General features: G+C 62.6%; 44 protein-coding genes (1 of these 44 running past the window's edge). 26 read left to right on the top strand and 18 right to left on the bottom strand.

Features of this window, described 5'->3' with window-relative positions; all coding sequences use genetic code 11:
• The 4 genes in view from lepB to hisH are tightly spaced (at most 10 nt apart) and all read left to right on the top strand, a layout consistent with a single transcriptional unit that may run on beyond the window.
• A protein-coding gene (gene lepB / locus ACQREB_RS06245) for a signal peptidase I (protein ID WP_427766643.1) crosses the window boundary here: on the top strand, positions 1-778 show its 3' portion. 458 nt of this gene lie to the left of the window's left edge; only the last 778 of its 1,236 coding nucleotides appear in the window; its start codon lies off the left edge, out of view; its stop codon occupies positions 776-778.
• Positions 779-780: 2 nt separating this feature from the next.
• Entirely contained in the window at positions 781-1,305 is a 525-nt protein-coding gene (hpt, locus tag ACQREB_RS06240; protein ID WP_427766640.1) for a hypoxanthine phosphoribosyltransferase, read from the top strand.
• A gap of 10 nt (positions 1,306-1,315) precedes the next feature.
• Positions 1,316-1,915, top strand: a complete 600-nt coding sequence (hisB, locus tag ACQREB_RS06235; RefSeq protein WP_427766638.1) for an imidazoleglycerol-phosphate dehydratase HisB — start codon at positions 1,316-1,318, stop codon at positions 1,913-1,915.
• A 5-nt stretch (positions 1,916-1,920) separates the two neighbouring features.
• Entirely contained in the window at positions 1,921-2,541 is a 621-nt protein-coding gene (gene hisH, locus ACQREB_RS06230) for an imidazole glycerol phosphate synthase subunit HisH (RefSeq protein ID WP_427766635.1), read from the top strand.
• A gap of 114 nt (positions 2,542-2,655) precedes the next feature.
• Here hisH and rfaD read toward each other — a convergent pair whose 3' ends face one another.
• The 5 genes from rfaD to ACQREB_RS06205 form a co-directional block, all read right to left on the bottom strand.
• Positions 2,656-3,651, bottom strand: a complete 996-nt coding sequence (gene rfaD, locus ACQREB_RS06225; RefSeq protein WP_427766633.1) for an ADP-glyceromanno-heptose 6-epimerase — start codon at positions 3,649-3,651, stop codon at positions 2,656-2,658.
• Between the two features lie 107 nt (positions 3,652-3,758).
• Positions 3,759-5,429: an ABC1 kinase family protein gene (locus tag ACQREB_RS06220; protein ID WP_427766631.1), complete on the bottom strand. Its 1,671-nt coding sequence runs from the start codon at positions 5,427-5,429 to the stop codon at positions 3,759-3,761.
• Between the two features lie 41 nt (positions 5,430-5,470).
• Entirely contained in the window at positions 5,471-5,845 is a 375-nt protein-coding gene (locus ACQREB_RS06215) for a phasin family protein (RefSeq protein ID WP_427766628.1), read from the bottom strand.
• A gap of 67 nt (positions 5,846-5,912) precedes the next feature.
• The gene (locus ACQREB_RS06210; protein WP_427766626.1) at positions 5,913-6,707 is read right to left on the bottom strand and encodes a hypothetical protein; all 795 of its coding nucleotides are present in this window, start codon (positions 6,705-6,707) and stop codon (positions 5,913-5,915) included.
• Between the two features lie 64 nt (positions 6,708-6,771).
• Positions 6,772-7,188, bottom strand: a complete 417-nt coding sequence (locus ACQREB_RS06205) for an EamA family transporter (protein ID WP_427766623.1) — start codon at positions 7,186-7,188, stop codon at positions 6,772-6,774.
• 210 nt (positions 7,189-7,398) lie between these two features.
• On the opposite strand from ACQREB_RS06205, the gene ACQREB_RS06200 reads away from it, so the two are divergent.
• Both ACQREB_RS06200 and ACQREB_RS06195 read left to right on the top strand, forming a co-directional pair.
• Positions 7,399-8,007, top strand: a complete 609-nt coding sequence (locus tag ACQREB_RS06200) for a methyltransferase family protein (RefSeq protein WP_427766620.1) — start codon at positions 7,399-7,401, stop codon at positions 8,005-8,007.
• A gap of 103 nt (positions 8,008-8,110) precedes the next feature.
• A complete protein-coding gene (locus ACQREB_RS06195) occupies positions 8,111-10,036 on the top strand; it encodes an LTA synthase family protein (RefSeq protein WP_427766618.1) in 1,926 nt (641 codons plus the stop codon).
• Positions 10,037-10,099: 63 nt separating this feature from the next.
• On the opposite strand, the gene mutS is transcribed toward ACQREB_RS06195, so the two are convergent.
• Positions 10,100-12,709: a DNA mismatch repair protein MutS gene (gene mutS / locus ACQREB_RS06190; protein ID WP_427766615.1), complete on the bottom strand. Its 2,610-nt coding sequence runs from the start codon at positions 12,707-12,709 to the stop codon at positions 10,100-10,102.
• A gap of 117 nt (positions 12,710-12,826) precedes the next feature.
• On the opposite strand from mutS, the gene ACQREB_RS06185 reads away from it, so the two are divergent.
• Positions 12,827-13,270 (top strand): hypothetical protein, encoded by a 444-nt coding sequence (locus ACQREB_RS06185; RefSeq protein ID WP_427766613.1) that lies wholly within the window; start codon positions 12,827-12,829, stop codon positions 13,268-13,270.
• 22 nt (positions 13,271-13,292) lie between these two features.
• Here the strand turns inward: ACQREB_RS06185 and ACQREB_RS06180 are convergent, their stop codons facing one another.
• On the bottom strand, positions 13,293-14,345 hold the full coding sequence (locus ACQREB_RS06180) for a formylglycine-generating enzyme family protein (RefSeq protein ID WP_427766610.1): 1,053 nt from the start codon (positions 14,343-14,345) through the stop codon (positions 13,293-13,295).
• A 103-nt stretch (positions 14,346-14,448) separates the two neighbouring features.
• Here ACQREB_RS06180 and ACQREB_RS06175 point away from each other — a divergent pair, with 103 nt between their 5' ends.
• Both ACQREB_RS06175 and ACQREB_RS06170 read left to right on the top strand, forming a co-directional pair.
• Positions 14,449-16,467 (top strand): glycoside hydrolase family 97 protein, encoded by a 2,019-nt coding sequence (locus tag ACQREB_RS06175; RefSeq protein ID WP_427766608.1) that lies wholly within the window; start codon positions 14,449-14,451, stop codon positions 16,465-16,467.
• 73 nt (positions 16,468-16,540) lie between these two features.
• Complete coding sequence (locus tag ACQREB_RS06170; RefSeq protein WP_427766605.1) at positions 16,541-17,326, top strand: GDSL-type esterase/lipase family protein; 786 nt, start codon at positions 16,541-16,543, stop codon at positions 17,324-17,326.
• A gap of 45 nt (positions 17,327-17,371) precedes the next feature.
• Here the strand turns inward: ACQREB_RS06170 and dapA are convergent, their stop codons facing one another.
• Positions 17,372-18,271, bottom strand: coding sequence for a 4-hydroxy-tetrahydrodipicolinate synthase (dapA, locus tag ACQREB_RS06165; RefSeq protein ID WP_427766603.1), 900 nt, complete (start codon positions 18,269-18,271; stop codon positions 17,372-17,374).
• A 119-nt stretch (positions 18,272-18,390) separates the two neighbouring features.
• On the opposite strand from dapA, the gene ACQREB_RS06160 reads away from it, so the two are divergent.
• Both ACQREB_RS06160 and ACQREB_RS06155 read left to right on the top strand, forming a co-directional pair.
• Positions 18,391-19,011: a hypothetical protein gene (locus tag ACQREB_RS06160; RefSeq protein WP_427766593.1), complete on the top strand. Its 621-nt coding sequence runs from the start codon at positions 18,391-18,393 to the stop codon at positions 19,009-19,011.
• Positions 19,012-19,066: 55 nt separating this feature from the next.
• A complete protein-coding gene (locus ACQREB_RS06155) occupies positions 19,067-20,515 on the top strand; it encodes a flotillin family protein (protein ID WP_427766590.1) in 1,449 nt (482 codons plus the stop codon).
• Positions 20,516-20,677: 162 nt separating this feature from the next.
• On the opposite strand, the gene ACQREB_RS06150 is transcribed toward ACQREB_RS06155, so the two are convergent.
• Together ACQREB_RS06150 and ppdK are read right to left on the bottom strand one after the other, a co-directional pair.
• On the bottom strand, positions 20,678-21,910 hold the full coding sequence (locus ACQREB_RS06150) for an argininosuccinate synthase (RefSeq protein WP_427766587.1): 1,233 nt from the start codon (positions 21,908-21,910) through the stop codon (positions 20,678-20,680).
• Positions 21,911-22,078: 168 nt separating this feature from the next.
• On the bottom strand, positions 22,079-25,186 hold the full coding sequence (ppdK, locus tag ACQREB_RS06145; protein WP_427766585.1) for a pyruvate, phosphate dikinase: 3,108 nt from the start codon (positions 25,184-25,186) through the stop codon (positions 22,079-22,081).
• 383 nt (positions 25,187-25,569) lie between these two features.
• On the opposite strand from ppdK, the gene typA reads away from it, so the two are divergent.
• Positions 25,570-27,387: a translational GTPase TypA gene (typA, locus tag ACQREB_RS06140; RefSeq protein WP_427766582.1), complete on the top strand. Its 1,818-nt coding sequence runs from the start codon at positions 25,570-25,572 to the stop codon at positions 27,385-27,387.
• A 75-nt stretch (positions 27,388-27,462) separates the two neighbouring features.
• The gene (locus tag ACQREB_RS06135; RefSeq protein ID WP_427766580.1) at positions 27,463-28,206 is read left to right on the top strand and encodes a methyltransferase domain-containing protein; all 744 of its coding nucleotides are present in this window, start codon (positions 27,463-27,465) and stop codon (positions 28,204-28,206) included.
• Between the two features lie 19 nt (positions 28,207-28,225).
• Here the strand turns inward: ACQREB_RS06135 and ACQREB_RS06130 are convergent, their stop codons facing one another.
• On the bottom strand, positions 28,226-29,473 hold the full coding sequence (locus ACQREB_RS06130; RefSeq protein ID WP_427766577.1) for an anaerobic sulfatase maturase: 1,248 nt from the start codon (positions 29,471-29,473) through the stop codon (positions 28,226-28,228).
• 241 nt (positions 29,474-29,714) lie between these two features.
• On the opposite strand from ACQREB_RS06130, the gene ACQREB_RS06125 reads away from it, so the two are divergent.
• Both ACQREB_RS06125 and ACQREB_RS06120 read left to right on the top strand, forming a co-directional pair.
• The gene (locus ACQREB_RS06125; protein WP_427766576.1) at positions 29,715-30,557 is read left to right on the top strand and encodes a zinc-dependent peptidase; all 843 of its coding nucleotides are present in this window, start codon (positions 29,715-29,717) and stop codon (positions 30,555-30,557) included.
• Positions 30,558-30,612: 55 nt separating this feature from the next.
• On the top strand, positions 30,613-32,025 hold the full coding sequence (locus ACQREB_RS06120) for an SGNH/GDSL hydrolase family protein (protein ID WP_427766573.1): 1,413 nt from the start codon (positions 30,613-30,615) through the stop codon (positions 32,023-32,025).
• Between the two features lie 218 nt (positions 32,026-32,243).
• Here the strand turns inward: ACQREB_RS06120 and alaS are convergent, their stop codons facing one another.
• On the bottom strand, positions 32,244-35,234 hold the full coding sequence (alaS, locus tag ACQREB_RS06115) for an alanine--tRNA ligase (RefSeq protein WP_427766570.1): 2,991 nt from the start codon (positions 35,232-35,234) through the stop codon (positions 32,244-32,246).
• A 444-nt stretch (positions 35,235-35,678) separates the two neighbouring features.
• Between alaS and ACQREB_RS06110 the strand changes: the two genes are divergently transcribed.
• Both ACQREB_RS06110 and ACQREB_RS06105 read left to right on the top strand, forming a co-directional pair.
• Positions 35,679-36,107, top strand: a complete 429-nt coding sequence (locus ACQREB_RS06110) for a phosphoribosyl-AMP cyclohydrolase (RefSeq protein WP_427766567.1) — start codon at positions 35,679-35,681, stop codon at positions 36,105-36,107.
• A 16-nt stretch (positions 36,108-36,123) separates the two neighbouring features.
• Entirely contained in the window at positions 36,124-37,086 is a 963-nt protein-coding gene (locus ACQREB_RS06105) for a uracil-DNA glycosylase (protein WP_427766565.1), read from the top strand.
• A gap of 104 nt (positions 37,087-37,190) precedes the next feature.
• On the opposite strand, the gene asd is transcribed toward ACQREB_RS06105, so the two are convergent.
• The 4 genes from asd to gatB form a co-directional block, all read right to left on the bottom strand.
• Positions 37,191-38,105, bottom strand: coding sequence for an archaetidylserine decarboxylase (gene asd / locus ACQREB_RS06100; RefSeq protein ID WP_427766562.1), 915 nt, complete (start codon positions 38,103-38,105; stop codon positions 37,191-37,193).
• Positions 38,106-38,273: 168 nt separating this feature from the next.
• Complete coding sequence (locus ACQREB_RS06095; RefSeq protein ID WP_427766559.1) at positions 38,274-39,152, bottom strand: family 16 glycosylhydrolase; 879 nt, start codon at positions 39,150-39,152, stop codon at positions 38,274-38,276.
• 102 nt (positions 39,153-39,254) lie between these two features.
• Entirely contained in the window at positions 39,255-40,025 is a 771-nt protein-coding gene (locus ACQREB_RS06090) for a LamG-like jellyroll fold domain-containing protein (protein ID WP_427766556.1), read from the bottom strand.
• A 393-nt stretch (positions 40,026-40,418) separates the two neighbouring features.
• On the bottom strand, positions 40,419-41,879 hold the full coding sequence (gatB, locus tag ACQREB_RS06085; RefSeq protein WP_427766553.1) for an Asp-tRNA(Asn)/Glu-tRNA(Gln) amidotransferase subunit GatB: 1,461 nt from the start codon (positions 41,877-41,879) through the stop codon (positions 40,419-40,421).
• A 156-nt stretch (positions 41,880-42,035) separates the two neighbouring features.
• Between gatB and ACQREB_RS06080 the strand changes: the two genes are divergently transcribed.
• Both ACQREB_RS06080 and hprK read left to right on the top strand, forming a co-directional pair.
• The gene (locus ACQREB_RS06080; RefSeq protein ID WP_427766551.1) at positions 42,036-43,856 is read left to right on the top strand and encodes a sulfatase family protein; all 1,821 of its coding nucleotides are present in this window, start codon (positions 42,036-42,038) and stop codon (positions 43,854-43,856) included.
• 6 nt (positions 43,857-43,862) lie between these two features.
• Complete coding sequence (gene hprK / locus ACQREB_RS06075; RefSeq protein ID WP_427766549.1) at positions 43,863-44,900, top strand: HPr(Ser) kinase/phosphatase; 1,038 nt, start codon at positions 43,863-43,865, stop codon at positions 44,898-44,900.
• A 57-nt stretch (positions 44,901-44,957) separates the two neighbouring features.
• Here the strand turns inward: hprK and ACQREB_RS06070 are convergent, their stop codons facing one another.
• Both ACQREB_RS06070 and ACQREB_RS06065 read right to left on the bottom strand, forming a co-directional pair.
• Positions 44,958-46,277, bottom strand: a complete 1,320-nt coding sequence (locus ACQREB_RS06070) for a citrate synthase (protein WP_427766546.1) — start codon at positions 46,275-46,277, stop codon at positions 44,958-44,960.
• A 132-nt stretch (positions 46,278-46,409) separates the two neighbouring features.
• Complete coding sequence (locus ACQREB_RS06065; RefSeq protein ID WP_427766543.1) at positions 46,410-49,256, bottom strand: tetratricopeptide repeat protein; 2,847 nt, start codon at positions 49,254-49,256, stop codon at positions 46,410-46,412.
• 103 nt (positions 49,257-49,359) lie between these two features.
• On the opposite strand from ACQREB_RS06065, the gene ACQREB_RS06060 reads away from it, so the two are divergent.
• The 7 genes from ACQREB_RS06060 to ACQREB_RS06030 all read left to right on the top strand — a co-directional run.
• Positions 49,360-50,040 (top strand): MotA/TolQ/ExbB proton channel family protein, encoded by a 681-nt coding sequence (locus ACQREB_RS06060; RefSeq protein ID WP_427766540.1) that lies wholly within the window; start codon positions 49,360-49,362, stop codon positions 50,038-50,040.
• 13 nt (positions 50,041-50,053) lie between these two features.
• Positions 50,054-51,997: an ABC-F family ATP-binding cassette domain-containing protein gene (locus tag ACQREB_RS06055; RefSeq protein ID WP_427766537.1), complete on the top strand. Its 1,944-nt coding sequence runs from the start codon at positions 50,054-50,056 to the stop codon at positions 51,995-51,997.
• A gap of 185 nt (positions 51,998-52,182) precedes the next feature.
• The gene (locus ACQREB_RS06050; protein WP_427766534.1) at positions 52,183-54,498 is read left to right on the top strand and encodes an RHS repeat domain-containing protein; all 2,316 of its coding nucleotides are present in this window, start codon (positions 52,183-52,185) and stop codon (positions 54,496-54,498) included.
• Positions 54,467-55,471: a hypothetical protein gene (locus tag ACQREB_RS06045; RefSeq protein WP_427766532.1), complete on the top strand. Its 1,005-nt coding sequence runs from the start codon at positions 54,467-54,469 to the stop codon at positions 55,469-55,471. The genes ACQREB_RS06050 and ACQREB_RS06045 overlap by 32 nt, the downstream gene beginning before the upstream one ends.
• 12 nt (positions 55,472-55,483) lie before the next feature.
• Complete coding sequence (locus tag ACQREB_RS06040; protein ID WP_427766529.1) at positions 55,484-56,251, top strand: hypothetical protein; 768 nt, start codon at positions 55,484-55,486, stop codon at positions 56,249-56,251.
• A gap of 313 nt (positions 56,252-56,564) precedes the next feature.
• Positions 56,565-57,311 carry a hypothetical protein gene (locus ACQREB_RS06035; RefSeq protein ID WP_427766527.1) on the top strand — a complete coding sequence of 249 codons (747 nt, stop codon included), beginning with the start codon at positions 56,565-56,567 and terminating at the stop codon, positions 57,309-57,311.
• Positions 57,312-57,410: 99 nt separating this feature from the next.
• Positions 57,411-57,671, top strand: a 261-nt coding sequence (locus ACQREB_RS06030) for a hypothetical protein (RefSeq protein WP_427766525.1), incomplete at its 3' end; no start/stop codon positions are given.

The following is a 57,671-nucleotide window of genomic DNA, read 5'->3' as shown; positions in this document are numbered from 1 at the left end:
CGGAGAAATCGTCTTTCGCGTAAACCGCAAGGCGAGGGTCGGTTCCAAGGACGTTTTCGAAGTCTTCGTCGGCGGTGTTCCCGTGGAAATCGAATGTCCGCGCGATTTTTCGATGGATTCCGTCTTTCTCGAAAGATTTTTTCCTAAGTTTTCCAAAATGGAAAATCTTTCTCTGCGGGAACGCTGGGCGGCGGCTCTCGAAAACGCCGGAAAAACGGGAAAAGTTTTCCGCGACGCTTCCGGAGCGACCTTCGTCCGCACGGGAATTTCGGCGGAAAAAGGAGAAAATTTTCTAAGCTTCAAGATTTTCGGCGGCGACATGGTCGTCGTCAACCGATTCGCCTACCACTTCATGAAGCCCGAAGTCGGAGATCCTTTCGTTTTTCGCACGAAGAATATTCCCGGACTCAACAACGCCGACCTTTATTACATCAAACGCCTCGCGGGAACGCCGAGAGACGTGCTTTCCGTTCGGGATAAAAAACTTTACCGAAACGGAAATCTTATTTCCGGAGCCGACGCGTTCGACAAGAACAACGAATTTCGCGTTTCCGAAAAGTATTACGGCTATCTTCCTTCCTGCGGCGGCGCCGGCGTTTACGCGAAGCCGCTGAAAAACGATTTTCACGTTCCCGTGGATTCTTATTACGCGCTCGGAGACAATTCCGGCAACAGCTACGACTCCCGTGGTTGGGGCTGCGTTCCCGCGGAAGACGCCGTCGGCAAAGCCTCCTTCATTATTTATCCTTTTTCCGAACGCTGGGGAATTGCGAAGTAACCATGAAAAAAGAAGTCCGATTATTGATTCCTAAAGAGGAAATTGACAGGAGAATCGAGGAGCTGGGAGCTCAGATTTCCCGCGATTACGCCGGAAAATCCGTCACCGTGCTGATTCTCGCCAACGGCGGCATATTTTTCGGCGTCGATCTGCTGCGCGCGATGAAGGGCATTTCCGTCTTCGTCGAATGCATCCGCGTTTCTTCTTACAAGAACGGAATGTCCTCTTCCGGAAATCCGGAAATTTTCGGAACGCTTTCCGTTGAAAATTTTCAGGACAAGAACATTCTGATCGTGGACGACATCATCGATACGGGAAACACGCTCAACCGAATTCGCGAGCAGATCGAAAATTTCGGAGCGGCTTCGGTGAAAATCTGCACTTTGCTCGACAAGCCTTCCCGACGCGTCGCCGACGTCGTTTCCGATTATTACGGTTTCAGGATCGAAGACAAATTCGTGGTCGGGTATGGACTTGATTATTCGGGAAAGTATCGAGAACTTCCCTTCATAGGTTTTATTGAATAAGGAAAAGACAATGAAAAATTCAGAACGAGTCGCGGAAATCGAACGCAACACTGCGGAAACGCGGATTTCTCTTTCCGTAAAAATTGACGGAAAAGGAAACTCTGAAATCGACACCGGAATTCCTTTCTTCGATCACATGCTGACGCTCTTTTCGCGCCACGGTCTGTTCGATCTCAGACTCAAGGCGCGCGGAGACGTGGACGTCGATTATCACCACACCGTGGAGGACGTCGGCATCGCTCTCGGGAACGCTTTTCGAGACGCGCTCGGCGACAAAAAAGGAATCCGCCGCTACGGGTTCTTCATCTTGCCCATGGACGAATCGCTCGCCCGCGTCGCGCTCGATCTCGGCGGTCGTCCGTATTTCGTTTACGACGTTCCCGCAAAGAATCCGATGATTCGGGATTTCAACATCTGCCTCGTCCGCGAATTTTTCCTCGCGTTCGCGAGCACCGTCGGCGCGAATCTTCACGTTCGCCTTGAATACGGCGAAGAACCGCACCACATCGCCGAGTCGATCTTCAAATGCGCGGCACGGGCGCTGCGCGTCGCGTGCGAAATCGATCCCCGCGCCTCGGAAACGATTCCCAGCACCAAGGGCGTTCTCTGATTGCCATGAAAAAGATCGCTTTAATAGATTACGGAATGGGAAATTTGAGAAGCGTCTTTCGCGCTCTCGAAAAGGCGGGCGCGGAAGTCTCTCTCGTCCGTTCTCCTGAAGAGGCCTCCGACGCTTCGGCGCTCGTCTTTCCGGGGCAGGGCGCGATCGTGGACGCCATGCGCGAACTCAAAAGAAGCGGTTTCGACGACTTCATCAGAAAGTGGATCGCCGACGACAAGCCTTTCATGGGAATTTGCCTCGGTCTCCAGGTTTTGTTCGAACATTCCGAAGAAGGAAATACTGAAGGACTCGGCGTTTTTCGCGGGAACGTCAAAAAATTTCCTGCGGATTCCGGACTTAAGATTCCGCACATGGGTTGGAACACGATTTCCCTGAACGTAAACAATTCGGGAAAGCTCGCCGAAAATCTCAGAGCGGAAGGCGAATCCTTTTATTTCGTGCACAGCTACTACGTGGAAACTCCCGAGACGGAAATCGTCTGGAGCGTTTCGGAATACGGTCTGCGCTTCGTCAGCGGAATCCGTCGCGGGAACGTTTTCGCCGTCCAGTTCCACCCGGAAAAAAGCCAGGAAAAAGGCATCCTCCTCTACCGCAATTTCCTGAATTCTTTCTGATTAAATGAGCGCGTTCCCGCCTTACGGCGGAGACGAAAATCGGGAAGCGAGATAAATTCGCTTCCCGATTTTTTTTCGATTCGCGGGAAAATTTCCGCGGGAACGTTCCCGCGATCACTCGCCGAGGTGCTTGTCGGGAATGAGGTAGTTCTTCACGTAGTCGGTGACGGATTCTTCGAGCGGGACGAAATACTGCGCGCCGCCGAGCCGCGTCAGCTTGTCGATTTTCGCCTGCGTGAAATACTGATACTGCGCGCGGAGCGATTCGGGCATTTCGACGAACTCGATGTTCTCGGGGACGCCCATCGCCGCGAAGATCGGGCGCACGAGCTCGAGCCACGTGCGCGCCTTGCCCGCGCCGACGTTCACGAGCCCCGTCGCCGCCTCGTTCTGCGCGAGGTGCACGGTGATCGCCGCCGCCTCCTTCGCGCCGAGAAAGTCGCGCATCTGGCAGCCGTCGGCGTATTCGGGCTTGTAGCTTTTGAAAAGCTTGACCGAGCCGGTTTCGCGGATCTGGTGAAACGCGCGGAACACCATGCTGACCATGTTCGCCTTGTGGTTTTCGTTCGGGCCGAAGACGTTGAAGTATTTGACACCCGTGATCTTGTCGAGATAGCCGTTGCGCAGCGCGTGCAGGTCGAAGAGGTGCTTCGAGTAGCCGTACATGTTCAGCGGCTTGAGCGGGAGAATGTCCGCCTCGTCGTCCATGCCGTTTTCGCCGTTCCCGTAGGTCGCGGCGGAGGAGGCGTACACGAAGCGCGCGCCGTTCCCGAGCGCGAACGCGGCGAGCTTCTTCGTGTATTCGTAATTGTTGTGAATGAGGTAGGTGCAGTCCTTTTCCGTCGTCGCCGAGCACGCGCCGAGGTGAAACACGGTCTTCACGTCGGCGAAGCGCGCGGGATCGCTTTCGAGCGCGCGGTCGAAATCCTCGTACTCCATGTATTCGGCGAATTTCAGCGGAACGAGATTCTTGAAGCGCAGGTCGGTGCCGAGCTTGTCGGTGACGAGGATGTTCGTGTGACCGAGCGCGTTGAGGCGCGCGATGATGGCGCTGCCGATGAGCCCGGAGCCGCCCGTGACGAGGATTTTGCCTTGCGAGATGTCGTGCATAGTGAGGAAAGTTTAAGGTCGCGTCCGCGCTCTCGGCAATCTGAAAAAAGAAGACGAAAAGTTTCATCGCGCCCGGCGACGCCGAAGCGATTTTCTGACTTTCGTCATCACTTCCTGCGCCAGACGATGATGAAGAAAAGCCACGCCATGAGCATCGCGGCGACGACGAAGCCCGCGACGCCGAGATTCTTCGCGAAGCCGAGACCGTCTCCGGCGCTCGCCGCGCAGACGAGTAGCGAACTCGCCACGAGCAGCGAGGAAATGATCATCGCCAGCGCCGTGCGGTTGGCGGAACGGTCCAGCGTGACGCGCGTTTCGTTCAGCCCTTCGTGATCGACGTTGAGGCGGATTTCGCCGTTCTCGATCTTCCAGAGAATGCGCTGCAGCGCGCTCGGCATTTCGTTGATGCTGGCGAGCTGGCGCTCCGTGTTCCAGAGCAGACCGCGTCCGACGGCGCGCGGGTTCCAACGCTGCGCGTAAAGGTTCTTGAGCGCGCGCGCGGCGAAGGCGGTCAGGTCGAAATCCGGATTCAGCGCGCGGCCGGATTCCTCCATGACGGTGACGGATTTCGCGAGCAGCGCGTAGTCGCGCGGGAGCGGCAGCTTGTGCTGGGCGAAGACGCGCAGCATGTCGAAGATGACGTGGCCGACGGCGCCCGCGTCCTTTTCGAAATTGGCGTGGCGGCGCAGCACGATGGCGATTTCGGTCTCGATCTTCGCCTTGTCCACGCGTTCCCGCGGCGGCGTCGCGCACAGCACGATCTGCAGCACTTTCTCGGCGTTGAGCTCGGCGACGGCGGCGAAGACGTCCGCCAGAAAATAGCGCATCTTGCGCGAGAGCGTTCCCGCGCAGCCCCAGTCGAGAAAGCACAGCCGCCCGTCGCGCGTGATCAGGATGTTGCCCGGATGCGGGTCGGCATGGAAGAAGCCGAAGGAGAAAATCTGCCGGAAGACGGATTCCCCGCCCGCGACGGAAAGCTCGCGCGCGAGCTCCGCGGGAACGGACGGGTCTCCCGGCGGCACGCCTTCGACCCACTCGGAGACGAGAAGGCGCGCCGACGAAAGCGCCGGAAACACGCGCGGCGCGAAGATGCGCGGGTCGTCGTTGATCTTTTCGAAATGCCCGGAATTCTTCGCCTCGAACGTGAAGTCGATTTCGCGCATCACGCCGTCGCGGATCTCCTCCAGGATTCCGGGAAGATCGTACGCGGCGAGCTCGGGAACGTTTTCGGCGGCCTGCGTGATGATCCATTCGAGAATCTCGAAGTCCGCCTTCATCGCCTTGCCCGCGCCCGGCCGGCGCACCTTGACGGCGACGGTCTCGCCGCTCTTCAGCGTCGCTTTGTAAACCTGCCCGATGGAGCCGCACGCGAACGGCGTCTTTTCGAACGACGCGAAGTTCGCTTCGATGCCGCCCTTGAGCTCGCCCGCGACGACGGGCTCGACCGCCTCCCACGGAATCGGCGCGACATGGTCGCGGAGGCGCTTGAATTCCTCCAGCAGCGGCGCGGGCAGAATGTCCTCGCGCGTGCTTACGATCTGCGCGAATTTGACGAAGGTCGGTCCCAGCTCTTCGCAGGTGACGCGGATGCGCTGCCACAGCGAAAGCTTGTCGCGCTTCGGCAGAATTTTGTGAAACGGAAAGCCGTTCGGGCGGATTTTTCCGACGAGCTCCGCGAAGCCGTTGCGCAGCAGGACGACGGCGATCTCCTTCGCGCGCAGGCTGTTGCGCAGAAAGGAAATCGCCCTGAACGGAGCTGAGCCGGCTTGCGGAGCCATGGCGGGATTTCGCGGGAACGTCGCGCGGCGGCGGGAACGCGTTAGGCCTCAGGCGTTTCCGCGCCTTCCGCGGGAACGGCCTTTTCGGCGTCCTTTTCGGAGCAGCATTCGCATTCCGTGGCGATGCCGAGCTTTTCCTCGATCGCCTTCAGCCGACGGTTCACGGCGCAGAGCTGCTCGCGCGTCGCGAACGGCCATTTTTCGCCGAGCGCCTCCGCCTTTTCGGCGAAGTCTCCGCGCGCCTTTTCCCAGTTTTCCTCGCCGACCTTCGTCGCCTTCGCGAAAAATTCCTTCGCGTCGTCCGCGGAGATTTTTCCCTTCGCGACCCAATCGTCGAGCACCTTGCCGATGGCTTCCTTGGAGAGCGCCGCCGCGCCGAGGCCGGCGTAGAGCGTTTTTTTGAACGTTTCGAACATGATGTCTTTCCTTTCTTGTCTGTTTTTTTTCGGGGATGGTTTTCGTGAAATTAAAGCGTCGCGCGCGTCAGTTTCGGTTCACGTCGCGCGTTTCGATTTCGGAGGAGGCGACCGTCGGCTCGCCGAGCGTGAAGCGCAGACCGCTGAGCCCGCTGACGACGATTTTCTCGTCGTCGCGCAGAATGTGCTTTGCCGCATATTCGTCCGCCCAGTCCGCCGCCGGGCAGCCGCCGGACTTCAGCCCGAGAAAGATTTCGTCGTCGCGCGTCGTGGCGTTCGACGAGAGGATGGGGCCGAAGTAGCGCCAATCCTTGCGGTCGCGCCGATAGTAAAGCGTGAAGAGCTTGAACAGCTCCTCGACTTCCGCCGACTCGGCGACGCGGAACTCGATCGTCTTCGCGTGCGTCGTCTGCGGATACGTCTTGACGACGAGATGCTGCGCGACGTCCGTCGCGTTGGATTTCGTGAGCGCGTTGACGGAGCTCCGCGCGCGTTTTTTGGCGTTCCCGTATTGAGCGATTTTTTCCGCGAAGCGCAGCGGGTCGAATTCCTCCATCGCGTAGACGCGGACCTGCCCGGGCATGGATTCGAAGTCGATCGTCATCTCCGTCACGTACTGCGGCGGCGCGTTGAGGCGGGAACCTTCGGCAGGCTGCGCGGAAACGTATTTCTGCAGCGAGACGTGCGTGATCTTGCGCGCGTCGCGGCAGGTGAAGACCTGGCGCGGCTCGGCGACGTCGATCACGAACGCGTTCTGCGGAAGTTTCGCCGTGCGGACGGCGACGGCGTGCGCGGCGGTCGGAAGGAGCGTTCCCGCGACGGCCGCGAGAAACGCGGACAGGGGTAAAAGGCGTCTTCTCATACGCCGCGCATTTTGCTGAAACGTTCCCGCCGGCGCAAACTCCTTTTTCGTTCCCGTGAGGGTATCATTTGACGAGGAGGACGAGCGTTCCCGCGAGGATGAGGCCCGTTCCCGCGAGCGTCTTCAGCGAGAGCGGCTCGCGGAGAAAGACCGCCGCGAGCACGAGCGTGAACACAAGGCTCAGCTTGTCCACGGGAACGACGCGCGAGGCGTCGCCGAGCTGCAGCGCGCGGAAATAAAAGATCCACGAGAGGCCCGTCGCCGCCGCCGAAAGAATCAGAAAAATCCACGTGCCGCGCGAAAGCGAACGGATTTCCGAAAGGTGCCCGCCCGCCGCGGCGATGCCGACGGCGATCAGCAGAATCACGAAGGTGCGGATCGCCGTCGCGAGGTCGGAATCGACGTCGCGGACGCCGAGTTTGGCGAAGATCGCGGTGAGCGCGGCGAAGAACGCGGAAAGCAGCGCGTAGTATTTCCACATGGCGGTGTTCGTTTTCGGGAGTTCGGGAAGGCGTCCGAGAATCCGCTCTTCGGGCGTTCCCGTCAACGCGGAAGCGCGGATTCGCGCGATTTCCTAACACGATCCTAACAAAAGACTAATGATGAACTAATGAAAATTTGAGCAAATCAGAACGCTGTAAATATAAACGCGTAACGATTCAAAAATATGGGCGACGTCAGACACAGGACATTGAACGAACGGCTCCGCACGACGGGCAGCAAAATCATCGGAGGGGCGGCGCTGGCGGCGTTTCTGCTCTTCGGCGAAACGGCGTGGGAGGGCACGTCTCCGATAGTCGAGGAGGCGCTGATGTTCTTCGCGTGCCTGTTCGCGGGCGTCGGCGCGCTCGGGCGCGTGTGGGCGTCGCTCTATCTCGAAGGCAGAAAGAACGGCGAGCTCGTGCGCGAAGGTCCCTATGCGCTCTGCCGCAACCCGCTTTACTTCTTCAGTTTCATCGGCGCGGCGGGAACGTCGCTCGCGACGGAGACGCTCGCCGTTCCCGCGGTCGTGTGCGTGCTTTTCGCGCTGTATTATCCGACGATCGTTCTCGCGGAGCAGCGGCGGCTCGAAGCGATCTTCGGCGAGCCCTACCGCGCCTACAGACGCGACGTTCCCGCGGTGTTCCCGCGCCTTTTCGCGAAGCGCGCGCCGCAGCCGGAACACTACGACGTGAATCCGCGCCGCTTCACGCGCCGCGTGATCGACGCGCTCTGGTTCATCTGGATCATCGGGCTCTTCGAGCTCTTCGCCGGGCTCCACGAAGCCGGCGTGCTCCCGACGCTTTTCAGACTGTATTGATTTTTTGGGGTGGCTGGGAGCTGGAGACCGGGAACTGGTGATTGCCTGCAATGATCCAGCCACCGGTTACGAGTCGCCAACCACCACCGCTTTTCTTCCTGCCATGAAAACTTTCCTTTCCCGCATCTTTTTCTCCTACTACGCGCGCCGCGTCGCGCCGTTCTTCTTCGTGTTCTGCGGAGCGGAGCTCGTCGAAGTGCTCGCGACCTTCGTCTGGGATTTCCCGCAGGTGGACACGTCCGCCGCGCCGCTCGCGCATTCGGCGTTCAGCGTGTGCGTGCAGACGCTGACGGCGTTTCTGTGGGGCATCGTGCCGTTTCTGATCTACCTTTTCGCGCTCCCGCGGCGGCTGCACGGCACGCTCGCCGACCGCGTCGTCTCGGCGCTCATCTTCGCCGTGTTCGCGCTCGTGTGCGTGTTCACGGAAGTCTCCGAGCTGTTTTTCTGGGAAGAATTCCGCTCCCGCTTCAACTTCATCGCGGTGGATTATCTGATCTACACGACGGAGGTCGTCGGGAACATCCGGCAGAGCTACCCGCTCGCGCCGATTCTCGGCGGGGTCGCGCTGATCGCGGCGCTCGCGGTCGCGGCGGCGTGGCGGAGGCTCGTTCCCGCCATTCCCGCGCCGGGCTGGAAGACGCGCGGCGGCGTGCTCGCGGGAACGCTCGCGCTGTGCGCCGCGGCGTTTTTCTGCGTGGACATCTCCCAGGCGGAAGGCAGCGGCAACCGCTACAACGACGAACTCGGCAAAAACGGATTCTACTCGTTCTTCTCCGCGTTTCTGAAAAACGAACTCGACTACGAGGCCTTTTACCCGACGCTCCCCGCCGAGGAGGCGACGCGGAAGATCCGCGCGGAATTCGCGTCCGCGGGAACGCCGTTCGTGAACGCCGACGGCGAGGACATCCGCCGCCGCGTGATCCCGCGCGGCCCCGAGAAGAAGCTCAACGTCATGATCGTCGTCATGGAAAGCATGGGCGCGGAGTTCATGAACGAAAACCGCGCGGACGGCGCCGACCTCACGCCGAACCTGACGCGCCTTTCGCGCGAAGGTCTGTATTTTTCGAACGCATACGCCACGGGAACGCGTTCCGTGCGCGGGCTCGAAGCGCTCAGCGCCGCCGTGCCGCCGCTTCCGGGCATGTCCGTCGTGCGCCGCGACGGGAACGAAGGCATCGAGACCGCGGGAAAAATCTTCGCGGACAAGGGCTACAAGACGCGCTGGATCTACGGCGGGCACGGCGTCTTCGACAACATGAACCACTATTTCGGAAGCAACGGATTCGAGGTCTGCGACCGCGCTTCGATGCGCGACGACGAAGTCACGTTCGCGACGATCTGGGGCGTCTGCGACGAAGACCTCTACCGCCGCGCCGTGCGCGAGGCGGACGCGTCGTTCGCGCGCGGCGAGCCCTTCTTCAATTTCGTGTTCACGACGTCGAATCACCGCCCGTTCGCCTATCCCGACGGCAAGATCGACATTCCTTCGAAGAGCGGCCGCGCGGGCGCCGTGAAGTACGCGGACTTCGCCGTCGGCGAGCTGCTGCGCCTCGCGCGGGAACGCCCGTGGTTCGACGACACGATCTTCGTCTTCGTCGCCGACCATTGTTCGAGCTGCGCGGGCCGTCGCGAACTCAACCCCGAAAAGCACCGCATTCCGCTCGTCTTCTACGCGCCGAAGCACGTCGCTCCGCGCCGAGTCGATTTCCTCGTCAGCCAGATCGACGCGCTGCCGACGCTGCTCGGCCTGCTGAACTTCGACTACGAATGCTCGTTCTACGGCAAGGACGCGCTCGCGCCGGACTACCGTTCCCGCGCGTTCATCAGCAACTATCAGCACCTCGGTTTCCTCGACGGCGCGGGAACGCTCGTCGTGATGAAGCCCGTGCGGCAGATTCTGATCTACCGCGGCGATTCGGACGTTCCCGAGCGCTACGAGAACTCCGCTCCCGCGCCGACCGACCTCGCGATCGCCTACTGGCTCCACGCCGAAAACTGGCGCGCCTTCCTCCGCCCGGAAAAGAAGTGACGAAAAAAGCGTTCCCGCGGAATTTTTGCGGGAACGCCTTTTCTCTTGAGAATCGCGGACGCTTCAAAAGAGCGTGAGCTGGGGGTCGTCTTCCGGCGGCGGCGGGAGCGGGCGCGTTCCCGCGGCGGCGTCGCGGAGCTTCCCGCCCCGAGGCTTCGCGGCGCGCGCCTTCGCTGGCGTTCCCGCGGGATCTTCCGCGACGGCGTCGGGCGTTTCCGCTTTCGGCGGGTGCGGATTTTCGAAGGAGACGGCGGAGCCTTCGAGGTCGGAAAGAATCTCGTTCGCGCGCGCGACGACGCTTTCGGGCAGCCCCGCGAGCCGCGCGACGTGAATCCCGTAGGAGCGGTCCGCCGCGCCGGGAACGACCTGGCGCACGAAGATGATTTCGTCGTTCCACTCCTTCACGGCGACGCAGAAATTCTTGAGCCGCGGGAGCGTGTCGGCGATGCGCGTCAGCTCGTGGTAGTGCGTGGCGAAGAGCGTGCGCGGTCCCGCGGGACCGTTCCCGTGCAGGTACTCGGCGACGGCCCACGCGATGGAGAGCCCGTCGTAGGTCGAAGTGCCGCGACCGATTTCGTCGAGCACGACGAGGCTCTTCGGCGTGGCGTTGTTGAGGATGTTGGCGGTCTCGTTCATCTCGACCATGAAGGTCGAGTTCCCGCGCGCGAGTTCGTCGGAGGCGCCGACGCGGCAGAAGATGCGGTCCGCGACGCCGACGCGCGCGGCCTTCGCCGGCACCCAGCAGCCGATCTGCGCGAGCAGGGCGATCAGCGCGACCTGGCGGATGTAGGTCGATTTGCCCGCCATGTTCGGTCCCGTGATTAGGTTGATCTGCGTTCCCGAAGCCTGCAGCGACGTGTCGTTGGGCACGAAGTGCTGGGAGACGCCGGGGCGGTGCAGCATCTGCTCGACGACGGGATGGCGCCCGAGCGAAATCTCCAGCGCGTCGGACTCGTCCACGACCGGTCGGCAGTAATCCCAGGTCTGCGCGAGCTGCGCCCAGCCCGCGAGCACGTCGAGCCGCGAGAGCGCCGCCGCCGTTTCCGAAAGCGAATCCGTGCGCGCGACGACCGCGGCGACGAGCTCCGCGTAGAGATCCGTCTCCTGCGCCGAGACGAGCTCGTCGGCGTGGAGGATTTCGCCTTCTTTCCGGCGCAGTTCCGCGGTCGTGTAGCGTTCGGCGTTGACGAGCGTCTGTCGGCGGATGAAGTCCGCGGGAACGCGCGCGACGTTGGATTTGGACACTTCGATGTAGTAGCCGAAGGCGTTGTTGTAGCGCACGCGCAGGTTTTTGATCTGCGTCTCCTCCTGCAGGCGCGTCTCGTAGTTCGCGACCCAGACGCGGCTGTTCTTCCGCAGGTCGCGGAGCTCGTCCAGGCGCGCGTTGTAGCCCGCGCGGACGGCGTTCTCGACCGTCGCCGGGAGTTCCTCCTCCAGCGCGGATTCGAGGAGCCCGCGCAGGTCCGCGTGTTCGGAAATTTTCGCCGCGATCGCGTCCGTGACGGGGGAGCCGAGGCGGGCGATCTCCGCCTTGATCTCGGGAACGCGGCGCAGCGTCTCGCGCACGGCGCCGAGTTCCCGCGGCGTGCGCATGTGGTTCTGCAGGCGGCCGAGAATGCGCGCGAGGTCCTTGACGTAGGCGAGCGCGGTGCGGACGCGCTCCGCCGCGGACGGGTGCGCGACGAAGGCGGCGACGCCCTCCTGGCGTTCCCGCGCGATTTCCGCCTTGCGCGGCGGCGCGGCGAGCCATTGTTCGAGCAGGCGCGCGCCGCCCGCCGTGTGCGTGAAGTCGATCGCGTCGAGCAGCGAGCCTTCCCGCGTTCCCGCCGCGGATTTGAAGATTTCCAGATTGCGCGTCGAGGCCGCGTCGATGAGCAGCGTCTCGTCGTCGCGGAGTTCGGAGATTTTCCGCAGGAACGAGGGCGATTCGCAGAGCGTCTCCGTCAGATACGCCAGCAGCGCGCCCGCGGGGCCGAGCCCGGGATGCGTTCCCGCGACGCCGAAGCCTTCGAGCCCGTTCACGTTCAGCGCCCGCTGCACGGCGCGGCGCCCGGATTCCGCGTCGAATTTCCAGTCCGGCATCCGCGTGATGAGGTTCCACTCGATGAGCGGTTCGAGATACGCCGGCGCCTTGCCTTCCTTCCACGATTCGGGGACGAGGATTTCGCTCGGGCGGAGCGCCTGCAGCGGCGCGAGAAGTTTCTGCGGCTCGCGCGAGGCGGCGACGTAGAAATCGCCCGTCGTCGCGTCGATCCACGCCGCGCAGAGCCCGCCGCGCGGCGTCTCGTCGAGCGCGAGAATGTAGTTGTTGCTCTTCGCGTCGAGCTGGGTCTCGTCGAAATTCGTTCCCGGCGTGATGATGCGGACGAGCGCGCGCTTCACGAGCTTGCCCGCCTTCGGCGGCTCGGTCTGCTCGCAGATCGCGATCTTCACGCCCGCCTTCAGCGCTTTCGCCAGATACGTGTTCAGCGCGTGGTAGGGCACGCCCGCGAGCGGCGCGCCGCCGCGCTTCGTCAGCGTGATGCCGAGCAGCTCTGCGCCCCGTTCCGCGTCCTCGCCGAACATTTCGTAAAAGTCGCCGCAGCGGAAGAACAGCAGGGTGTTCGCGGGAAGTTTTTCCCGGAAATCCCAATACTGCCTCATCATCGGAGTCGCTGCGCCGTCGTCTGCCATAGAGTTCGAGTTTCCCGTTTTGCCGCCGTTCCCGCAAACCATTTTTTGCGCTGCGCCTTTCGCCTTCCTTCGTCCTTGCGGGGCGGGGGCGTCGCCCCGTAATATCGCGGACATCTCATGAGCGTGAAAATCATCTGTCCGCGTTGCGGGGAAAAATACGACGCCGCCCCGGAATACGTCGGGCGGCAGTTCCAGTGCAGGTGCGGCGCGGTCGTCGCCGTGCCCGTTCCCGAGGAAGTCTTCGGCGAAGCCGCGCCCGCGGCGGAGCGCGGCGTTCCCGAGCCGGCGGCCGTTCCCGCGCCGCGCCCGGCGGAACGTTCCCGCCTCAACGCCTACGGACTGCTCGCGCTCGTCTTCGGCACGCTCGGCTCGGCGTCGCTCGTCGCCGCGGCGGCGCTTTCGGCGACGGCTTTCACGGCGCCGGTTTCCGGCGGGAGCAAGGGCGACCTTTTCGTCGCCGCGTGCGCCTTCGGAGCCTTCGTCGCGGCGTTCGCGCTCGCCGCGCTTTTCCGCGTCGCCGACGTCGCGCTGCGACGTTCCGGACTGCGCTATTTCTTCTGACGGGCTTTCCCGCGGGAACGCGTCAGTCCTCGCGGACGACGCGGAAACCGACGGTGTTGTAGCCGAGGGACGAGGCGCGGCCTTCGCCGCGCATCTCGGTGCGGCAGCTCGTCCGGTGTGCATACCAAGAACCGCCCTTGATCTCCTTCACCTTCCGTCCCCGCTCCCGCCCGTTCTGCGCAATGATGTCGGTCGAGGCCCAGCAGTTGCCCCACATGTCGATGGCGCCGCAGGCGGAAAGCGTCTTTTCATAGGCGTCCACCGGCGTCGTCAGCACCATTCCGGACGGCAGTTTGTCGTTTTGCAGGTCGCGCGTGGCGATTTCGGGATGCGTGTCCTTGCAGTTGAAGTCCGCGTCCTTGGGCATGTGCCCGGCGGCGAGCTCCCATTCCGCCTCGGTCGGGAGGCGGTAGGAGGCGTTTTTGTCGCGCGCGGAAAGCCATTTGCAGTAGGCGGTCGCGTCGTCGCAGGAAACGTTCACGACGGGGTGGCGCGCCTTGCCCGCCGGCGGCTCGCCGTCGCGCGTCCAGCCCGCGGGCGCTTTGCGCTTCGTCGCCTTGACGAACGCGGCGTATTCCTCGTTCGTGACGGGCGTGTGCGCGATGCTCACGTTTTCCGCCGCGCCGATGAGCGCGTGGAATCCGTCCTTCGCGTCGCGGGAGCCGGGGCGCAGGCGCTTGTCGGTGAAGCGCGCCATGTTCTGCTCGACGCGCGTCGCGCGGTTTTCGATCATCTCGTCGACGATCTCCTGCATCTCCGTCACCTTCGACTGATGTCTGGCGGTGCGCTTCAGCTCTTCGAGCTTCGCCTTTTTGCGCGCCACGATCGCGTCGTAGTTCTTTTCGACCTTCTTTTTGAGCGCGGCGCGGTTGGCGGCCGTCGGCGACTTGCGGTAGGCGGCGATGAGCGCCTTGGTCTCTTCGTCGAGCTCGGGGCGTTCCTTCTCGATCGTCGTGCTGAACTTGTGCAGCCTGGCTTCGGAGTTCGGCGCCGCGACGGCGGGAACGAGCATGAGCGCGGAAAATCCCGCGACGCCGAGGAGCGTTTTTCCGAGGTTTTTAAGCAGGGTTTCCATGCCTGTAAAAAACGCGCGTTCCCGCGGGAAGTTTCGCGCCGCGGCGGCGTTCCCGGGAAAAAGGTTTCGCGTCCGCCTTTCGCGCGTTATGATTCGAAGCACTATGATGAACGCTCAAAAACTGGCGAGTCTCGCCGCGGCGTGTCTGCTTGCGCTGCCCGCCTATTCGCAGGAATATTCGGAAACGTCGCCCGACGGCAGACTGCGGCTCGAAGTCGATGTGGGGAACGAAATCCGCTGGAGCCTCAGCAAGGACGGCGACGCCGTTCTCGCCCCGTCCGCCGTTTCGCTGCGGCTCGCGGACGGCAGACGCTTCACCGGCGGGAAGCCGTGCGAGGCGAGCCGCGGCCGCGTTTCCGGCGTGTTGCGCAGTGACCTTTACAAAAAGAAGGAAGTCGTCGAAAAATACAATCGGCTGACGCTCGCGTTCGAGGATTACGCGCTCGAATTCCGCGTGTACGACGAAGGCGCCGCCTACCGCTTCGTTGCTTCGGGCAAGGAGGATTTCGTCGTCGCGGACGAACAGGCGGAATTCAGTTTCCCGGAGGACTGCGAAGTGACGCTGCCCTACGTGGAAGGGCGCCGCGACGGTCTTGAGGCGCAGTTCTTCAGCAGCTTCGAGAGCGCCTACACCCGTTGCCGCATCTCCGAGTGCGATCCCGCGCGGCTGGCGTTTCTGCCGGTCAGCGTCAAGGTCGGCGCGCGCCGAGTCAACATAACCGAATCCGCGCTGACGAACTATCCCGGAATGTACCTCTACGGCGGGAAGCACGGCGGGGACGCCTCGCTGCCGCTGAAGCCGTCCGCCGCGGCGAACACGCTGCGCGGCGTCTTCGCGCCGCTGCCGGACAAGGTCGGGCAGGGCGGGCACAATCTCCTTCAGGGCATCGTCGAAAGCCGGCACGACTTTATCGCCCGCTGCGGAGCCGGAGCCGCACTGCCCTGGCGCGTGCTCATCGTCGCCGACGACGATGCGCGGCTGTTGGACAGCGACCTCGTGTGGCTGCTCGGCGATCCCGCCGTCGGCGATTTCAGCTGGGTGAAGCCGGGCAAGGTCGCCTGGGAGTGGTGGAACGACTGGGGACTCCGCGGCGTGGACTTCACCGCCGGCGTCAACGACGCGACGTACAGGCACTACATCGATTTCGCCGCGTCGAAGGGCGTCGAATACGTCATTCTCGACGAAGGCTGGGCGGTCAACAAAAAGGCGGACCTCTTTCAGGTGGTGCCGGAAATCGATCTCGAGGCGCTGGTGGAATACGGGAGAAAAAAGGGCGTGGGCATCATTCTCTGGGCGGGCTATTGGGCGTTCGACCGCGACATGGAGGAAGTCTGCCGCCGCTGTTCCGAGATGGGCGTGAAAGGCTTCAAGGTGGATTTTCTCGACCGCGACGATCAGATCATGGTGGACTTCACGCGCCGCTGCGCCGAGACCTGCGCCCGCTACGGCCTCATTCTCGATCTGCACGGAATGTTCAAGCCCGCCGGGCTCAACCGCACCTGGCCGAACGTGGTGAATTTCGAGGGCGTCAAAGGGCTGGAGAACATGAAGTGGTGCAAAATGAGCGAGTTCGACCAGGTGACGTACGACGTGGAGATCCCGTTCATCAGAATGACGGCGGGACCGATGGACTACACGCAGGGCGCGATGCGGAATTCTCAGAAAGCCGGCTTCGCCCCGAATTACGGCGAGCCGGGAAGCCAGGGCACGCGCTGCCGCCAGCTGGCGATGTACACCGTCTTCGAGGCGCCGCTCACGATGCTCTGCGATTCGCCTTCCAACTATCTAGAAGAGCCGGAATGCGCGGACTTCATCGCCGCCGTTCCCGTCGTGTGGGACGAGACGAAGGCGTTGGGCGGAAAAATCGGCGAATGGTGCGCCGTCGCGCGCCGCCGCGGCGAAGTCTGGTACGTCGGCGTGCTGAACAACTGGGACGCCCGCGAGCTCGAATTGGATCTGAGCTTCATCGGCGCGGGAAGGACGCTCCGCGTTTTCCGCGACGGCGCCAACGCGCACCGCGTCGGCCGCGATTACCGCAGGGAGGAGCTCGTCGTTCCCGCCGACGGCAAAGTCCGCGTCCGCCTCGCGCCGGGCGGCGGCTGGACCGCGTTCGCGCGCTGAGCGCGGCGCGGGAACGCCCGCGGCGAACAAAAAAAATCGCGCGGCGGCGAAGAGGCGTCTAAAATCCCTCGCCATGAAAATCCCCGCAAAAAATCTCGTTCTGAAAATCGCCGCGCTCGCGGCGTTCTCCGCGTTCCCGTTTTTCGCCCAGGCCAACGCGCCGGACGGCCTCGTTCCCGCCGAGCCTTACCGCGAAGCGACTTACCCGAGCCCGCGCAACGCGGGAGGCAAGGCGGACCGCGCCTGGCTCGCCCGCACGAAAAGCTTCGCGGACGCGGCGAAAAACCTGAAGGACTGCTGCCTCGTCTTCGTCGGCGACTCCATCACGGACAACTGGCGCGGCCCCGGAAAAGCCGCCTGGAACGCGAGCTTCGCGCGCTTCAGCCCGCTCAATCTCGGCTACTCCGGCGACCGCACGGAGAACGTTCTTTTCCGCCTGACCTACGGCGAAAATCTCCCGCCGAACATCCGCCCGCGCGCGTTCGTGCTCCTCATCGGGACGAACAATTTCGGGCACCGCGACGACGCGCCGGAGGACGTCGCCGCCGGCGAAATCAAGATCGTCGAGCTGCTCCGCAAGGCGCGTCCGGACGCGCACGTCGTCGTAATGGCGACGTTCCCGCGCGCGGGCGAACGCTTCGAGAAAAAGATCGCGGCGCAGAACGCGGCCGTCGCCGCCTGGGTCGCGGCGCGCGGCGACGAAAAAATCTCCGTTCTGGACATCAATCCGAAATTCGTCGGCGCGGACGGCAAGGTCGATTTCGCGCTTCTTCCGGACGGGCTTCACCTGAACGCGCGCGGCCACGAAATCTGGGCCGCCGCCCTGCTGGAAAAATTCGCCGCCGAAGGAATTTTTTAGAATTCCCCGGCGGCGGAAAAGTGACGGGCGGCGAAGCCGCGGCGCTCACGGATTGCCGAACGCGTCCATCGCGGCGGCGACGAGCGCCTGATTCTCCGCAGACATCTCGACGAGCGGCAGACGCACTTCCGGAGAACCGATGACGCCCGCGCGCGCGAGCGCGAACTTCGCGGGAACGGGATTCGGTTCGATGAAGAATTTTTTGAAAAGATCCGCCATCGCGTCGTGGAGCGCGCGCGCTCCCGCGAGATCGCCGGCGCGCATTTTCGCGACCATCGCCGTGACCTGCCGCGGCAGCCAGTTCGACGCGACGGAAATCACGCCCTTCGCGCCGAGAGAAATGAACGGGAGCGTCAGCGAATCGTCGCCGCTCATCACGATGAAGTCCGGATCGAGCGCGCGGACGAGGCGCGAGACCTTGTCGCACGAACCGCCGGCTTCCTTCACGCCGACGACGTTCGGAAACGCCTTGCGCAGGCGGACGACGGTCTCGACCGCGATTTCGATGCCGCAGCGCCCGGGAATGGAATAGAGCATGATCGGCTTGTCCGTCGCCGAGGCGATTTCCGCGAAGTGGCGATAGACGCCCTCCTGGTTCGGCTTGTTGTAATACGGCGCGACGTGCAGAAACGCCTGCGCGCCGAGCTTTTCCGCCTCGCGCGTGAGCTCGACCGCCTCGTGCGTGGAGTTCGCGCCCGTTCCCGCGAGCACGGGAACGCGCCCCGCGGCGAACTCGATCGTCTTGGCGATGACTTCGAGGTGCTCCGCGTGCGTCAGCGTGGGCGATTCGCCCGAGGTGCCGACGGAAAGGACGCCGTCGATGCCGCCGGCGATCTGGTATTCGACGAGTTTTTTCAGGTCGGAATAATCGACTTCGCCGTTCTTCATCGGCGTGACGAGCGCCGTCCAGGCGCCCGCGTAAACGGAAGAATTCGTGATGCTCATTTGAATCCGAAATGAAAAACTTTTCGCGGCGGGAACGCGAGATTCATTTTCCGCGCCGACGCGCGCGCGGCGCCAAATTGTATTGCCGTCCGGCGGGAACGGCCTAAGATTTTCCGGCAATGAATGCTTCCCTATTCTCTTCGTTTTCCGAATCCGTCGGCGCGTGGTGGAACGCGCTCGGCTGGGACGCGCAGATTTTTTACGCCGTGGGCGGGATCGCGCTCGCGGTCGTGCTGATTCAGGCGGCGCTCACGCTCGTCGGCATCGGCGACGTCGGCACCGAGACGCCCGGCGACCTCGCGCCCGACGCGGACGCGCCGCACGACGCCGGGCTCGGGCTGATTTCCGTGCGCACGCTGACGGCGTTTTTCCTCGGATTCGGGCTCACGGGCGGGCTGCTGCTCGACGCGGGAACGGCGTTCCCGTGGGCGCTCGCGGGCGCGGCGGCGGTCGGCGTCGCGTTCATGCTGATCATTTTCTGGATCATGAAGATGCTCTACGGGCTGCGCTCCTCCGGGAACGCGGACATCGCTTCGGCGAAGGGCGCGACGGGAACGGTCTACGTCGCGATCGCCCCGCGCCGCGCCGCCGGCGGGCAGGTCGAAGTGCTCGTCAGCGGGCGCGTGATGACGCTTCCGGCGCTGAGCTCCTCCGCGGAAAAAATCCCCGCGGGAACGCTCGTCCGCGTCGTCGAAGTCCTCCCGCCGAACATTCTCGTCGTCGAGAAAGTCGGGAGCTGAATCCGCCTCGCCCGTCTTTTCCTTTTTTTTCTTCAACCATAAAATCGCAAAAAACATGCTGTTCTACATTGCCGCAGGAATCGTCATCCTCATTCTCACGACGTTTTTCGCGTTTTCCGCGCGCTACAAACGTTGTCCGTCCGACCGCATTCTCGTCGTTTACGGGAAAGTGGAGGGCGGCCGCTCCGCCAAGTGTCTGCACGGCGGCGGCACCTTCGTCTGGCCGATCGTGCAGGATTATCAGTATCTCGACCTGACGCCGCTGCCGATCGACATCCGCCTCGAAGGCGCGCTCTCGAAGCAGAACATCCGCGTCAACACGCCGTCCACGTTCACCGTCGGCATTTCGACGGAGCCGGGCGTGATGGAAAACGCCGCCGAGCGCCTGCTCGGGCTCGGGCTCGTCGAAATCAAGGACCTCGCGAAGGACATCATTTTCGGGCAGATGCGCGTCGTGCTCGCGACGATGGACATCGAGGAAATCAACGCCGACCGCGACAAGCTCATCGCGAACATTTCCGGCGGCGTCGAGGTCGAGCTCCGCAAGGTCGGCCTGCGCCTGATCAACGTGAACATTCAGGACATCACGGACGCGTCGGGCTACATCGACGCGCTCGGCCAGGAAGCCGCCTCGAAGGCGATCAACGAGGCGAAGGTGAAGGTCGCCCAGGCGCAGCGCGACGGCGAAATCGGCGCCGCCGAGGCGCGCAAGGACCAGGCGATCCGCGTCGCCGCGGCGCAGGCGGAAGCCACGAAGGGCGAAAACCTCGCGGCGATCGAAGTCGCCAACTCCAACGCCGACCGCCGCACCAAGGAGGCGGAGGCGAACCGCCTCGCGACCGCCGCGGAAAAGGTCGCCGCCGCGAAGGCGCTCGAAGAATCCTACGTCGCCGAAGCCGAGGCGGAAAAACAGCGCGCGTCCCGCGAAAAGGCTTCGCAGGAGGCGAACATCATCGTTCCCGCCGAAATCGACAAACAGCGCATCATCGTCGAAGCCGAGGCCGAGGCGGAAAAGGTGCGCCGCACGCAGCTCGGCGAGGCGGACGCCGTGCGCTACATGAAGCAGGCGGAGGCGGACGGCATCAAGTCCGTCAGATTCGCCGAGGCGGAAGGCCTGAAGATGAAGCTGCTCGCGGAGGCGGAAGGCACGGAGGCGCTCCTCGTCAAGAAGGCGAAGGGCTTCGACAGCATCGTCGCGGCGTGCCGTTCGACGGAAGGCGCGCAGAACCTGCTCCTCGTCGAACAGCTGCCCGTCATTGTGTCCGAGCAGGTCAAGGCGATCTCGAACCTCAAGATCGACAAGATCACGGTCTGGGATTCCGGCAAGGGCGGCGACGGGAACGGCAAAGGCTCGACGGCGAATTTCCTCTCGGGGCTTGTCGGCGCGCTCCCGCCGCTGCACGAGCTCGCCGGGAACGTCGGCGTGAAGCTCCCCGGCTACCTCGGCGAGCCCGCGGCGCCCGCTCCCGCGGAAACGCCGAAACCCGCCGCGAAAAAATCCTGAAGCGCGGGTTCCTTTCCGTCGCAAAAAAAAACGCGTTCCCGCGGAACTGTCCGCGGGAACGCGTTTTTTACGGCGCTTCGCCAGAAAAAATCCGGAAGCCGCCGCCGACTTCCGGATTCCTTTAAGCTTTAAGCCTTAACCTTTAAGCTTTTCTGTCCCGGCTCACATCATGTTTTCCGGTCCGTTGACGTGCGCGTTGACCTTGAGGCGCAGCGCGTTCAGGTGGATGAAGCCGGAGGCGTCGTCCTGGTCGTAGGCGTTGGTCGGGTCGGCTTCCATCGTCGCGATGTTCGGGTTGTAGAGCGAGTTCGGCGACTTGCGGCCGGCGACGTAGCAGCAGCCCTTGTAGAGCTTGACGCGGACGGTGCCGTTCACGTTCTTCTGCGTTTCCGTGACGAGCGCCTGCAGCGCGAGGCGTTCCGGCGCGTACCAGAAGCCGTTGTACACGAGCTCGGCGTACTTCGGGATGAGGCTGTCGCGCAGGTGCATCGTGTCGCGGTCCATCGTGATGGATTCCATCTGGCGGTGCGCGAAGAAGAGAATCGCTCCGCCCGGCGTCTCATAAACGCCGCGGGACTTCATGCCGACGAAGCGGTTTTCGACCATGTCCACGCGGCCGATGCCGTGCTTGCCGCCGAGCTTGTTGAGCGTCTGCATGACCTGGAGCGGCGTCATGCGCTTGCCGTCAATCGCGACGCAGTCGCCCTTTTCGAATTCGAGCTCGATGTATTCGGGCGCGTCGGGCGCGTCTTCCGGCGCGACGGAGAGCTTGAACATCGCCTTGTTTTCCGGGCAGAACGCGTCGAACCACGGGTCTTCCATGATGCCGGCCTCGTAGGAAATGTGGAGCAGGTTGCGGTCCATCGAATAGGGCTTCTTCATGCTGGCTTCGACGGGCAGGCCCTGCGCGACGCAGTAGTCGATCATTTCCTTGCGGCCCGGGAACTGCGCGCGGAAGGAATCGTCGCGCCACGGCGCGATGACCTTGAGGTCGGGCGCGAGCGCGGCGGCGGCGAGCTCGAAGCGCACCTGGTCGTTGCCCTTGCCGGTGGCGCCGTGCGCGATGGCGTCGCAGCCTTCGGCCTTGGCGATTTCGACCATGCGCTTGGCGATGAGCGGGCGCGCGATGGACGTGCCGAGATAGTACTGGCCTTCGTAGATCGCTCCCGCCTGCATCATCGGGAAAATGAAGTCGCGGGCGAATTCTTCCTGCAGGTCCTCGATGTAGATCTTGGAGGCGCCGGTCTTTCTGCTCTTTTCCTCGAGCCCGGAAAGCTCTTCCTCTTGGCCGACGTTCGCGCAGAACGCGATCATTTCGGCATTGTATTTGTTCTTGATCCACGAGAGGAGCACCGAGGTGTCCAGTCCGCCGGAATATGCGAGAAGAATCTTCATGGCAGTGATTTTTTTGATGTTGTTTTTGGAAAAATGGAAGCGCAATGATGCGCCGCGTTCCCGCGAAAATCAACGCGGAACTTCGCGGAAACCGCGTCCGCGGGAACGCGCGCAAAAAAACGTTCCCGCGGGGTCGCCGCGGGAACGCAGTGGGGGAAAGAAGAACGATTATTTCTTCTTGCAGCCGCAACGTTTGGCGCAGGGCGTCTTCGCCGGAGCGGCCTTGGTCGCGGTCTTCTTGGCGGGAGCGGCCTTCGCCGCCGGTTTCGCGGCGGGAGCGGCTTTCTTCGCCGGAGCCTTCGCCGCCGGCTTCTTGGCGGGCGCAGCCTTCTTCGCCGCCGGAGCGGCCTTTTTCGCCGGAGCTTTCGCCGCCGGCTTCTTGGCGGCCGGTTTCGGAGCAGCCGGCTTCTTCGCAGGAGCGGCTTTCTTCGCGACCGGTTTCTTGGCGGCCTTGGCGGCCGGAGCTTTCGCCGCCGGCTTCTTCGCCGGGGCAGCCTTTTTCGTGGTTTTTGTAGCCATGTTGTTTGGGGTTGAAGATTCTTCCTCGATCGCCGCCTGAGCCGCGGCGAGGCGCGCCGTCGGCACGCGGTACGGCGAGCAGCTGACGTAGTTCAGCCCGAGCGTGTGGCAGAACTTCACCGACGCGGGATCGCCGCCGTGTTCGCCGCAGATGCCGAGCTTGATGTCCGGACGCGTCTGCCGCCCGAGCGCGACGCCGAGGCGCATCATCGCGCCGACGCCTTCGCGGTCGATGGACGCGAACGGATTCGCCTTCAGGATTTCGAGATTCGTGTACGTGCCGAGGAACGCGCCCGAGTCGTCGCGGCTCATGCCGAGCGTCGTCTGCGTCAGGTCGTTCGTGCCGAAGGAGAAGAATTCCGCTTCTTCGGCGATCTTGTCCGCCGTGGCGCACGCGCGCGGGATTTCGATCATCGTGCCGATCTTGTAGGAAATCTTCACCTTGTTTTCCGCCATGACTTCGTTCGCGACGCGGCGGATGAGCGCCGCCTGGTTCTTGAACTCGGCGAGGAAGCCGACGAGCGGAATCATGATTTCCGGATGGACGGGAACGCGCGATTTCACGACTTCCGCCGCCGCCTCGAAGATGGCGCGCGCCTGCATTTCCGTGATTTCCGGATACGCGATGCCGAGACGGCAGCCGCGGTGCCCGAGCATCGGATTGAACTCGTGCAGTTCGGCGACGCGGCGCTGGACGTGCTCCACGGAGACGCCGAGCTTCTTCGCGAGATCGAGCTGCTGTTCCTTCGTCTGCGGGAGGAATTCGTGCAGCGGCGGGTCGAGCAGGCGGATCGTCGCGGGAAGCCCCTTGAGCGCGCGGAAGATGCCCGCGAAGTCGCCCCGCTGATACGGCAGCAGCTTGTTCACCGCCGTGCGTCGCGCGGCTTCGTCCGTCGCGAGAATCATCTCGCGGACCGCGTCGATGCGGTCGCCCGCGAAGAACATGTGCTCCGTGCGCGTCAGCCCGATGCCCTGCGCGCCGAAGGCGACGGCGACTTCCGCCTGCGCGGGAGCGTCCGCGTTCGTGCGCACGCCGAGCTTCGTCGCCTGCGAGCACCATTTCATTAGCTTCGCGAAATTCTTGAACGCCTTGGACTTCTTCGCCTCGGCGTCCTTTTTCACGAGCCCGAGCACGATGTCCGACGGCGCCGTCGCGAGCTGGCCTTCATAGACCGTTCCCGTCGTGCCGTCGATGGAGAGCCATTCGCCTTCCTCGACCTTGGAGTCGCCCGCGTAAAGCGTCTTCGCCGCGTAGTCGATCGCGATGCCCGAGGCGCCGCAGACGCAGACCTTGCCCATCTGGCGCGCGACCAGCGCCGCGTGCGAGGAGACGCCTCCGCGCGCGGTGAGGATGCCCTCGGCGGCGATCATGCCGCGCAGGTCCTCCGGCGAGGTTTCGAGGCGGACGAGCAGCACCTTCTGCCCTTCCTTCGCGGCGGCTTCGGCGCGCTCGGCGTTGAAGTAAATGCGTCCCGACGCGGCGCCCGGTCCCGCGGGAAGCCCCTTCGCGACCGCGCGGGCGCCCTTCAGCGCGGCGCGGTCGAACACGGGCGCGAGCGCCTGGTCGAGCTGGTCGGCGGGAACGCGGCGCACGGCCGTCTTCCAGTCGATGAGCCCCTCGCGCTCCATCTCGCACGCGATGCGGATCGCCGCGAGCCCGGTGCGCTTGCCGTTGCGCGTCTGCAGCATGAAGACCTTGGAGTCCTCGATCGTGAACTCGAAGTCCTGCATGTCGCGGAAATGATTTTCGAGCGTCTTGCAGATGGAAAGCAGCTGCGCGTGCGCGGAAGGCATGACGCTCTTGAGCGCCGCCACGGGAGCGGGCGTGCGCACGCCGGCGACGACGTCCTCGCCCTGCGCGTTCATCAGAAATTCGCCGTAGAAGACTTTTTCGCCGCTCGCCGGGTCGCGCGTGAACGCCACGCCGGATCCCGATTTGTCGCCCGTGTTCCCGAAGACCATCGACTGCACGTTGACCGCCGTGCCCCAGTCCGAAGGAATGTGGTATTTCTGGCGATAGACGATCGCGCGGTCGTTCATCCACGAACCGAAGACGGCGCCGATCGCGCCTTCGAGCTGCACCCACGGATCCGTCGGGAACGCCGAGCCCGTGCGCTCCAGAATCAGCGCCTTGAAGCGCACGACGAGCTCGCGCAGCTCCGGAGCGCCCAGCTCCGTGTCGCTCGCGGCGGGATTGCCGAGCATGTCCGTCTTGACGGATTCGATGACCTGCTCGAAAGGTTCGTGGTCCTCGCCCGGGCGCTTCTGCACGCCGAGCACGACGTCGCCGTACATCTGAATGAAGCGGCGGTAGCAGTCCCACGCGAAGCGCTCGTTGTTCGTGACGCGCGCGAGCGCCTGAACCGTGTCGTCGTTGAGACCGAGGTTGAGAATCGTGTCCATCATGCCCGGCATCGATTCGCGCGCGCCGGAGCGCACCGCGACCAGCAGCGGGAACGCCGTCGCGTCGCCGAACTTCTTGCCGAGCTGCTTCTCGATGTTGCCGACGGCCTTGCGCACGTCGTCCATCAGCGTCGCCGGATACGTCTTGCCGTTCTCGTAGTAATACGTGCAGACTTCCGTGCTGATCGTGAAGCCCGGAGGAACGGGCAGACCGATGCGGGCCATTTCCGCGAGGTTGGCGCCTTTCCCGCCGAGAAGATTTTTCATCGTCGCCGCGCCGTCGGTCTTTTTGCCGAATTCATAAACGAATTTGACCGATTTGGAGCCGGACTTCAGGGAACTTTTTTTTGCCATGAGGTTTTTTTTGACTGAGTGAGCTGTAAAATTTTGTTTCAGGTAGCGACCGCATTCTCGGGCTACATCCACGAATTAAAACGCCTTCCCGCGCAAACGCAAGAACGTTTGCTGAATCCGCGAAAAATTCGCCCGCGCGCGTTCCCGCCTTTCCGCCCTTCCGCCGCCGCTATCACGTAATCGAAAAACAATTACGTTCCCGCGGCGCTTTCCGCGCCCCACGAAGAGTTTTTTCGAAAATCCTTTCGGCAGAGCCGAACGCAATGAACTTCCATAACCTCATAACCTTCATCACTTCATCACCTCGCGCGCGCCCGCCCGCCGCAAAAATCCTTTGCGTTCGGGGCGGCGAAGTGAAATGCTTTCCGCCCGATTTTTTCAGCATGAAGGACATCAGAAACATCGCAATCATCGCGCACGTCGACCACGGCAAGACCACGCTCGTGGACAAGATCATTCAGCAGGCGAAAATGTTCCGCGACAATCAGGAGATGCACGAGTGCTTTCTCGACAGCAACGATCTGGAGCGGGAACGCGGCATCACGATTCTTTCCAAAAACATTTCCGTGCAGTACCGCGGCGTGAAGATCAACGTCATCGACACGCCCGGGCACAGCGACTTCGGCGGGCAGGTCGAGCGCGTGCTCAATCTGACCGACGGCGTGATTCTGCTCGTGGACGCGGCGGAGGGTCCGATGCCGCAGACGCGCTTCGTGCTCGAAAAGGCGCTGCGTCTCGGCAAGAAGCCCATCGTCCTCATCAACAAGATCGACAAGCCCGACGCGCGCCCGACGGAGGTCGTGAACGCCGTCTTCGATCTTTTCTGCGAGCTCGACGCGAACGAGGACCAGCTCGACTTCCCGCTGCTCTACGCGAGCGGGCGCGACGGCTGGTGCGTGCGCGATCTCGAGCACGAGCCGCGCACGTCGATCGTGCCGCTGCTCGACGCCGTGCTGGAGCACATTCCCGCGCCGAAGTTCGTCGAAGGCCCGATGCAGATGCAGGTCGCGACGCTGGACTATTCGGACTACGTCGGGCGCATCGGCATCGGGCGCGTGGCGCGCGGGACGATCCGCGCGAACGCCGCCGTCGCCGTGCTCGACCGCGACGGGAACCGCCGCGGCGGCCAGATCAAGAGCCTGTTCACCTTCGAGGGGCTCGACCGCAAGGACTGCGACGCCGTCGAATGCGGCGACATCTGCGGCGTCGTCGGCATCGAGGACATCTACGTCTCGGACACGATCTGCGACGCGGAATCGCCGGAGATGCTTCCGCCGATCGCGATCGACGAGCCGACGGTCTCGATGGTCTTCCGCGTGAACGATTCGCCCTTTTTCGGCCGCGACGGCAAGTTCGTCACGGCGCGCCACATCCGCAACCGCCTGCTGAAGGAGGCGCAGAGCGACGTGGCGCTGCGCGTGAAGGAGGCGGGGAACGGCGGCGAGATGTTCGAAGTCTCCGGGCGCGGCGTGCTGCACCTGGCGATTCTCATCGAGACGATGCGGCGCGAGGGATTCGAGCTCGCGGTCTCGCGCCCGAAGGTCATCACGAAGCTCGTGGACGGCGTGCTGCACGACCCGATGGAGACGCTCACGATCGACGTTCCGGAGGAGTTTTCCGGGAACGTCATTACGCTCGTCGGCCAGCGCCGCGGCGAAATGCGCCACATGGAGACGCGCGGCAAGCGCCAGCTCATCGAATTCGAGATTCCCACGCGCGGGCTCATCGGGCTGCGCTCGAAAATCCTCACGGCGAGCGCGGGCGAGGCGATCGTCGCGCACCGCTTCGACCGCTACGCGCCTTTCAAGGGCGACATTCCCGCGCGCGTGAACGGCTCGATGGTCTCGCTCGGGCAGGGCAAGGCGGTCGCCTACGCGATTGACGCGCTGCAGCTGCGCGGCACGTTCTTCATCGATCCCGGCGAGGAGACCTACGAGGGCATGGTCGTCGGCGAACACTGCAAGGACAACGACCTGCCCGTCAATCTGCAGAAGGGCAAGGAGCTGACGAACATGCGCGCCGCCGGCAGCGACCGCAAGATGAAGATCGCTCCCGCCGTGAAGCTCTCGCTCGAACAGGCGCTCGAATACATCGCGGACGACGAGCTCGTCGAGGTCACGCCGCACTTCCTGCGCATGCGCAAGATCCTGCTCACGGAAGAGGCGCGCCGCGCCGCCGCCCGCGCCGCCGCGAAGGCGTGAACGCGTCCCGTTCTGCGGTTCGGCTTGCGTTCCCGGGCGCGAAAAACGAGAATCGCCGCTCCGCATTTTTTTCTGATGAACGAACGAGCGAGCCATCCGAACTTCAATCGGCGCGCGGCGACTTACGCCGAGAACGCCGCCGTGCAGCGGCGCGCGGCGAAATGGCTCGGCGAGTGGATCGAACGCGGGCTCGACGATTCCGTGAGAATGTGGGAGCTCGGTTCGGGGACGGGATTCTTCACGCGGGAACTCGTCGCGCACGGCTATCGCGTGCTCGCGACGGACCTCGCGCCGGAGATGGTCGCGCGCGGCAGAATCGCGTGCCCGCAGGCGGATTGGGCGATTCACGACAGCTGGAATCTGCCCGAGAACGTGTGCGACCGGCTTTATTCGTCGAGCCTGCTGCAGTGGATGCCGACGCCGGAAAAGACGCTGCGCGCGTTCCGCGCCGCGCTGCGACCGGGCGGAAAGATGCTCCACGGCTTCTTCGTCGCGCCGTCGCTGTGCGAGCTTTATTCGCTCGTTCCCGCGGAGAACCTGCCGCTCGCGTGGCGTTCGGTCGGCGAGTGGCTCGACGCGTTTCACGCGGCGGGCTTCGAGGTGCTGCGCGCCGAGACGGGCTCGGAAACGGCGGAATACGCGGACGCGGCGCAGCTGCTCAAGACGCTGCGCGACACGGGGACGACGGACGATTCGCGCCACGTTCCCGCGGGAACGCTGCGGCGCGTGCTGCGCGAATACGCGGAAAAGTTCTCCTGCGGGAACGGCCGCGTCGCCGCCACGTGGAATTTCCTGCGCGTGGAAGCCCGCCGCGACTGAGGCGTTTTCCCCGCGCTTCTCACGCGAGTTCGCGCATGATTTCGGCGGGAGCGCGCTCCTGTTCGAGAAGCGCCTTCATGCGGCTCATCGTCGGCGCGGCGTGCGTGAAGAATTTCTTGTAGGCGGCGCAGAAGTAGTTCAGCCCGGGCTCGCCGTCCGGCGCGTGCAGGAAACGATGCTTCGGGCACTCGCCGTTGCAGGCGAAGCGCACGCCGCACTTGCGGCACGCGCGCGGGAGCGCCGACGCCTTCTGCTCGCCGAAGCGCTTCTGCGCGGGAGCGTCCGCGAGGCGCGCGAGCGGGTCGCGCAGCACGTTCCCGAGACGGAATTTCGGATAGACGAAATGGTCGCAGGAATAGACGTCGCCGTCGTGTTCGATCGCGAGCGCGCTCCCGCACTTTTCGCGGAACACGCACAGCGGCGCGGGAACGCCCGCCCACGCGCACAGCGCGACGTCGAAGAGCTGCACGAACGTCCGCCCCACGTCGCGGCGCACCCACACGTCGTAGATTTGGCAGAGAAAATCGCCGTAGTCCTCGGGCTTCACCGACCAGGGCGTGACGAGCGCGTCGCCGAGCGTTCCCGCGGCGAGGTCCGGCGGCCCCGCGAAGCGCATCGGCGCGTCCGCCGCCGTCGCCGGGCGCTCCACGAGCGGAATGAACTGAATGAAGCCCGAGCCGACTTCGCGCAGAAATTCGTACACGTCGAGCGCATGGTGCACGTTGTGTTCGCCGACGACCGTCAGCGTGTTGAACTCCGCGCCGCGGCGCTTGAGACACGCGAGCCCGTTCATCACGAGGTCGAACGACGGCGCGCCCGAGCGCAGCGTGCGCCGCGCGTCGTGCAGCTCGCGCGGGCCGTCCAGGCTGAGCCCGACGAGGAACGCGTTGTCGGCGAGAAACGCCGCCCATTCGTCGTTGAGCAGCGTGCCGTTGGTCTGCAGCGCGTTCTCGATCTTTTTGCCGTCGGCGTATTTTTTTTCCAACGACAGAACTTTTCTGAAGAAATCGATGCCGAGAAGCGTCGGCTCGCCGCCCTGCCACACGAACTGCACCTCGGGAACGTCCTGCGCGGCGATGTACTCGCGGATGAAGCGCTCGAGCACCTCGTCGCTCATGCGCGGCATTTTTTCGTCGGCGTAAAGCCCGTGCTTTTCGAGATAGTAGCAGTACGTGCAGTTGAGATTGCACAGCGCGCCGACGGGCTTCGCCATGACGTTGAACGCGCGCGGCGTTCCCGCCGGGGACGATTTTTTCTCGGACTTCATGAAAAGGGATTTTCTTTGGCGCGCGCCCCGGCGCAAGCGTTTTTTGGAAAAGCGGCGGAAAGCCGCGAAACTTCCCGCCGCGCTCTTTCGAGTCTATGCCTAGACAACATGAAACTGAAAGAGCTTTTTAAATTGAACGCTCCCGACAGTCCGCATTCCCGCCGAATATATCAAGAAAAACGGCGGGAACGCGCGCCGCGTTCCTTTGACATTCTTTCGTCCGCGCGGCTAAGATGCGCGCATGGTTTTCTTCACGGTCGCGGCGGCGCTTTTCGCGGCGGGTCTGCTTTGGCTCGGCGTTTCCGCGCGGCGCGCGCACGCGCGGCGGGAACGTTTTCTGAGCGCGCCGTTCCCGCGCGAGTGGGCGAAGGTCATCCGCCGCGAAGTGCCGCTCGCGGCGCGCATCCCGCGGGAACTGCGCCCGCGCTACGCCCGCCGCGTGAAGGAATTTCTTCTGGACAAGACTTTCGAGCCCTGCGGCGGGCTCGCGGAAATTTCGACGAAGACCGCCGTCGTCGTCGCCGCGAACGCCTCGTTTCTCGCGCTCGGCCGGGACGTTCCCGCCTGGCGCGCGCTGCGCTCCGTGCTGATTTACCCGACGTCCTTCCGCCTGGAAGACCCGACGGAAACCGCGCCCGCGAGCGCGGACGACGCCGACGCCCTCCGCGTTCCCGTCTCCGACGAGGCTCCGCGCAACGACGGCGAATCCCGCGCCGCGCACGGCGTCGTGATTCTTTCGCACGAGCGCCTGCTGCGCGACGCCGCCTACAGCGGAAACGCGCAGAACGTCGTCGTGCACGAGTTCGCGCACCAGTTCGCGGACACGGAGCCGCTCTTCTTCCCGCGAGAACGCGTCCGCGCCTGGGAAGCGCTTTTCGACAAGGAGATGGCGCGTCTGCGCGCGCGCGACGCCGCGTCGATTCTCGACGATTACGGCGCGGACGATCCCGCGGAATTTTTCGCCGTGAGCACGGAGGCGTTCTTCGGCACGCCGCGGGAACTGCGCCGCGCGCATCCGGAAGTTTACGCCGCGCTCGCGGAAATCTACGCGCTCGATCCCGCCGAATGGGAAGAAAACGCTTAGAGGCCTTTTCCAAAAAACGCTTGCGCCTCGGCGCGGCGGAACGAAAATTCTCCGCATGAAATTCTCAGGTGCCCCATTCGGAACAAAAGGAAAATCCCTGCTCGCGGGAGCGTTCGCGCTCGCGGCGGCGGCGCTCGGCGGCGTTTCCGCGTCCGCGGCGGCGGATGCGCCCGCGAATCTCGGCGACGTCCTTTTCGTCGGCGATTCCATCACGCAGGCGGACGGCAGAAACGCCGTCTCCTACCGCTACGCGCTGTGGAAGCATTGCGTCGATTCCGGCGTCGCGTATTCGCCTTTGGGCTCGATGAAGATCTTTCAGGGCGGCTCGACGACGTCGCCGCTCGCGCCCGATTATCTCGGCAAAAAATTCGACAACACGAACGAAGGCCATTTCGGCTGGGACGTCGCGTGGGTCGTCAGCGGCGAAGCGCAGGGCAAACGCCCCAACACCGGACAGAACACGGGCGGGCTCGCGGCGTGGATGTCGAAATACGGCCGCGCGCCGAAGACGGCGACGCTGCTCATGGGCGTGAACGACCTCTCGCGCGGGAACGGCGGCAAGCCGCAGTACTCGGCGGAAACGGTGCTTGCGAACGCGAAGAACGTCGTCCGCACGATTCAGGAAAAATCCCCGCGCGGCGTCACGGTGCACGTGTTTTCCGTGCTCCCGTCGGGGCAGGCGTCGTGGGGCAGCGGGCGTTCGCCGCGCGCGGCGGTCGCGGAATACGACGCGATGCTGAAGCGCGACGTCGAGTCCGGCGCGTGGAATTCCAAAAAATCGAAAGTGTTTTATCACGACGTCACGGCGGGCTTCGATCCCGTCGCGCACACCTACGACAATCTCCACCCGAAGGCGCAGGGCGAGCGCGTCGTCGCCGCGAACATGGCGCGCGCGCTCGGGCTCGACCAGCGCACCGCCGGGCTCGCCCGCCGCGGGAACGCCGAGCTGCCCGCGCGCGCGACGCCCGGCAAGGCTTCCGCCGAACGCCGCGTCGAGTGGAAGGGCGCGAAAAACGGCGCCGCGCACGAATTCACGCTCGCGCTGACGGTGAAGCTGAACGCGTCGAAGAAGCCGGCGAAAAACGTGCTCGGCGTGCTCGTCGGGAACGGCGGCGGCGAGACCGGCGCGCTCTGCGTCGGCGAAAGCGGCGTCTTCTGGGGCGGCGTCGCGCCCGCGAATCTGCTCTACGGTCAGACGAACGACGCCTACAAGGACAAGTTCATGACCAAGGGCAAAAAGACGCTGCGCGTCGCCTGGATCGCCGAACGCAAAAACGGCGCGGCGGGCGGCTTCTACGTGTGGCTCGACGACGTGCTGATCGGCGAGGCGCTGCGCGGGAACGCGGACGCCGCGGACAAATGCGCGAACGGCGCGCTCGTCGGCCCCGTCGGCGGCGATTTCGCGCCCGCGGGCGAGATCTCCGAAATCGCCTACGATCCCGCCAAGGCCTGGGCTCCGAAACCCTGAAAAAGTTTTAGGGGAGAAGCGGCATTCCTGCCGCTTTTTTGAAATCTCCCCGCACAATTTTTTTTCCCGCGGATCTCGCGGATTCCCGCAGAAATTTCTCCGCGAAGACGCCAAGAAAGACCGCGAAGTTAAAGGAAGTTGAAGAAAAGTTTTTAAGGGAGGAAGCGGCAGGGCGCGCGACGCGCGGAGCCTCGCCGCTTCCTCGAAAACGTCTGCTCTCAGAGCGCGGCGAAGACTTCGGCGAGCTTCGCGGCGTCCTTGCCGCCGCCCATCGCGAAGTCCGGCTTGCCGCCGCCCTTGCCGCCGAGTCTGCCGCAGAGTTCGGAGACGAGCCTGCCCGCCGCCGTTCCCGCCTTGACCGCGCCGGGAGCGCACGCCGCGACGACGGAGACCTTGTCCGCGCCGAACGCCGCGCCGAGCACGACGACGCCGTTTTCGCCCAGCTTCTTCACGAGCTGCGAAGCGATTTCGCGCAGGTCGTTCGGCGAGCCCGCCGCGGGAACGACCGCCGCCACGCGCCGCGTCGCGCCGGCGTCCTTCGCCGTTTCCGCGAGCGCGTTCGCGAGCTGCGCGAGCTCCTTCTGGCGCACGGCGGCGAGCTGCTTTTCGAGCGCGGATTTTTCTTCCGCGAGCGTCTCGAATTTCTTCTGCAGGTCGGCGACCGGCGTCTTCGTCTTTTCGGAAAGTTTCTTCAGCGTCTGCGTTTCCGCGACGCCGTGCGCGTAGGCCGCCATGCCGGTGAGCGCCTCGATGCGGCGCACGCCCGCGGCGATCGCGCCTTCGGCGACGATGCGGAACTGCCCGAGCTCGCCCGTGGCGCGCACGTGCGTCCCGCCGCAGAGCTCCATCGAATAGCCGTCGAGCGCGCGCGCGTTCCCGCCGACCTGAATGACGCGGACGACGTCGCCGTACTTGTCGCCGAAGAACTGCATGATGTTCGCGTTCTCCTTCGCCTGCTCGTGCGGAATTTCCGTCCACGAGACGACGTTGTCGGCGAGCACGAGCTCGTTGACGGTGCGCTCGACCTCGGCGACCTGCGCGGGCGTGAGCGCCGCGGAGTTGAAGTCGAAGGTCAGTTTTTCGTCGGAGACGAAGGAGCCCTTCTGCGAAACGTCCTTGCCGACGACGCTGTGCAGCGCGTAGTGCAGCAGGTGCGTCGCGGTGTGGTTGCGCTCGATGGCGCGGCGGCGTTTTTCGTCCACGACGACGGTCGCCTTGGCGCCGACGGGCGGCGGTTCGTCGCCTTCGACGAAGTGCAGGAAGACGTTCCCGCTCTTCTGCGTGTTGACGATCTTCCAGGCGCGGCCGCGCGCGGAGAGCGTTCCCGTGTCGCCGACCTGGCCGCCCATTTCGGCGTAGCAGGGCGTGCGGTCGAGCACGACGGCGAGCTTACCCTTGCTGTCCACGATTTCGAGAATCGTCGCCTCGGCGGAAAGCGTCTCGTAGCCGAGGAACTGCGTCGCGTCCTTGGTCTCGATTTCGGAAAGTGTGACGATCTGCTTTTTCTGCGCGGCGCGGGCGCGTTCGCGCTGCTCGGTCATCAGGGCTTCGAACGCCTTTTCGTCCACGGAATAACCGCGTTCGCGCGCCATGAGGTCGGTGAGGTCGAGCGGGAACCCGTAGGTGTCGTAGAGCAGGAAGGCGGCCTCGCCGTTGAAGACTTCGGCGAGCTCGGCGCTCACGGTGAGGAAGTTGGCGAGCGTGCCGCGGAAGTTCGCGAGCGCGTCCTTGTCCTCGGGCGCGGCGACGAGCGCGTGCGCGGTCGTGTAGAGCGCCTTCGTGTCGGAGCGCGTGAAGATGCGGCGCGCGAGGTCGGTGTTCACGGGCGTCTCGAACTTGACGATGCTCTTCGCGATGACGGCGACGAGGTGGTCGGCGATCTGCGCGAGCGCGGCGTTCCCGTCCTTCAGCGCTTCTTCGGAAAGGCGCATGGCGTCGACGACGCGCGCGCGGAGATTTTTCGCGGCGTTCTTCAGGGCGATGATTTCCTCGAAAATCGTCAGCCCGGCGTCGAGCGTCTTGTTGAAGGCCTCCTCCTCGACGCGGATCGTGTCGCGCACAGCGTCGCGGCGGGAACGGATTTCGGGGAACACGTCGCCCATCGTCTCCGCGAGCACGTCCACGAGCTTGTAGAAGAACGGCTCCCTGAAGCCGAGCGTGCGCCCGTAGCGGACGGCGCGGCGCAGAATGCGGCGCAGGACGTAGTTGCGGTCGCTGTTGCCGGGCGCGATGCCGTCGGCGACGGCGAAGGAAAGCGTGCGGATGTGGTCGGCGATGACGCGGAAGGCGACGTCGGTCTTTTCCTGCTCGGTCGCGCCCTGCGTTCCCGCGGCGGGCAGCGTGGAGCCGTATTTCCTGCCGGAAAGCTTTTCGATTTCACGGAAGATCGGCGCGAAGACGTCCGTCTCGTAGTTGGAGATGACGCCCGTGAAGTCGGTGAAGTTCTTCGTGCACTGAATGATGCTCGTCGCGCGCTCGAAGCCCATGCCGGTGTCGACGTTCTTCGCGGGAAGCGGCGAGAACGTGCCGTCGGGATTCGCGTTGAACTCCATGAAGACGAGGTTCCAGATCTCGATGCACAGCGGCGAGCCCTTGTTGACGAGCGCGCCCGCGGTGTCGCCGTCCGGCGTGAGGTCCATGTGGATTTCCGAGCACGGACCGCACGGCCCCGTGTCGCCCATCATCCAGAAATTGTCCTTCTTGTTGCCGTTGACGATGTGCACCTTCGGGTCGAGCCCGGCGGCGACGAAAAGCTTTTCCCACGCGTCGTACGCCTCCTGGTCGAACGCGGCGGGATCGCCCTTGGACTTGTCCGGGCAATAGACGGTCGCGTAGAGGCGCTCCTTCGGGAATTTCCAGACTTCGGTGATGAGCTCCCACGCCCACGAAATCGCCTCCTTCTTGAAGTAGTCGCCGTAGGACCAGTTGCCGAGCATCTCGAAGAACGTGTGGTGATACGTGTCCATGCCGACGTCCTCGAGGTCGTTGTGCTTGCCGCCCGCGCGGATGCACTTCTGCGTGTCGGCGGCGCGGTGCGTCGGGTACGGGCACGGAATCTGCCCGAGGAAGATCGGCACGAACTGGTTCATTCCCGCGTTCGTGAAAAGCAGGTTCGGCGAGTCCGGCAGCAGGCTGGACGAAGGCACGATCTTGTGCTCCTTCGATTTGAAGAAATCAAGAAAGGACTGGCGGATTTCTGATGATGTCATGACGGAAAATGTAAGGAGACATTTCACTCTTTGCCGCTCCCCGCGTAAAGCGCGAAATTCCCCGAGGGAACACGGAAAAAGCGCGAAGGAAAGGACTGCAAAATCAAAATTTTCCCGCGGATCTCGCAGATTCCCGCAGATTTTTGGGAACCGCGAATTCCCGCAAATGAGCGCGAATTTCACAGGAGGGGCAAGCGTCCCGCCTGCCCTCGAAATCCCTCCCGGCAAACTTTCCTCCAAGCTTTCAGCCCAAGCCTCAAGCTTTTTTTAGCACAGGGAAACGGAGCTTCGCGGGAAAGCCGCCGTTCTCCGGCGGGGCGCTTCGCGGGTCTGAATCGAATCCCTTAAAATCCCCGAAATCCCTGTTCGTTTTCAGGTTTCCGCGGGGGCGGTTTTCTTTGAACTCGCGTTCCCGCGGGAGCGGGGGCAGAATGGCGTCCATCTATGAGTAAAGAAATCGAAGAGGGTCTGAAGCTGAATTTCGACTTCACGAAACTGCGCAAAGCCGTCGCGCAATGCGAATCCGACGTCGTTCCCGTCGTCGCTCAGGACGCGGACACGAAGGAAGTGCTGATCGTCGCCTACGCGAACAAGCTCGCGCTCGAAACCGCGCTGAAGGAAGGCATGGCGACGTTCTGGAGCACCTCGCGCAACGAGCTCTGGCTCAAGGGCAAGACGTCCGGCGACTACCTGAAGCTCGTCGAGGTGCGCGTGAACTGCGAGCAGAATTCGCTGCTCTACCTCGTGCGTCCCGCCGGCAAGGGCGCGTGCCACACGAAGGGCAAGGACGGTCTGCCGCGTCGCGGCTGCTATTACCGCTCGCTCGACCTGACGGACGGCGAAACGCTGCGTTTCGTCCCCGGCATGGAGTGAGTCCGGATTCTGAAAAATGCGCGACGCGCTCGAAGTGCTGCTCGACACGCTCCTCGCCCTCAAGGAAGAAGGCGTGGAGCGCGTCGCCGTGGACGACGCGTCGCTCGCGGCGCTGCGGGAAGTCGCGCTGAAGGGCGCGGACGTTCCCGCGCCTGCGCCTGCGCCCGCGCCGAAAGCGGCTCCGCGCCGCGCCGCGCCCGTTCCCGAAGCCGCCGCGCCGCGTCCGTCGTTTCCTGCCCGCGAACGCGTTTCCGCGGCGCCTTCCGCGCCGGTTTTCGAAGAAACCCCCGCGCCGAAACCCGCCGCGCCCGCGTTCCCGCCGCCGCCGAAAATCGCCGTTCCCGAATCCGGGACGAAGGCGGAAAAACTCGCCGCCGTCGCCGAGCAGATGCGCGCCGACGCCGTCTGCAACAAGCATCTGCACCGCGGCAAGCACCTCGTGTTCGGCGTCGGCGATCCGGATTCGCCGGTGTTTTTCTGCGGCGAAGCTCCCGGCGCGGAAGAAGAGACGCGCGGCGAGCCGTTCGTCGGCCCAGCGGGGCAGCTGCTCGACAAGATCATCGCCGCGACGGGGCTTTCGCGGGAACGCGTCTACATCGGCAACATCATGAAGTGGCGGCCGGAGCTGCCGACGCTCGTCGGCAATCGCCCGCCGACGCCCGAAGAAATGGCGTACTGCCTGCCCTACGTCGTCGCGCAGATCGAGATCATCCGTCCGCGCGTGATCGTCGCGCTCGGGCTGACGGCGGTCAACGGGCTGCTCGGCAACGATCCCGACCGCAAAATGGGCGCGATCCGCGGCAGACGTTTCGATTTTCACGGCGTTCCCGTGATTCCGACCTACCACCCGTCCTACCTGCTGCGCAACGGCACGGCGCGTTCCAAGCGCCTCGTCTGGGAAGATTTTCTCGCGATGATGGAGCTGCTCGGCATGCCGATTTCGGACAGGCAGCGCGGGTATTTTCTGCCGAAGAGCTGAAGGGGAAGATCGAAAGTTCAGAAGCTTAAGAGTTTAAAAGCTTAAACTCTTTTCGGCGAAGCCGAAGGCAATGAACTTCCGGACTTCATAACCTCATAACTTCGTCACTTCCGTTCCGCCGCCGCTTTTCCCAGCTCCGTGCCCATTTTCGCGAAGGTCTCGACGCCCTGCGCGGAGTTCGCGCACAGATCGTCCGCGAGGCGGATTTTCCCCGGCTCGAAGATTGTCGCGATGAACGAGCCGCCGAAGCGGAAATAGCCAAGCTCCGCGCCTTTTTCCGCCGGCGTTCCCGCCGCGTAGGTCGGCACGATCGTCCCGACGTTTGTCGCGCCGACGAGCACCTGCAGCACTTTGCCGAAGCGCGGCGAATCGATTTCGACGACGACGCGCTTGTTCTCCCACAGGTAGGCGAGATTCTTCGAGAGCGCGATCGGGTTCACCGAATACAGCGCACCGTTGACGACGCGCGGCGCCGCCGGCGTTCCCGCGACGGGAAAGTGAAAGCGGTGGTAATCCGTCGGGCAGAGGCGGGAACAGACCATCGCGCCGTCCGCGTAATGCGCCGCGAGCGCGGCGTCGCCGAGAAATTTTTCCAGATCGAAACGCTGTCCCTTCGCGTAGAAACGCGTCGCGGCGGAGATTTTCGGGAACGCGAGATGGCGGCCGTCGGCGGGAAGCGTCGCGACGTCTTCCGCGGGCGCGACGGGGCGCGCGCCGGGCTTGAGCCTGCGCGAGAAAAAGTCGTTGAACGACGCGAATTCCGTCACGGGAACGGCGGATTCCTCGACGTTCACGCCGAAGCGTTCGCAGAAGGGCGCGATTTTTTCGCGGCTCGCGGGACGGCTCATCACGACGCCGTAGATTTCGGAAAACGCCGCGCGGCGAATCAGCGCCCAGAGCGCGATCTGCCCGAGATGCGTTTCGTAAACCCACCGCAGCGGCTTTTCGCCGAAGATGGCTTCCGTTTCGAGGCGGCCGCTTTCGCGGTCGAAAAATTGCACCGGGGCTGAAGTGGACATGTTCAAAGAATAATCGATTCCGCTCGCCGCGATAAAGCACAAAGCGAGCGTTCCCGCGGCGATCGCGACGCGGCGCCTTTTCGTCCGGCGCGCGGATCCGCCGTGAATTTTCCCGAAAATCATGCGCGCATTCTCGACGAACGCCTCCGCGGGCGCGACCGAAAAATTTCAGCGCGCTTTCCTCTTCCGCCGCGCGGCGACCAGCGCGAGCGCGCCCAAGCCCGCGAACAGCCCGAACGCCGACGGCTCGGGAACGGAAGGCGCGTCCTGCCACACGCGCACGTAGTCGATCTCCATTTTCGCGCCGGAGGCGTAGAGCGTCTTCGCGTCGATTCCCTGATTGGCGCCGGTGTTCTCCACCCAATTCCCGCCGATCTGCATGCTCAGAATCAGATAAAACTCCTTGTCGTTGAACGGCCACGCCGACGTCGTGTTCTCCGGCGTGTAGGTCGCCGTGACGACGTCGTTGATGAGGAAGCGGATGACGTTCTCCTCCCACTCGATTCCGTAGGTGTTGAAGACGGTCTTGACGATCTCCGGATGCGTTCCCGCGCTGCCGTTGCTTCCGTCCGGATTGCAGAAATGTAGGGTCTGATAAACGCTGCCCTGATAGTTCAGGTGCTCCATGATGTCGATTTCGCCGGAGCTCGGCCAGGTATTGCCGTTCTGCGGCATCATCCAGAGCGCGGGCCACACGCCCTGCACGCAGTCGAAGCGCGCGCGGATCTCCACCTTGCCGTAGCGGAAGCTGAACTTGTTCAGCGAATAAATCCCCGCCTCGCGGTAATCCGCGGCGCTCGCGTCCGCCGTGTCCTTCGTGCCCTTCAGCACGATGCGGCCGTCGCGGAACTCGACCAGGTCCGAGCTCGTCGCGTCCATGTATCTGCGCCACTCGGGCGTTCCCGCGTCGATGCGCGTCCACGTCGAGCCGTCGAGCGAATCGCCGTCGAACTCGTCGCTGAAGACGAGCTGCCGGTCCGTGCCGAACGCCGCCGCGGGAACGGCAAGGAGAGCAAAGAGAAAAATTTTGCGGGAAAATCCGAACATGGGGAAAAGAAACGAGGGATTAAAAAAAATCACGTTCCCGCGATCGGAACGAATCGCCTCGCGGGAACGTGATTTTTCAGAGAACGGGAAAATCGTCTCCGCTCACTTGCGGGAACGCCGACGACGCGACGCCACCAGAGCCAGCGCGCCCAAGCCTGCCAACAGCCCGAACGCCGACGGCTCGGGAATCAACGATTTGACCTCTTCGGCCGAAAGCGCCTTGCTGTAAATAAGAATATTGTCGATATTCATATTAGCGCTATTCGAAGAGGTACCGTAGTATCCAAATTGGAGCTTATCGATGGGTTCACTCGTGATATTGCTTGCATTGGCAGTCGAACTCGTCCCGACGAGCGTTCCGTTCAGATAAAAATCCAAATTCAACGTGGCTCCGACTGAGGATCCGACAAGCGTGAGCGTCGTCCAATCGTTAGTGTTCGCGGAAGAAGGAAGTGTTTTCGTTACGGCGGTTAACGGTGCTCCAAGAAACTGAGCAGAAAGCGTCCCGTTGGTGTAAGTGATGCTGAGGGAGCGCCAAGCTTTATCCATTGAGCCGCTGGTCATGGAGAGAAGCGTGCCGTTTTTGGAAATGGAGTTCACATCGAAGCTTACCGTGAAACCTGTTGAAGTGCGAAGCCCCGCCCCTGATGTATAGGGGTGCGTAGAAGAAGTCCCACAGACTCCGTAGCCGGCTTCGTTCCAAGTCGGGAGTTCTTGCCACGAGATTGTTCCCGCCGTCTTGGAATTGCTCGTGTCAAAATTAAAGTATGCTTTCAAGGCCGAATCGTTCGTATCGATTTCGGCAAGCGTTTCCGCGTTCGCGAGAGCGGTTCCCGCGACGAGGAGCGAGGTGATTGCGATGATGTTTTTCATAAGCTCTTTTTAGGGATTAATGTTGGGCGCATTATCCCCGGTTTCCAATACCGTGGCAAGTCCGAATTTTCGACCACGGAAAACACGGAAAAGCACGGAAATTCTTCCCGCAAAGGCGCCAAGGCGCAAAGATTTTTAGAGAAATGACGCGGTTTTCACGGGAACGTCGTCCGAAATTCGTGAAAATTCGTGTCGATTCGTGGTTAAAGAACCTTCTTTGACTTCCGCTGACTTCGCGGTCGAAATCTTCGCGTTCTTCGCGTTGAAATTAAACTTATATTTATTTGTTTGCTTAAATGCGATGAATAAAGGGCTGCGCGGCGTTTACCCCCCGGTATTGGAAACCGAGGGACAGGGGGCGTTCCCGCCGGAGGCGCCCGGGAGGCCCTCCGCTCACGCGAGGAGGCGGCGCATGATTTCGTCCACCTTCGCGGGATTCGCCTTGCCGCGCGACGCCTTCATCACCTGGCCTTTGAGCACGTTGATGACGCGGTCGTTCCCGTTTTTGAAGGAGGCGACGGCGTCGGCGTTCTTCGGGTCGGCGAGCACGCCGGAGATCATCGCTTCGAGCTCGCCGGAGTCGGAGCTCTGCGCGAGGCCTTTTTCCTTGATGATTTCCGCGGCGGATTTTCCGCTCGCCCACATTTCGGCGAACACGTCCTTCGCCTGCTGTTTGGAGATCGTTCCCGCCTCGACGGCTTCGACGAGCCCGGCGAGCGCCTCGGGGGAAATCCGGCTGTCGGCGATGGTCGCGTCCGTTCCCGCGGCGGCGATTTCGCGCAGGATTTCGTTCACGATGAGGTTCGCGGTGTGCTGCGGCGCCTTCGGGAACGCGGCGACGGATTTTTCGAAAAATTCGCACAGCGCGCGGTCGGGCACGAGCACGGAAGTGACGGTGTAGGGCAGCGCGAAGTCCGCCATGTAGCGGCGCTGGCGGTCGAAGGGTTTTTCGGGCAGGTCCGCCTTGAGGCGCGCGAGCCATTCCGCGTCGAGCTTCACGGGCATGAGGTCCGGATCGGGGAAGTAGCGGTAGTCGTGCGCGTTTTCCTTGGAGCGCATCGAATAGGTGTGCCCGGTTTCGGCGTTCCAGCCGCGTGTTTCCTGGACGACGGTTTCGCCGTTTTCGTAGGCGCGGATCTGGCGGCGGATTTCGAAATTGATGCAGTTGCGCACGCCCGTGAGCGAGTTCACGTTCTTCATTTCCGTGCGCGTGCGCAGCTCGGACGTTCCCGCGGGGCGCACGGACACGTTCGCGTCGCAGCGCAGCTGGCCTTTTTCCATGTCGCAGTCGGAAAGCCCGGCGGCGTTCAGGATCATGCGCAGCGCGTTGAGCAGAGCGACGGCCTCCTCCGCGGAGTGCATGTCGGGCTCGGTGACGATTTCGAGCAGCGTCGTTCCCGCGCGGTTGTAGTCGACGAGCGAGGTCGTGCCGCCGTGCGTGAGCTTGCCGACGTCCTCTTCGAGGTGCGCGTGGTTGATGCGGATTTTCTTGTGCTCGCCCATCACGTTGCGCGACGGGCCGGGCAGCTCGATCTCGACTTCGCCGGGACCGACGATCGCCTCGTCCGCGAGCTGCGTGATCTGGTAGTTCTTCGGGCTGTCCGGGTAAAAATAATTTTTGCGCGACCAGCGGGAGATGCCCGGCATCTTCGCGTCGATCATCAGCCCGAACTTCATCGATTTTTCGACGGATTCGCGGTTCAGCACGGGCAGCGCGCCCGGGAGCGCGAGCACGGTCGGGTCGATCAGGCGGTTCGGCGGCTCGCCGAATCCGGCGGGCGCTCCCGCGAAGACCTTGCTCTTTGCCTTGAGCTGCACGTGAATTTCCAGACCGATGACTGCTTCGTATTCCATACCGTTGAAAAATTTTTGGCGGCGAGAATACGCTTTTCCCGGCGTTCCCGCGAGCGAATTCAAGGAGCGCCGAAAGTTCCGCGGGCGCCGGGCGTTCCCGCGCGGGGCGCTTTTTGCTCGCGGAGCGGAGAAAAGGCCTGTAATGTGTGCGGCACCATGAAGACCTCGTTTTACCCTCTGACGGGCGCGATTGCGCTCTCCGCTTTCATCGTTCCCGCCGCGCGCGCCGCTGAGGCCGCCGCGCCGACGCGTCCGAACATCGTCTACATCATGAGCGACGACCACGCCGTGCAGGCGATTTCCGCCTACGGCCATCCGATCTCGAAGCTCGCGCCCACGCCGAACATCGACCGCATCGCCCGCGACGGCGCGCTGTTCATGCGCAACTACTGCGCGAACTCGATTTCCGGGCCGTCCCGCGCGTGCATCATCACCGGCAAGCACTCGCACGCCAACGGCTACATGAGCAACGAATGGGGCTCCTTCGACAACCGCCAGAACAACGTCGCCAAGGTCTTCCGCGCGAACGGCTACAACACGGCGATCGTCGGCAAGTGGCACATTCCCGCGGATCCGACGGGCTTCGACTACTGGCAGGTCTTCCAAGGGCAGGGCCAGTACATTAATCCCGACATCTTCTGCGGGAACGCCGAGGGCCGCCTCCCGGGCGCGCAGTATCACCAGATTCCCGAAGGCTATTCGACCGAAATCGTCACGAACAAGGCGATCGAATGGATGGAAAACGGCCGCGACAAGTCCAAGCCGTTCTTCTTCATGGTCCACTACAAGGCGCCGCACCGCAACTGGATTCCCAAGGAAAAGAACTACAATCTCTTCGACGGCGTGAAGTTCCCGGAACCGCCGACCTTCTTCGACGACTACGCCGGGCGCGACGCCGCGCTCAAGCAGGACATGTCGATTCTGTGGACGTTCCGCTGGGCGGCGGACCTGAAGCTGTTCCCGTCGCGCGACCAGCATTCGCTCCCGCGCTGGATGTTCCCGCCGCACATGTCCGACGCGCAGTACAAAAAATTCATTCAGGCGTACGTGAAGAAGAACGAGGAGTTCTTCGACCGGAATCTGATGACGGAGAAGGAGCTCGCGAACTTCAAGCAGCACCACGACGACTACGTGAACCGCGAAGACCGGCTCGCCGCCGCGGACGCGCGCGTCGCCGCCGCGAAGACGGACAAGGAACGCGCCGCCGCGCTCGCCGACAAGGCCGCGCTCGAAAAGCGCATCGCCGCCGCGCCCGAGCTGCTCTCCAAGAACGCCGACAGGCTCCGCGAGTTCCAGAGCTGGGCGTATCAGCGCTACCTGCAGGATTACCTCGCGACGATCCGCGGCGTGGACGACGGCGTCGGCGAAATCCTCGACTACCTGAAGAAGACGGGCCTGGACAAGAACACGATCGTCTGCTACGCCGCCGACCAGGGCTTCTACCTCGGCGAGCACGGCTGGTTCGACAAGCGCTTCGCCTACGAGGAATCCTTCCGCATGCCGCTCATGATGTGCGGGCCGGGCATCAAGGCGGGCTCCAAAATCGAGCAGCTGACGCAGAACATCGACTTCGCGCCGACGTTCCTCGACGCGTGCGGCATCAAGGCGCCGGCGGAGATGCAGGGCGTCTCGTTCAAGAAGCTTCTCGACGGCAAGATGCACCCCGACTGGCGCAATTCGCTTTACTACCAGTATTACGAATTCCCGGCGGAACACAGCGTGCGGCGCCACTGCGCCGTGAACTTCCGCTCGCACGACGGCGCGGAGGACTGGAAGCTCATCCACTTCTACAAGGAAGATGTGTGGGAGCTCTACAATCTCAACGCCGATCCGACGGAAATCCGCAACGTTTACGGCGAGCCGGGCACGGAAAACGTCACCGCGCTGCTCAAGGACGAAATGAAGAAGCTGCAGGCGCAGTACGCCGTGCCCGCGGAATATCTGACCAAGGGCGTTCCCGTCCACGGGAAGGAGTGAGGCGCGATGCCGTCCTTCGGCGATGAGGCTTCGGCGGCGGGAACGGGCTTTCCCGCCCGCGCGCCGCTCCCGCCGGGCGCGGATCTCTGCCGCCCGCATCCGCAGTCGAAGGTCACCGTGCGCGATTTCTACGAATCCGCGCGGGACCGCCTTGAAATGGAGATCGTCGCGGGCGAGACCGGGCTCGGGAACGTCATCGGCGAAAAATCGCTGAACCGCCCCGCGCTCGCGCTCACCGGCTACTTCAAGCATTTCGGGAGCAGCCGTCTGCAGCTTTTCGGCGCGGGCGAAATCTCCTACCTCGCCGACCTGCGGCCGGAGACGCAGCGCGTCATTCTCGAAGAGATCTTCCGCAAGCGCATTCCCGGAATCGTCGTCTCGCGCGGGCAGCACCCGACGCCGTCGATGGTCGCGCTCGCCGACGCCTACGGCGTGCCGATTCTGCGTTCCCGCCTGAAGTCCAAGGACTTCACGGCGGAGGCGACGATGCTCCTCGACCAGAAATTCGCGCTTCGCGGCAACATGCACGGCACGCTCATCGACGTGCGCGGCGTCGGCGTGCTGCTGCGCGGCGAAAGCGGCGTGGGCAAGAGCGAATGCGCGCTCGCGCTGATCGAGCGCGGCTATTCGCTCGTCGCGGACGACTACGTGATCGTGCGCCTCGTCGGCGACAGCTCGCTGCTCGGCTCGGGCAAGGACGTCTCGCGCGGGTTCATGGAATGCCGCGGCATCGGCATCATCAACGTCGCGAGCATGTTCGGCATCCGCTCCGTGCGCCGCGAAAAGACGATCGACCTCATCATCTCCTTCGTGCCCTGGCGCGAAGGCATCGAGGAGGACCGCACCGGGCTCGAATCGCGCGAGCTCGAGATTCTCGGCCGCAAGGTGCCGCACATCCAGCTCGCCGTGCGCCCGGGGCGCGACATGGCGCGCCTCGTCGAAGTCGCGGTCATGGTGCACTCGCTCCGCCAGATGGGACACGACCCCGCGGAAGAGTTCAACGAACGCCTCATCCGCATGATGAATCCCGAAAACGCGCGCTGACTTCCGTCGCGCGCGTCGGATTTTTCCGGAAGCGGCGGGAACGCCGCCTTCCCGTTCTCACGCGTTCGCGGAGGGCGCGGCGACGCGCTCCATGAGCGGGACGAAGCGGCGTTCCCGCTCGCCGACGTAAACCTGGCGCGGACGGTAGATTCTTCCGCCCGGGCGTTCCGCCATCTCCTTCCACTGCGCAATCCAGCCGGGCATGCGGCCCATGGCGAAGATCACCGGGAACATGTTCACGGGAATGCCGAGCGCGCGCAGGATGATGCCGCTGTAGAAGTCCACGTTCGGGTAAAGATTGCGCGACTTGAAGTAGGCGTCGTTGAGCGCGATGTCCTCGAGCCGGTGGGCGATCTTCAGCAGCGGGTCCTCGACGCCGATCGCGTCGAAGATCTTCATGCACTGCGCGTGGAGGATCTTCGCGCGCGGGTCGTAGTTCTTGTAGACGCGGTGACCGAAGCCCATGAGACGGACTTCGCCGGCCTTCGCGCGCTCGACGAATTTCGTGCCGTCGTCGCCGGATTCGCTGATCTCGGTGAGCATTTCGATGACGGCCTGATTCGCGCCGCCGTGCATCGGACCCCAGAGCGCGCAGACGCCCGCGGAGACGGACGCGAAGAGATTGGCGCCGCCGGAGCCGACCATGCGCACCGTGGACGTGGAGCAGTTCTGCTCGTGGTCGATGTGCAGCAGCAGCAGCGTGTCGAGCGCCTTGGCGACGTCGGGGTGAATCTGCGAATCCTCTCCCGGGTAGGAGAACATCATGTGCAGGAAGTTCTCGCAGTAGCTGTATCCGCGCTTCGGATACGTCACGGGAAGCCCGTTGCGGTAGCGGTAGCCCATCGCCGCGAGCGCGCGCACCTTGGAGATGAGCACGGTCGTCGTGCGGTCGAAGTTCTCCAGGTCCTGCTTGCGGTTGTTGGACGAAAGTTCCGGATAGTAGCAGCCGAGCGCGTTGAGCATGGCGGAAAGGCCCGCCATCGGGTGCGCCGTCATCGGGAAGCCGGCGACCATCGTGCGCAGCGCCTCGTGAATGCCGGCGTTGAGCAGAATGCGGTTGCGGAATTCCTCGAGTTCCCGCGGCGTCGGCAGCTCGCCGTAAATGACGAGATAGGAGCTTTCGATGAAGTTGGAGCGTTCCGCGAGCTCCTCGATCGGGTAGCCGCGGTAGCGCAGAATGCCTTTTTCGCCGTCGATGAACGTAATCGCGCTTTCGCAGGAGCCGGTGTTTCCGTAGCCTTCGTCGTAGGTGATGAAGCCCGTTTCCGCGCGCAGCTTGCGGATGTCCACCGCGTGTTCGCCCTCCGTGCCGACGATGACGGGAGCGACGTAGCCGCGATTGCCGAAAGTGACCTTGATTTCTGATTTGTTCGTCATGGCTGAAAATTGCCCGCAGTATTCATTATTTCCGCGCGTTTTTAAATGTTTTTTTCGCGTGCGCCGCTCCGCTCCGAAACGCCGGAGGCGCGCCCGGAAATCGGGCGCGGAAAGGCGCGGCGGGAACGCCTCTCACTTGTCGCGGATGGCTTCCTCGCGGGCGCGGGCGTAGTCCGCGCCGGGAATGCCCCAGCGCGCCCCCCAGTTGACGACTTCCTTGTACGCCTTGCGCGCTTCGTCGTAGTCGCCGTCCGCCTCGCACAGATCGCCGACGGCGAAGAGCGCGCGCGCCAGCCAGTAGCCGGACGAGACGCCCCAGCGCGTGCTCGGATCGACGTTCCCGCGCGCCGCGCGGTCGAACAGCTCGTTCTTCACGCGCCAGAGAATTTTTCGGGCTTCGGCGCGGACGCGTTTCCGCGCTTCGGGCGAAAGATTTTCGGATTCCGCGGATTTCGCCGTCGCCTCGCCCCATTTGTAGCCGGCCTCGGCGCGGAGCTCGTGCGCGGCTCCGGGGCCGTTCTCGTAGGCGTCGCCGGGCAGGCTGAAGAGGCGTTCGTAGGCGGCGATCGCCTTGCGCAGCGAGCTCGCGCGCGTTCCCGCGTCGGTCTGCGGCGCGGAGGCGAGCGCGAAAAGGCAGTCCGCGCGCGCGATTTCCGTGCGGCGCAGATCCGGATGGTCGGGATATTTCGCGATCAGCGATTCGTAGACGACGAGCGCGGACTCAAAGTCGTTGAGCGAGCGGAAGCAGTCCGCCTGCCGCTTGCGCGCGTAGAAGACGAGCGGCGAATCCGGGTATTTCGCGATCAGCTCCTCGAGACGCGCGATCGCTTCGCGGAAGCGCCCGAAGGCCGCCTCCTGCTGCGCCGCCTCGAAATACGCGATGATGCCGTAGCGGGCGAACTTGGGTTCCGCGGCGCAGATTTCGATCATCTTTTCGAAACAGCGGAGCGCGTCCGCGAGCTGCCCCCGCTCGGCGTAGGCACGGCCTTCGTCGAGGTAGGACGCGGGAACGGCGGTGCCTTCGGCGAATTCCGCGCGCAGGAGCTCGAGCTGCGCGCGCGCGGCGGCGAAGTCTCCGTCGGCGAGCAGCCCGCGCGCCTTGAGCAGCGCGGCGCCGCTCCGCAGCGCGTTCCGTTCGCGCGGCAGGCGGGCGTCCGGCGGGAGCGCGTCGAGCATCCTGCCGATCTCGTCGGCGGCGGCGACGGTCGTCTTCGGCGCTTCGAGCTCGAGCCCGAGCAGCGCGCGCCACCACAGCACGCGCAGGCGGTAGGTCTCGGGAACGCCGAGCTGGGCGAGGAATTCCGCGCAGCGCTTTTCCGCCGCCGCGAGCTTGCCCGAACCGCGCAGCTTCGCGATGAGAAAACATTCCGCGCGGAAGACCCACTCGCGGTCGAACGGGAGCGCCGCGTTCCCGCGCGCGGCGTCGATGAGCTCTTCCGCGCCCGCGAAATCGCCGGCGTTCAGCTCGCACAGCACGCGCTGGGAAAACACCGTTCCCGCGTAGCGGCGCGCGACGGAGCCCGCGCTTTCGGCGACCTTCGCGTAGGCGGACGAGGCGATCCGGTAGTCGCCCGCGAGAAAGCGGCAGTCCGCGAGCACGATGCCGATCTCCGCCTTTTCGTCCTCCGTTCCCGCGGCGTCCTTGAGGCGCTCGAGATAAGGCACGGCGCGGCGGTACTCGCGGCGCGCCATCGCCTCGTCGGCGAGCACGCGGAGTACGTCCGGCACGAAGCGGCTGTTCGGGTGCTTTTCCAAAATCTCGTTCGCCCACTTTTCGATCTCGTTCTCCCTGCCGCCGACGAGCCCGGCGATGCGGATGCGCGCGAAGAGCTCGAGGTCGGCGACGGCGGGATCGGGCCGAAGCCGCTCGGGAACGCCGGGAATCTCCTTCCCGTCGAAGAACGCGTCGATCTCCGCGGCGGCGGCGGACGCGGCCTCCTCGTTCTTGCGCTCGCCCGAAGCGAATTCGGACTCCGCCTTCTTTTCTCCGGCGGGAACGCCGTCGCCCTTCATGATTTCGCGGACGTTGCGCCAGAGCCCGGCGATCGCCGCCTCCTGCAGCGCGATGTCCGGGCGGCGGCAGAGCGCGCGCATGAAGGCGCGGCGCGCGCTTTCGCTCTTCGGCGAATCCTGCAGCACGCCGTCGAGAAAATCGAGCTCCGCGCGCGTGTTCGGCGGGATCTTTTCGTCCGCGGCGCGGGCGAGAACGGCGCGGGCGGCGCCGCGCTTCTCCGGATCGCGGTTCGCGTCGAGCGCGACGGAAAAGGCGTAGAGTCTGGCGAGGCGCACGCGCTCCTGCGGGTCCGTCGCGGCGTCGGCGCGCGCGCGGAGCGCCTCTAGCTCGGCGGCGGAAAGCTCGGGAACGAAAGTCGCGTTCGCCCAGGCGCGCACGTATTCGAACTGGGCGCGCTGCTCGGCGCCGACGGCGCGTTTCAGCGCGGCGTCGAAACGCCGTTCCGCCGCCGCGTCGTCTCCCGCGTCCTTGGCGACGACCGCCGCCGCGAGCTCGAACCAGGCGGCGTCGCTCGGCGTCAGATCCGCTTCGACGACGCCCGCGAGCGCGGCGCCGGCTTCGCGGATTTCGCTTTCGCCGATCTTCGCCCACGCGCGGTAAAGCGCCTTCACGGAAGAACTCTCGCCGACGGCGTCGAGCGCCTTTTCCGCCTCGGCGAAGCGCCCGCGCTCGATCAGCGCCGAGGCGCGGATGCGCAGCGCCGCGTCGCGCAGCCCGCCGCCGACCGCGCTCTCGTCCTCCGCCAGCACGTCGTCGGTGAATTCGAGCGCGAGCCCCGTGAGGCCGCTGCGCAGCGCGGAACTGGCGAGCACGACGTTTTCGCCCGGATTCGCGGCGGGAACGGCGACGTTCCCGGGCTCGCCGACCGGATCCGCGGCGGGCGTTTCCGCCCGGCAGAGCGCGCCGGACGCGACGGCGAGCAGCGCGAGCCCGCCGAGAAAAATCTTTCTTTCCGCAAAAAACATTGCGGCATTATGCGTCTCCCGCGCTCCCGCGGCAATTGAGAATCGCGCCCGCGAAAAATCCGCTTTCCGCGGCGGCGGTTTCGCCGTAGAATGCCGCGCAACAATGAACAGCGACCCATCTCAAGTTTCCCGCTTTTTTCTCCTGAGCGACGGCGGCCCGTTCGTCTGGGCGCTGGCGCTCGTCGGCGTCTTCGGCGTCGCGATCATGATCGAGCGCATCTACTACCTGCACAGCAAGCAGATCCGCGCGCAGGATTTTCTCGAAGGCATCCGCAACAATCTGCGCAGCGGGCACTACAACGAGGCGCTGACCGTCTGCGAAGAGGCGCCGGGGCCCGTCGCGCGCATCGTGAAGGCGATTCTCGTGCGGCGCGACCGCGGCGAAGCCGGCATGCGCATCGCCGCGGAGGAAGCCGCCGTCGCGGAGCTGCCCGCGCTCGAGCGCCGCGCGGGAACGGTCTGCGCGCTCGCGAAGATCGCGCCGCTCGTCGGCCTCGCGGGAACGGTCTTCGGGCTGCTGCGCGCGTTTCTGAACATGCGCTCCGCGGGCCATTACGCCTCCGCCGACCTTTTCGCCGGCGACATCGCGAGCGCGCTCGCGGCGACGGGCTTCGGGCTCGTGCTCGCGGTCGTCTTTCAGCTCGGGCATCACCTGATCGCCGGGCGCATCCGCGCCGTCACGACGGATTTCGAAAAGACCGGAATCAGCCTCATCAACTTCATCGTCTATGAGCTGAACGAGCCGGACGCGGCCGCGGGCGCCGACGAGCCCGCCGCGAAATGAGCTCCGGCGCGTCGTGTTTTCGCTGAGCGACATTCGGCTGCGCTACGGCCCGCGGGTGCTCTTCGACGGCGTTTCCGCGAGCATCGGCGCACGGGAGCGCATCGGCCTCGTCGGCTCCAACGGCGCGGGCAAGTCCACGCTGCTCAAGATTCTCGCCGGCGTGCAGGACTACGACGCGGGAACGCTCGCCGCCGCGAAGAACGCCACCGTCGGCTATCTCCCGCAGGACGGGCTGGAGACGCACGGAAAGACGCTCGTCGCCGAGGTCGAAAGCGCCTTCGAGGACATCGTCTCCCTGCGCGCGAAGCTCGCCGCCGCCGACGCCGAGCTGCAGACGCTCCCGCCGGATTCCGACGCCTACCGCGACGCGCTCGGGCTCATCGCCGACATGGAGCGCCGCCTCGAAGACGCCGACTCCGCGCGCCTGCGTTCCCGCGTCGAGACGATTCTGCACGGGCTCGGCTTCGCGCAGAGCGACATGGAGCGCGACACGGGCGAGTTTTCCGGAGGCTGGCAGATGCGCATCGCGCTCGCGAAGCTGCTCCTGCGCGAGCCGACGCTGCTGCTGCTCGACGAGCCGACGAACCACCTCGACATCGAGTCGCAGGACTGGCTCGAGGGCTGGCTCTCGCGCTACGCGGGCGCGGTGATGCTCGTCTCGCACGACCGCGCGTTCCTCGATTCGGTCTGCGGGAAGATCTTCGCGCTCTCCGCCGGGCGGCTCGAAATCTACAACGGCGATTATTCCTATTTCGAAAAGACGTCGCGGGAACGCCGCGAGGCGCTCCGCCGCGCCGCGCGGAACCAGGCGCGCGAAATCGCGAAGACGGAGGAGTTCATCGAGCGCTTCCGCGCGAAGGCGACCAAGGCGGCGCAGGTGCAGTCGCGCATCCGCCAGCTCGAAAAGATCGAGCGCGTCGAGTTCGAGGAGGAGGACGAGTCGCAGATCGCGTTCGCGTTCCCGCCCGCGCCGCAGAGCGGGCAGGTCGTGCTCGAGCTGAAGGACGTCCGCAAGGACTACGGCGACGTGCGCGTGCTGCGCGGCGTGAATTTCAGGATCGAGCGCGGCGACCGCATCGCCGTCGTCGGCGTGAACGGCGCGGGCAAGTCCACGCTGATCCGCCTGCTCGCGGGCGTCGAGCCGCCGAGCGCGGGAACGCGCGCCGAGGGGCTCAACGTCGCCGTGTCCTATTTCGCGCAGCACCAGGCGAAGGAGCTCGACCCGAACCTCGACGTGCTCACGACCGTGAACGACGTCGCCGCCGGGCTCGGCACGACGCGCCTGCGCACGCTCCTCGGCGCGTTTCTCTTCCGCGGCGAAGACGTGTTCAAGCCCGTCGGCGTGCTCTCCGGCGGCGAGCGCAACCGGCTCGCGCTCGCGCGGATGCTGCTGCGCCCGTTCAATTTCCTCGTCCTCGACGAGCCGACGAACCACCTCGACATGCGCTCGAAAAGCGTGCTTGCGCAGGCGCTGCGGCAGTACGCGGGAACGTTCGTCGTCGTCTCGCACGACCGCGATTTTCTCGACCCGCTCGTGACGAAGGTCGTCGAGGTGAAGAATCACGGCCTGCGCGTCTTTCTCGGGAACGTCAGCGACTACCTCGCGGCGACCGCGGACGAGCGCGCGCGGGAACGCGAAAGATTCTCCGCCGCCGCTTCCGCCTCCGCGAAAAAGCCTTCGGCGGACGACCCGCGGGAACGCCGCCGCGCCACGGCGGAACGCGCGAAGCGCCTCGCGCCCGTCCGCAAAAAGATCCGCGAGACGGAGGAGCGCATCGCCGCGCTCGAAGCCGAGCAGGCCGCGTTCGAGGAAAAGATGACGGCGCCGGACTTCTTCTCGCGCGACGGCGAGGCGGTGAAGTCCGACATGGCGCGCTACGACGCCGTGAAGCGCGAGATCGCCGCCGCCTACGAATCTTGGGAAGCGCTCTCGCTCGAGCTCGAATCCGACGCGTGAGCGCGCGCCTTTTCGGGCGGTTTTTCGGGACGCGCTTCGGGCGGATTTCGCGGAAAACGCCCCGTTTTTTCGCCCGAAAAAATTTTTTTGAAAATTTTCAGCCCTTTGTTTAAGCGGGCTGCAGGGAAAACGTCACAATTGCGACACAATTCGTTTTCGGAAAAAGTGTAATCTGTGCGCCGGTCATGCTCCACGAACCCGAAAAATCATCCCTGAACGTTCCCGCCTACGACGCGCGCGGGAACGTTCTCGCCGAATACGGGAACGCCGCGTATCCGGTGAAGTTCGCCTACGACGCGTTCGGGCAGAAGACGCAAATGCGCACCTTCCGCGCGCTCGCGGGCGCGCCGGAATCCCCGGGCGCTCTCGACGACGACGCGGGCGACCTCACGACGTGGACTTACGACGCGGCGACGGGCGCGCTGCTTTCGAAGACGGACGCCGCCGGCGCGTCGGTGAATTATGTTTACACGGCGACGGGGCTGCTCGCCTCGCGCGCGTGGTCGCGCGGCGTCTCGACCGCCTGCGCCTACGACGCGTGGAACCGACTCGTCTCGACGACGTATTCCGACGGCACGGCGGGCGTTTCCCAGGCCTACGACGCGCTCGGGCGCCTCGCCTCCGTGACGGACGCCGCGGGCACGAAGACCTTCGCGTACGACGCGTACGGCTCGCTCGTTTCGGAGAGCGACGCCGCGTTGAACGCGTCGCTGGCGCGCGGGCTCGACGCGTACGGGCGGGAAATCTCGCTCACGGCGACGCGCGGGGGCGAGCCCTTCGCGCTCTTCGCGCGGAGCTGGGACGCGGCGACGGGGCGCCTCTCGGGCTGCGCCTACGGGAACGTGGAGTTCGCGTACGGTCGGCTCGCGGGAACGGATCTGCTCTCGGAAATCGCGGTGATGGGCGGCTACGTGATGACGAAGCGCGTCGCCTACGCGGCGGATCGGGATTTGCCGGTTGAAATCGCCTACGAAAAAAGCGATGCTTCGCTCATCGCGAAACGCACTTACAGCCACGACGCGCTCGGGCGCGTTTCCGCGCGGACGCAGACGCGCGGGAGCGCCGCCGCGCGCTCGGACGCCTTCGGCTACAACGCGCGCTCGGAGCTGACTTCGGCGACGCTCGGTTCCGACGCGTACGCCTACGCGTTCGACTACATCGGCAACCGCAGCACGGCGACCGAAAAAGACGCGTCGCTCTCCTACGTGACGAATTCCCTCAACCAGTATTCGGGAATCGCCTCTTCCGGGGAAGCGACTTTCCAGTCGCTTGTTGAAAACCCCTCCGAAGAAAATTTCTCTCCGACCTACGACTTGGACGGGAACGCGACGCTGATCCGCACCTCCACGGGAACGTGGCAAATCACCTACAACGGCGAGAACCGTCCGATCCGCTTCGAAAACGCGGCGACGCAGGCCGTCGTCGAGTGCGCCTACGATTCGCAGGGACGCCGCTTCGAGAAGAAAGTGACCGTCGCGGGAACGCTCACGCTGCACGAGCGCTATGTTTACGACGGCTATCTGCAGATCGCCGCGTTCGACGTTTCGACGGACGCCGAGGGAACGGAAAGTTTTGCGCTGAAACGCGTGATCTTCTGGGATCCCGAAGAACCGACCGCGACGCGCCCGCTCGCGATCAACGTCCTCGGCGACAACCTCTATTTCCCGACCGTCGATCTGACGAAGAACGTCTGCGAGCTGGTCGATTTCTACGGGGACGTGGCGGCGACCTACGATTACGCGCCCTTCGGCGCGGTCTCCGCGGGAACGCCTTCCGGCTCCGCCGCTCCCGACAACCCGTTCCAATGGTCTTCGGAAGTTTACGACGATGAGTTGGGTCTCGTCTATTACAACTACCGCCACTACTCGCCCGCCGACGGCCGCTTCCTCTCCCGCGACCCAATCGAGGAACAGGGAGGAGTGAATCTGTATGCGTTCCTGGGGAATTTTGTCACGAAGAAATCAGATTATTTGGGAAATTTTGATTGTGATGGCATGGTGAATAAAGCAAAAAACACAGAGGCTTATCTGAAATATAAAAAAATTCTAGATAAGACGTGGACGTGTTTTCCTCCTGAAATATCTTGTGGGTGTTGTCAAGGAAAGGCGGAAGCCTTTTTTCAAAATACTTCGCTGTTCTCTGGCGTCACTAAAGGCGTTATAAAAATCTGTAAAAATAATTTTAAAGATACTTGGATATTTCAAGAAAAAATCAATGCAATCGTAGCCCATGAAATGCTCCACACGGTGCAAAATTGTTTTGACAGAGAGGAGGAAAATCCGTGCAAAAAGAGCATTTGCCGAGAAATAGAGGCGTATACCAAACATTCTTATCCCGGGGTTTCTAATTTAAATAAAGATGAACGAAGAGAGAGAGTAAGATCTAGTGTTCTCGCTTCCATAAGTCTTTTCAGTACTTGTTCCTCGGAGGTGGAAAACGGGACTTGGGGGGATTATTTCGATGAATTGTATGAAACCTGTTCGCAAAAAACGCGCGATTAATACAGTATTGTTTGTCGTAGGAGGAATTTTCTTCTTGGAAATCCTTTCCGTATTTTTCGACAGGCTTAACGAGGTGTACCAATACATTGTTTCTTCTCGAATTCTTCGCACTCAGTATCTTCCGGAGGGAACGCCCGTGGTGTTGTACGAGATACCGAACCATGCTGAACTCACATGGAGGGAGAAAATTTTTAATTTTGGAACCTTTTTGCGAAATGAAGAAGCTCTCAAGATTTTGCCGAATTTGGAAAAGCTGTCCGTCAAGAGACGATCTTTTTATTTCGGCGAAAGCGACATGATTAGCTACGATTATTTCTATAATCCTTCATTTTATATTCCGGCAACAATACCTTATCACAAGCGAGATTTTGAATTTACTGCCGATATGAAATTAGGATTCCTTTATCATATGGATAGAGAAGCATTGGCGCGATTGGAGACGGAACTTCTTCCTGTCAGAAATCGATTAGAGTCTTTGCGTTCCATTTTTTCCGAAATGGAATTTCTTGACGCTAACAAGGGGGAGGCCTCTTTCTGTTCAGATGCAAAAGGATGCCTTGTTTTGATTCTAGAAAATCGGGACGCTCCCTCGAAATCTTCCATTGACGCTGAAATCGCCTTCTTCGCAAAAGAAGGTCAAGAGCTTTATTCTTCACAGATCGACCTCCTTTCGTTCAGAGAGGCGATTGGAAAGAGCGATGAATTCTATTTGGCGACAAAGGAACTCGCAGTCGGACTGGCGCAAGATGCGCCGACAAAGCGTTGGAGGCTGTCATGTGTTCGCTTCAGCAAGAAAGAATTTCTCTCATTGCTCAGCAAAAGAATTCCAGAGGAGCACATCGCTCGGCTTGAGCTAAGAATCCTTGATCCTCAAGCGCAGTCTGAGGAGAATTTGTTGACCGGAGACTCCCTGATGAAAGGAAAAGATTTTCGGGGCCTGCTGAAGATTTTTGTCGTTCCGATTTTTCTTTAAAGATTTTTCGACATGAGTAAACTTGCTTCATTTTTTAGGAAGAATGTCTTTGATTTGAAGATTTCGTCATTGTTTCTTCTTGGATTGTTTTTGATTCTTTGTTTGCCGAACGTGCATTTCCGTCTCGACAGATACTATTTTGATTTGGAGACATATTTGAATTCATGCGAAAACGATGAATATAGTCTTTCTCATGCAGGTAAAATCCAAAATATTTTCTATGATGAATCCTCGAACAGCCTTTATTATTCCAAAATAGGAGATGGCGTCTATAATCAGGAAGAGTTTTATAAGTTTTTGTTTTCGGAATATGTCCGAGTGCCTATAAGAAAAGAGGAGGTGGAGAAGGATATTTTGGGGAAAATGCTTCCGGCTGAAAAATTTTTTGAAAATTCTTTGCGGACCTCCCTCATAAAATCGTCTTCTCTTGTTTTCTGCTATACGGGGATTTTTTGGGGCGTAGTTTTTTTATTGACGAAAATAAAAAGGAGGGGGGCTCTTCATAGAATTTCGACGGAGTCTTCAAATAACGAATTTCCTGAATATCCGCCTCCGAGCGTAAAGAATCATCTCCAAAACTTAGGAGATTCGGATCAGAAGCTCTTAACTAATATTTCTGAGGCCGCATATCTTCTTTCTTTTTCGATTTTGAGCGTGGGAGCGCTCATCATTCTTTTTTCCTTTCGAGAGTATTCTTTTCATTTCTTTTTGATTTTGGGCTTGTCTTTGGTTGCCGGAGTCTGCTTTATATATTATTTTTTCAACCTTTTTAAGAAATAGAAGACGGGCATACATGCCGATTTGATTATGAGCGAAGAAATTTTAGAGCTGACGTTCCGCGCGGATTTTCGGAGAAGCGCACTCCTGCACCTTCTGCTGATTTTTTCTTTTGTGGAACCGTATTTTGTTGGGTTGTCGCGATATCCGGCGAATCCCGATCTTTTGGGAATGTGGTAGGTTTGGCGTCTTTTTTCTCGTATGGTTGCTTCCCGGAATTCTTCTTTTGACCTCTTCCGTGAAATTCTCCGTCGCTAAAGGAGGATATTGCAGGAAACTTGATCGATGGGATTAAATTTTGAAAAAAGGAGAAATTATGAAAGTCTTTAAAATTTTAATTTTTTGTGTTGTTTGCTTTTACTGCGGATTTGAAGTTGCGCTGCTCTTTTCGGAGCGGCAAAGTGTGGTTATCGACACTCTTGAGTTTCCGATAAAACGTATTGATGGGAAGACAAATCTTTTTTTTGAAAAATCAGCGGTGATTGAAAAGGTGAACTCCCTTATCGAGGCCGAGAATCAAGAGATCGAAAACTTTTCCTTTGTTGGCGAGATGTTTATTGATTTTAATTACGGAAATGGAAATTTTTACGAAAATAGGCCGAGAATTACCGCGACGCTTATTTTAGGACTTGGGTCTCGTTGGTCGTTTTTTCCGTTTTTAGTTCCGGAGATGTTTTCCTCATATCGACAAGAGCGCCTTTATTCTTTGCTGGCAAGAATATTTGATCTCGTAGAAGAAGAGATTGAGCTTAGTTCAAATAAAGACTACCAAAAAGAAATAGAAAATCCTGCAATAGATCCGAGAAAGTTAGAGTTTTTCTTTGCGTCGAAGATAACTGAGAGGGATTACGCTTTCATAAAAAACATGAAAGAATCGGATCGTTGCGAATTAAAAATCGCTTTGCTTCAAGGGATTTCGCGTTATATTGATCCGGGGCGCGTTTGTTATCCAGGATACATTTTGCGTGATATAGAAGAGAATCTTGGTTTCTTGAAAAAAGATTCCTGTCCGCATGTTAGAAATCTCGCGGAAACAGTCATTGATTCTTATTTGAAAAATTAAGACGGATTAAAATATTTTCGAAAAAGCCGAAGAGATTGAATATTAATGCGCGTCAAAACTAATTTTCAGAATATAGAGCGTAGTCGCTTGAATCGTTCCGTGCGCTTCAAAAATGCGGCGACGCGCCCGCTCGCGATCAACGTCCTCGGCGAAAACCTCTATTTCCCGACGGTCGATCTGACGAAAAACGTCTGCGAACTGGTGGATTTCTACGGGAACACCGCCGCGACCTACGACTACGCGCCCTTCGGCACGGTCTCCGCGGGAACGCCCGAAGGAACTGCCGTTCCCGCGAACCCGTTCCAATGGTCCTCGGAGTTCTACGATTCCGAACTCGACCTCGTCTATTACAACTACCGT

It is taken from the genome of Candidatus Spyradosoma sp. SGI.093 (genome assembly GCF_050314555.1).
Classification (GTDB): Bacteria; Verrucomicrobiota; Verrucomicrobiia; order Opitutales; family UBA953; genus Spyradosoma.
The sequence above is the reverse complement of the archived record's forward strand: the minus strand, read 5'-3'. Positions and strand labels throughout refer to the sequence as shown.

Bases quoted from the DNA above. Each gene is read 5' to 3' on its own strand.
- hpt (WP_427766640.1), top strand. From the start codon at position 781: ATGAAAAAAGAAGTCCGATTATTGATTCCTAAAGAGGAAATTGACAGG.
- hisB (WP_427766638.1), top strand. From the start codon at position 1,316: ATGAAAAATTCAGAACGAGTCGCGGAAATCGAACGCAACACTGCGGAA.
- hisH (WP_427766635.1), top strand. From the start codon at position 1,921: ATGAAAAAGATCGCTTTAATAGATTACGGAATGGGAAATTTGAGAAGC.
- rfaD (WP_427766633.1), bottom strand. From the start codon at position 3,651: ATGCACGACATCTCGCAAGGCAAAATCCTCGTCACGGGCGGCTCCGGG.
- ACQREB_RS06220 (WP_427766631.1), bottom strand. From the start codon at position 5,429: ATGGCTCCGCAAGCCGGCTCAGCTCCGTTCAGGGCGATTTCCTTTCTG.
- ACQREB_RS06215 (WP_427766628.1), bottom strand. From the start codon at position 5,845: ATGTTCGAAACGTTCAAAAAAACGCTCTACGCCGGCCTCGGCGCGGCG.
- ACQREB_RS06210 (WP_427766626.1), bottom strand. From the start codon at position 6,707: ATGAGAAGACGCCTTTTACCCCTGTCCGCGTTTCTCGCGGCCGTCGCG.
- ACQREB_RS06205 (WP_427766623.1), bottom strand. From the start codon at position 7,188: ATGTGGAAATACTACGCGCTGCTTTCCGCGTTCTTCGCCGCGCTCACC.
- ACQREB_RS06195 (WP_427766618.1), top strand. From the start codon at position 8,111: ATGAAAACTTTCCTTTCCCGCATCTTTTTCTCCTACTACGCGCGCCGC.
- mutS (WP_427766615.1), bottom strand. From the start codon at position 12,709: ATGGCAGACGACGGCGCAGCGACTCCGATGATGAGGCAGTATTGGGAT.
- ACQREB_RS06185 (WP_427766613.1), top strand. From the start codon at position 12,827: ATGAGCGTGAAAATCATCTGTCCGCGTTGCGGGGAAAAATACGACGCC.
- ACQREB_RS06180 (WP_427766610.1), bottom strand. From the start codon at position 14,345: ATGGAAACCCTGCTTAAAAACCTCGGAAAAACGCTCCTCGGCGTCGCG.
- ACQREB_RS06175 (WP_427766608.1), top strand. From the start codon at position 14,449: ATGATGAACGCTCAAAAACTGGCGAGTCTCGCCGCGGCGTGTCTGCTT.
- ACQREB_RS06170 (WP_427766605.1), top strand. From the start codon at position 16,541: ATGAAAATCCCCGCAAAAAATCTCGTTCTGAAAATCGCCGCGCTCGCG.
- dapA (WP_427766603.1), bottom strand. From the start codon at position 18,271: ATGAGCATCACGAATTCTTCCGTTTACGCGGGCGCCTGGACGGCGCTC.
- ACQREB_RS06160 (WP_427766593.1), top strand. From the start codon at position 18,391: ATGAATGCTTCCCTATTCTCTTCGTTTTCCGAATCCGTCGGCGCGTGG.
- ACQREB_RS06155 (WP_427766590.1), top strand. From the start codon at position 19,067: ATGCTGTTCTACATTGCCGCAGGAATCGTCATCCTCATTCTCACGACG.
- ACQREB_RS06150 (WP_427766587.1), bottom strand. From the start codon at position 21,910: ATGAAGATTCTTCTCGCATATTCCGGCGGACTGGACACCTCGGTGCTC.
- ppdK (WP_427766585.1), bottom strand. From the start codon at position 25,186: ATGGCAAAAAAAAGTTCCCTGAAGTCCGGCTCCAAATCGGTCAAATTC.
- typA (WP_427766582.1), top strand. From the start codon at position 25,570: ATGAAGGACATCAGAAACATCGCAATCATCGCGCACGTCGACCACGGC.
- ACQREB_RS06135 (WP_427766580.1), top strand. From the start codon at position 27,463: ATGAACGAACGAGCGAGCCATCCGAACTTCAATCGGCGCGCGGCGACT.
- ACQREB_RS06130 (WP_427766577.1), bottom strand. From the start codon at position 29,473: ATGAAGTCCGAGAAAAAATCGTCCCCGGCGGGAACGCCGCGCGCGTTC.
- ACQREB_RS06125 (WP_427766576.1), top strand. From the start codon at position 29,715: ATGGTTTTCTTCACGGTCGCGGCGGCGCTTTTCGCGGCGGGTCTGCTT.
- ACQREB_RS06120 (WP_427766573.1), top strand. From the start codon at position 30,613: ATGAAATTCTCAGGTGCCCCATTCGGAACAAAAGGAAAATCCCTGCTC.
- alaS (WP_427766570.1), bottom strand. From the start codon at position 35,234: ATGACATCATCAGAAATCCGCCAGTCCTTTCTTGATTTCTTCAAATCG.
- ACQREB_RS06110 (WP_427766567.1), top strand. From the start codon at position 35,679: ATGAGTAAAGAAATCGAAGAGGGTCTGAAGCTGAATTTCGACTTCACG.
- ACQREB_RS06105 (WP_427766565.1), top strand. From the start codon at position 36,124: ATGCGCGACGCGCTCGAAGTGCTGCTCGACACGCTCCTCGCCCTCAAG.
- asd (WP_427766562.1), bottom strand. From the start codon at position 38,105: ATGTCCACTTCAGCCCCGGTGCAATTTTTCGACCGCGAAAGCGGCCGC.
- ACQREB_RS06095 (WP_427766559.1), bottom strand. From the start codon at position 39,152: ATGTTCGGATTTTCCCGCAAAATTTTTCTCTTTGCTCTCCTTGCCGTT.
- ACQREB_RS06090 (WP_427766556.1), bottom strand. From the start codon at position 40,025: ATGAAAAACATCATCGCAATCACCTCGCTCCTCGTCGCGGGAACCGCT.
- gatB (WP_427766553.1), bottom strand. From the start codon at position 41,879: ATGGAATACGAAGCAGTCATCGGTCTGGAAATTCACGTGCAGCTCAAG.
- ACQREB_RS06080 (WP_427766551.1), top strand. From the start codon at position 42,036: ATGAAGACCTCGTTTTACCCTCTGACGGGCGCGATTGCGCTCTCCGCT.
- hprK (WP_427766549.1), top strand. From the start codon at position 43,863: ATGCCGTCCTTCGGCGATGAGGCTTCGGCGGCGGGAACGGGCTTTCCC.
- ACQREB_RS06070 (WP_427766546.1), bottom strand. From the start codon at position 46,277: ATGACGAACAAATCAGAAATCAAGGTCACTTTCGGCAATCGCGGCTAC.
- ACQREB_RS06065 (WP_427766543.1), bottom strand. From the start codon at position 49,256: ATGTTTTTTGCGGAAAGAAAGATTTTTCTCGGCGGGCTCGCGCTGCTC.
- ACQREB_RS06060 (WP_427766540.1), top strand. From the start codon at position 49,360: ATGAACAGCGACCCATCTCAAGTTTCCCGCTTTTTTCTCCTGAGCGAC.
- ACQREB_RS06050 (WP_427766534.1), top strand. From the start codon at position 52,183: ATGCTCCACGAACCCGAAAAATCATCCCTGAACGTTCCCGCCTACGAC.
- ACQREB_RS06045 (WP_427766532.1), top strand. From the start codon at position 54,467: ATGAAACCTGTTCGCAAAAAACGCGCGATTAATACAGTATTGTTTGTC.
- ACQREB_RS06040 (WP_427766529.1), top strand. From the start codon at position 55,484: ATGAGTAAACTTGCTTCATTTTTTAGGAAGAATGTCTTTGATTTGAAG.
- ACQREB_RS06035 (WP_427766527.1), top strand. From the start codon at position 56,565: ATGAAAGTCTTTAAAATTTTAATTTTTTGTGTTGTTTGCTTTTACTGC.